Source organism: Oceanospirillum multiglobuliferum (assembly GCF_900167095.1).
In the GTDB taxonomy this organism is placed as follows: Bacteria; Pseudomonadota; Gammaproteobacteria; order Pseudomonadales; family Halomonadaceae; genus Oceanospirillum; species Oceanospirillum multiglobuliferum.
On the sequence record NZ_FUXG01000007.1, the window covers coordinates 1 to 57,671 of the forward strand.

41 protein-coding genes are annotated in these 57,671 nt (G+C 44.2%); 21 read left to right on the forward strand and 20 right to left on the reverse strand.

All coding sequences use genetic code 11. From position 1 onward, the window contains the following. Together B5D26_RS06375 and B5D26_RS06380 are read right to left on the reverse strand one after the other, a co-directional pair. Window positions 1-259: DUF3391 domain-containing protein (locus tag B5D26_RS06375; RefSeq protein WP_143833100.1), on the reverse strand; the 259-nt coding region annotated here is incomplete at its 3' end. A gap of 11 nt (window positions 260-270) precedes the next feature. Beyond that, window positions 271-1,566, reverse strand: coding sequence for an EAL and HDOD domain-containing protein (locus tag B5D26_RS06380; RefSeq protein WP_143833101.1), 1,296 nt, complete (start codon window positions 1,564-1,566; stop codon window positions 271-273). A 474-nt stretch (window positions 1,567-2,040) separates the two neighbouring features. On the opposite strand from B5D26_RS06380, the gene B5D26_RS06385 reads away from it, so the two are divergent. The 7 genes from B5D26_RS06385 (at window position 2,041) to B5D26_RS06415 (ending at window position 8,779) form a co-directional block, all read left to right on the forward strand. Further along, window positions 2,041-4,842 (forward strand): monovalent cation/H+ antiporter subunit A, encoded by a 2,802-nt coding sequence (locus tag B5D26_RS06385; protein ID WP_078744905.1) that lies wholly within the window; start codon window positions 2,041-2,043, stop codon window positions 4,840-4,842. Continuing rightward, a complete protein-coding gene (locus B5D26_RS06390) occupies window positions 4,842-5,201 on the forward strand; it encodes a Na+/H+ antiporter subunit C (RefSeq protein ID WP_078744906.1) in 360 nt (119 codons plus the stop codon). Before B5D26_RS06385 ends, B5D26_RS06390 begins: the two co-directional genes overlap by 1 nt. Further along, on the forward strand, window positions 5,201-6,760 hold the full coding sequence (locus B5D26_RS06395) for a monovalent cation/H+ antiporter subunit D (RefSeq protein WP_078744907.1): 1,560 nt from the start codon (window positions 5,201-5,203) through the stop codon (window positions 6,758-6,760). Before B5D26_RS06390 ends, B5D26_RS06395 begins: the two co-directional genes overlap by 1 nt. Further along, a complete protein-coding gene (locus B5D26_RS06400) occupies window positions 6,760-7,263 on the forward strand; it encodes a Na+/H+ antiporter subunit E (RefSeq protein WP_078744908.1) in 504 nt (167 codons plus the stop codon). Before B5D26_RS06395 ends, B5D26_RS06400 begins: the two co-directional genes overlap by 1 nt. Continuing rightward, window positions 7,257-7,526 carry a K+/H+ antiporter subunit F gene (locus tag B5D26_RS06405; protein WP_078744909.1) on the forward strand — a complete coding sequence of 90 codons (270 nt, stop codon included), beginning with the start codon at window positions 7,257-7,259 and terminating at the stop codon, window positions 7,524-7,526. Before B5D26_RS06400 ends, B5D26_RS06405 begins: the two co-directional genes overlap by 7 nt. Before the next feature lie 30 nt (window positions 7,527-7,556). After that, window positions 7,557-7,940, forward strand: coding sequence for a Na+/H+ antiporter subunit G (locus B5D26_RS06410; protein WP_078744910.1), 384 nt, complete (start codon window positions 7,557-7,559; stop codon window positions 7,938-7,940). 167 nt (window positions 7,941-8,107) lie between these two features. Continuing rightward, entirely contained in the window at window positions 8,108-8,779 is a 672-nt protein-coding gene (locus B5D26_RS06415; protein WP_078744911.1) for a 7-cyano-7-deazaguanine/7-aminomethyl-7-deazaguanine transporter, read from the forward strand. Window positions 8,780-8,843: 64 nt separating this feature from the next. Here B5D26_RS06415 and B5D26_RS06420 read toward each other — a convergent pair whose 3' ends face one another. Beyond that, on the reverse strand, window positions 8,844-10,184 hold the full coding sequence (locus B5D26_RS06420) for a UDP-glucose dehydrogenase family protein (RefSeq protein WP_078744912.1): 1,341 nt from the start codon (window positions 10,182-10,184) through the stop codon (window positions 8,844-8,846). 9 nt (window positions 10,185-10,193) lie between these two features. Continuing rightward, the gene (locus B5D26_RS06425; RefSeq protein ID WP_078744913.1) at window positions 10,194-11,147 is read right to left on the reverse strand and encodes an NAD-dependent epimerase/dehydratase family protein; all 954 of its coding nucleotides are present in this window, start codon (window positions 11,145-11,147) and stop codon (window positions 10,194-10,196) included. 246 nt (window positions 11,148-11,393) lie between these two features. Between B5D26_RS06425 and B5D26_RS06430 the strand changes: the two genes are divergently transcribed. After that, on the forward strand, window positions 11,394-12,446 hold the full coding sequence (locus B5D26_RS06430; RefSeq protein ID WP_139776655.1) for a glycosyltransferase family 4 protein: 1,053 nt from the start codon (window positions 11,394-11,396) through the stop codon (window positions 12,444-12,446). Here the strand turns inward: B5D26_RS06430 and B5D26_RS06435 are convergent. Together B5D26_RS06435 and B5D26_RS06440 are read right to left on the reverse strand one after the other, a co-directional pair. Next, window positions 12,438-13,934 (reverse strand): sensor domain-containing diguanylate cyclase, encoded by a 1,497-nt coding sequence (locus tag B5D26_RS06435; RefSeq protein WP_078744915.1) that lies wholly within the window; start codon window positions 13,932-13,934, stop codon window positions 12,438-12,440. The genes B5D26_RS06430 and B5D26_RS06435 overlap by 9 nt on opposite strands. Before the next feature lie 161 nt (window positions 13,935-14,095). After that, window positions 14,096-15,025 carry a histone deacetylase family protein gene (locus B5D26_RS06440; RefSeq protein WP_078744916.1) on the reverse strand — a complete coding sequence of 310 codons (930 nt, stop codon included), beginning with the start codon at window positions 15,023-15,025 and terminating at the stop codon, window positions 14,096-14,098. 178 nt (window positions 15,026-15,203) lie between these two features. On the opposite strand from B5D26_RS06440, the gene B5D26_RS06445 reads away from it, so the two are divergent. Then, a complete protein-coding gene (locus tag B5D26_RS06445; RefSeq protein WP_078744917.1) occupies window positions 15,204-17,948 on the forward strand; it encodes a bifunctional acetate--CoA ligase family protein/GNAT family N-acetyltransferase in 2,745 nt (914 codons plus the stop codon). Between the two features lie 150 nt (window positions 17,949-18,098). On the opposite strand, the gene B5D26_RS06450 is transcribed toward B5D26_RS06445, so the two are convergent. After that, window positions 18,099-18,788: a response regulator gene (locus tag B5D26_RS06450; RefSeq protein ID WP_078744918.1), complete on the reverse strand. Its 690-nt coding sequence runs from the start codon at window positions 18,786-18,788 to the stop codon at window positions 18,099-18,101. 157 nt (window positions 18,789-18,945) lie between these two features. After that, complete coding sequence (locus tag B5D26_RS06455) at window positions 18,946-19,557, reverse strand: rhodanese-like domain-containing protein (protein WP_159445604.1); 612 nt, start codon at window positions 19,555-19,557, stop codon at window positions 18,946-18,948. Between the two features lie 263 nt (window positions 19,558-19,820). Here B5D26_RS06455 and nfuA point away from each other — a divergent pair, with 263 nt between their 5' ends. The 4 genes from nfuA (at window position 19,821) to B5D26_RS06475 (ending at window position 23,383) form a co-directional block, all read left to right on the forward strand. Next, window positions 19,821-20,411 (forward strand): Fe-S biogenesis protein NfuA, encoded by a 591-nt coding sequence (nfuA, locus tag B5D26_RS06460; RefSeq protein WP_078744920.1) that lies wholly within the window; start codon window positions 19,821-19,823, stop codon window positions 20,409-20,411. Between the two features lie 234 nt (window positions 20,412-20,645). Next, window positions 20,646-21,791 (forward strand): diguanylate cyclase, encoded by a 1,146-nt coding sequence (locus B5D26_RS06465; protein WP_139776656.1) that lies wholly within the window; start codon window positions 20,646-20,648, stop codon window positions 21,789-21,791. Between the two features lie 187 nt (window positions 21,792-21,978). Next, complete coding sequence (locus B5D26_RS06470) at window positions 21,979-22,941, forward strand: TAXI family TRAP transporter solute-binding subunit (RefSeq protein ID WP_078744922.1); 963 nt, start codon at window positions 21,979-21,981, stop codon at window positions 22,939-22,941. 94 nt (window positions 22,942-23,035) lie between these two features. Further along, a complete protein-coding gene (locus B5D26_RS06475; protein ID WP_078744923.1) occupies window positions 23,036-23,383 on the forward strand; it encodes a PilZ domain-containing protein in 348 nt (115 codons plus the stop codon). Window positions 23,384-23,625: 242 nt separating this feature from the next. Here the strand turns inward: B5D26_RS06475 and exaC are convergent, their stop codons facing one another. From exaC to B5D26_RS06500, 5 genes are all read right to left on the reverse strand, one after another. After that, the gene (gene exaC, locus B5D26_RS06480) at window positions 23,626-25,146 is read right to left on the reverse strand and encodes an acetaldehyde dehydrogenase ExaC (protein WP_078744924.1); all 1,521 of its coding nucleotides are present in this window, start codon (window positions 25,144-25,146) and stop codon (window positions 23,626-23,628) included. Window positions 25,147-25,443: 297 nt separating this feature from the next. Then, a complete protein-coding gene (locus B5D26_RS06485) occupies window positions 25,444-27,378 on the reverse strand; it encodes a hypothetical protein (RefSeq protein ID WP_078744925.1) in 1,935 nt (644 codons plus the stop codon). A 111-nt stretch (window positions 27,379-27,489) separates the two neighbouring features. After that, on the reverse strand, window positions 27,490-28,590 hold the full coding sequence (locus B5D26_RS06490; protein ID WP_078744926.1) for a substrate-binding domain-containing protein: 1,101 nt from the start codon (window positions 28,588-28,590) through the stop codon (window positions 27,490-27,492). Then, window positions 28,590-29,213 (reverse strand): response regulator transcription factor, encoded by a 624-nt coding sequence (locus B5D26_RS06495; protein WP_078744927.1) that lies wholly within the window; start codon window positions 29,211-29,213, stop codon window positions 28,590-28,592. The genes B5D26_RS06490 and B5D26_RS06495 overlap by 1 nt, the downstream gene beginning before the upstream one ends. 64 nt (window positions 29,214-29,277) lie before the next feature. After that, on the reverse strand, window positions 29,278-31,185 hold the full coding sequence (locus B5D26_RS06500) for a sensor histidine kinase (protein ID WP_078744928.1): 1,908 nt from the start codon (window positions 31,183-31,185) through the stop codon (window positions 29,278-29,280). A gap of 178 nt (window positions 31,186-31,363) precedes the next feature. Here B5D26_RS06500 and B5D26_RS06505 point away from each other — a divergent pair, with 178 nt between their 5' ends. Beyond that, window positions 31,364-31,981 (forward strand): GGDEF domain-containing protein, encoded by a 618-nt coding sequence (locus B5D26_RS06505; RefSeq protein WP_078744929.1) that lies wholly within the window; start codon window positions 31,364-31,366, stop codon window positions 31,979-31,981. 82 nt (window positions 31,982-32,063) lie between these two features. On the opposite strand, the gene B5D26_RS06510 is transcribed toward B5D26_RS06505, so the two are convergent. Next, window positions 32,064-33,230 (reverse strand): glycerate kinase family protein, encoded by a 1,167-nt coding sequence (locus B5D26_RS06510; protein WP_078744930.1) that lies wholly within the window; start codon window positions 33,228-33,230, stop codon window positions 32,064-32,066. A 146-nt stretch (window positions 33,231-33,376) separates the two neighbouring features. Between B5D26_RS06510 and B5D26_RS06515 the strand changes: the two genes are divergently transcribed. Continuing rightward, window positions 33,377-33,760: a hypothetical protein gene (locus B5D26_RS06515; protein WP_234985207.1), complete on the forward strand. Its 384-nt coding sequence runs from the start codon at window positions 33,377-33,379 to the stop codon at window positions 33,758-33,760. Window positions 33,761-33,858: 98 nt separating this feature from the next. Here the strand turns inward: B5D26_RS06515 and B5D26_RS06520 are convergent, their stop codons facing one another. The 4 genes from B5D26_RS06520 to metH all read right to left on the reverse strand — a co-directional run bounded on the left by B5D26_RS06520 (window position 33,859) and on the right by metH (window position 41,198). Continuing rightward, window positions 33,859-34,347 (reverse strand): DUF934 domain-containing protein, encoded by a 489-nt coding sequence (locus B5D26_RS06520; RefSeq protein WP_078744931.1) that lies wholly within the window; start codon window positions 34,345-34,347, stop codon window positions 33,859-33,861. Further along, on the reverse strand, window positions 34,340-35,989 hold the full coding sequence (locus B5D26_RS06525; RefSeq protein ID WP_078744932.1) for a nitrite/sulfite reductase: 1,650 nt from the start codon (window positions 35,987-35,989) through the stop codon (window positions 34,340-34,342). The genes B5D26_RS06520 and B5D26_RS06525 overlap by 8 nt, the downstream gene beginning before the upstream one ends. Window positions 35,990-36,152: 163 nt before the next feature. Next, entirely contained in the window at window positions 36,153-37,490 is a 1,338-nt protein-coding gene (locus B5D26_RS06530; protein WP_234985209.1) for an MATE family efflux transporter, read from the reverse strand. A gap of 9 nt (window positions 37,491-37,499) precedes the next feature. Continuing rightward, complete coding sequence (metH, locus tag B5D26_RS06535) at window positions 37,500-41,198, reverse strand: methionine synthase (protein WP_078744934.1); 3,699 nt, start codon at window positions 41,196-41,198, stop codon at window positions 37,500-37,502. Window positions 41,199-41,560: 362 nt separating this feature from the next. Between metH and B5D26_RS06540 the strand changes: the two genes are divergently transcribed. Then, window positions 41,561-42,601, forward strand: coding sequence for a PLP-dependent cysteine synthase family protein (locus B5D26_RS06540; RefSeq protein ID WP_078744935.1), 1,041 nt, complete (start codon window positions 41,561-41,563; stop codon window positions 42,599-42,601). Between the two features lie 81 nt (window positions 42,602-42,682). Here B5D26_RS06540 and B5D26_RS06545 read toward each other — a convergent pair whose 3' ends face one another. Then, complete coding sequence (locus tag B5D26_RS06545) at window positions 42,683-44,008, reverse strand: OmpP1/FadL family transporter (RefSeq protein WP_078744936.1); 1,326 nt, start codon at window positions 44,006-44,008, stop codon at window positions 42,683-42,685. 56 nt (window positions 44,009-44,064) lie between these two features. Further along, window positions 44,065-46,332, reverse strand: coding sequence for a hypothetical protein (locus tag B5D26_RS06550; RefSeq protein WP_078744937.1), 2,268 nt, complete (start codon window positions 46,330-46,332; stop codon window positions 44,065-44,067). 55 nt (window positions 46,333-46,387) lie between these two features. Between B5D26_RS06550 and B5D26_RS06555 the strand changes: the two genes are divergently transcribed. From B5D26_RS06555 to B5D26_RS06575, 5 genes are all read left to right on the forward strand, one after another. Further along, window positions 46,388-46,672, forward strand: coding sequence for a hypothetical protein (locus B5D26_RS06555; protein ID WP_078744938.1), 285 nt, complete (start codon window positions 46,388-46,390; stop codon window positions 46,670-46,672). Window positions 46,673-46,868: 196 nt separating this feature from the next. Next, complete coding sequence (locus B5D26_RS06560) at window positions 46,869-47,972, forward strand: efflux RND transporter periplasmic adaptor subunit (RefSeq protein ID WP_159445605.1); 1,104 nt, start codon at window positions 46,869-46,871, stop codon at window positions 47,970-47,972. Beyond that, window positions 47,973-51,044 (forward strand): efflux RND transporter permease subunit, encoded by a 3,072-nt coding sequence (locus B5D26_RS06565; protein WP_078744940.1) that lies wholly within the window; start codon window positions 47,973-47,975, stop codon window positions 51,042-51,044. A gap of 243 nt (window positions 51,045-51,287) precedes the next feature. After that, window positions 51,288-56,933, forward strand: a complete 5,646-nt coding sequence (locus B5D26_RS06570; protein WP_078744941.1) for an immunoglobulin-like domain-containing protein — start codon at window positions 51,288-51,290, stop codon at window positions 56,931-56,933. A 50-nt stretch (window positions 56,934-56,983) separates the two neighbouring features. Beyond that, window positions 56,984-57,628 (forward strand): Lcl C-terminal domain-containing protein, encoded by a 645-nt coding sequence (locus tag B5D26_RS06575; protein WP_078744942.1) that lies wholly within the window; start codon window positions 56,984-56,986, stop codon window positions 57,626-57,628. Window positions 57,629-57,671: the final 43 nt, after the last annotated feature.

Consider the following 57,671-nt stretch of genomic DNA (forward strand, 5'->3'; position numbering starts at 1 on the left):
CTTGCTGTGGCACGTCTACAGCTTTCTGGGTGCTATTTCCTTGCGTTGAACTGGGTAACTGTTTAGCGCTCTTAGCACCTTTGATCTTGGTGCTGACACTAATTTCAACATGCTGGCAGTGCTGTCTTAACAGTGTAATTTCATTCTGCGTTTGAATTGTAAATGCATGCCGCCAAAAAGGTGATTTAAGCCAGCTGATATCTAGCTCAACCACTCGCATTCCTACTCGTAGGTCACTGACCGGAATCCGTTGTCTCATAAGTGATTAGATCAGCCCAATGCTTCGCTTTGTACCACGCTATCATCCCGTGTAGTAAAGGTGTTAATCAAACGATCACTCCATTGGATCGCATTTTGATAATGGTGCTGCATTCGATTTCTTCGTGCGCCACAGTCTGTGCACATAAAGCAAGTTTGACGGCTGAAACGATCGGCACATTGTGCTAGGGCTTGGTAGCTTAAAGCGCCTGGGTTATTTGGCTTGGAAAATAAACTGTTCATAATGTCGGTTGAAAGCTTCAGTTCATCAAGCAACCCTGCAAGTGACTTCCCCATGGCATTTGCAATGGAATATAAAACGCCTACTAGAAAGCCTGTGTCTGCTTCCAGTTGGTCAATATCAGCCGCGGCTGACTCGGTCATGCTTGCAACTATGAACATCTGTCCAATTGCGGCATCAGATTGAGAGGCCATACGAGTGACAGACAATAACATTAAAAAAGCTTTCAAACGAGTTAAGCCGATCATCATAACTGCTTGTTTTACTGATTGTAATTTTATTTCTTTTTTCAAACACAGGTTAGATGCATAACGCATCAATCGGAAATAAAGGATGGGATCCTGCTTAATGACTTGCTCAAGTTGGTTAATGCTGACATTTGGATCACAAACTTGGTGGAGCAGTTGGAAAATTTGAGCTTGTGATGAGTGGAAAGTTTTGCCGTTAATATTTTCAGGTTTAGAGAAGAAGTAACCTTGAAATAGGTCAAAGCCCTGCCTAACACAAGACTGCCACTGTTCGAAGGTTTCAACTTTCTCTGCCAACATTATTGCACCATAGCTTTTCAGCTCTGCCCAGTGTGTTGCAATTGTGGGCATATCCATTGCCAATAGGTCTATCTTAATAATATCGGCGAAGGGGAGCAGTGCTTTAGTGTTGTCATTCAATATGAAGTCATCTAATGCTATGCGATAGCCTTGTTCTTTCAGCTGTATAATATGCGCAATATTATCAGTACTGGCAGGTACGTCTTCTAATATCTCTAGTACAATTCGCTCTTTGGGCGCAATCCATTCTGCAGCTAACGGTAAAGCTTCAGCTGGAATGTTGATATAGCAGTCGCTGTTGTTAGCATAAAGCTGTATACCTTGTTCAATGAGGCCTGACACAACCACATTGGCCGTTGCTAACAATGGATTAGAGAAGTGGCTGCTTTGTTGCTCTGGATGATCTCTATATAGCAACTCATAAGCGACAATTTCAGAATGGCGCGACAATATAGGTTGGCGGGCAAAGGCAAAAAAACGTCCAAGTTGTTCGGTTTTATCTTGATTTATAACATTCACGCGAGAGTACCCTTTGCATAGGCTAAATGATCCTGTCTCGTACAAAAAGTTTGTCTTTTTAAAGCATGGCAGTTTTAGCGCAGGCTAAAGCATCAAAAGAAAGCGCAAGGGTCACTTGGTTACAATGACTTAGCTAACAACTGTCTTTTGCAGATTTTTTGTACTTACAGGCACCATCCCTCTGGCGCGATATTTGCTCATCCTATGAGACTTGCTGATTCTAAACAAACATTCATATAAAATACAATATAGATATTTCGGGTTCTATCTCTGATAATATAGGTAGTGTGATCTAGGTCAATTACTCTACTTTTGGTTTTCTTATAAATCTAGAAGACGGTCTGATTTGATGTAAAAATTCTCTGTTAACAATGGATTAACTGAACTAATCTAGCATCTGAAAGCCTAATGACAGTCTTTATTTGCAAAATCTTCATATTAGATTAAAAGCAATTACTGAAAGAGGATATTCGCTTGTCTGAATACTTATTCTGGATTCCGCTGTTAACTTTACTTGGCACATTTGTGCCGTTGTTAACCGAAAAGCTGAATCGTAATCTATGTGCGTTACTCACATCTATCGCACCTGCACTGGCATTGTTGCTGGTGTTGCAAAGCGCAGAAGCTGTTTTTCATTCAGAATCGCTTCGACAAACGATGGGTTGGATTCCTGTAATGGGTCTTGAGCTGGCTTTTCGCTTGGACGGTCTATCGCTTTTATTCTCTATATTGATCATTGGCATTGGCTTGCTGGTGATACTGTATGCGCGCTACTACTTATCTGAACAAGAGTCTATAGGGCGCTTTTACGCTTATCTTATTCTCTTCATGACTGCGATGCTGGGCATTGTATTGTCTAATAACCTGATTCAGTTATGGATGTTCTGGGAGTTGACCAGTGTCAGCTCTTTCTTACTGATTAGTTTTTGGGGGCATAAGTCTGAGGCTCGTAAAGGCGCGCGGATGGCGCTTACTGTCACAGGCGCAGGTGGTTTGGCTTTATTAGCTGGCCTGCTGCTGATAGGTGATATCGTTGGTAGTTATAACCTTGATTTGGTATTAGGCAGCGGTGACCTGCTTCGCGAGCATAGTCTATATCCTGTGGTTTTGGCTTTAGTACTGCTAGGTGCATTTACAAAATCAGCACAGTTTCCGTTTCATTTTTGGTTGCCTCATGCAATGGCGGCACCCACCCCAGTAAGTGCTTATTTGCACTCTGCAACAATGGTAAAAGCGGGCATATTCCTATTGGTGCGCTTTTTTCCGGTATTGTCAGGTACAGAGCTTTGGTTCCTAACCGTTAGTTTAACAGGTCTTACGACTTTGCTGTTGGGTGCTTATATTGCACTGTTTAAACATGATTTAAAGGGTTTGCTAGCCTACTCAACGATTAGTCATTTAGGTTTGATCACGCTTCTACTGGGAATGGATTCACCTTTAGCTACCGTTGCGGCAATTTTCCACATTATTAATCATGCGATCTTTAAAGCATCATTATTTATGGCGACAGGCATCATTGACCATGAGTCAGGTACAAGGGATATGCGCCAGCTTAATGGGCTTTGGAAATATATGCCCTATACCGCAACATTGGCGATGGTGGCGGCAGCCTCTATGGCGGGCGTTCCGTTGCTTAATGGTTTCTTGTCTAAAGAGATGTTTTTCACTGAAACCTTGTATCAAGGCTCTTTAGGTTCGCTTTCTTGGATGATTCCGGTATTAGCAACCTTAGGTGCAGTTTTTTCTGTTGCTTATTCGACACGCTTTATCCATGACGTGTTTTTCAATGGAGAGCCGATTAATTTACCAAAAACCCCTCACGAACCGCCTCGCTACATGAAGGTTCCGGTTGAAATTCTGGTGGCGCTGTGTCTTTTGGTTGGCATGATGCCTAATTTCATTGTGGGTGACTTGCTTTATTTTGCTTCGGCAGCGGCCTTACAAGCAGAAGTGCCCAGCTACAGTCTGTCAATTTGGCACGGTTTTAACTTTCCGCTAATGATGAGCTTTCTGGCTATGCTGGGTGGCTTAACTTTATATTACAATCGCCACGTCTTATTTAGATTCCAGTCTCAATTTCCTGATATGGATGCGAAGTTGGTATTTGAGGCCTTGATTCAACGTTTGGTTCGTCATGCTCAGCGCACAGTTGAGTTATTTGAGAACCATTCTCTACAGCGTTATAGCTATCTGATGCTATTTTTTGCCACCATTTTAATGGCAGGCCCCTTGTTAGATCTTAGTGCAACGGCAGGCTTAAGACCTGAGCTACCTATTGATGCTATTTCTATAACAGGTGCGATACTACTAACGGTGGGAGCACTAGTAACTGTAATTTGGCACCATCAGCGTATGGCTGCACTGTTGGCACTCTCTATTGTAGGTTTGATTGTTTCGCTGATATTTGCACGTTATTCCGCACCGGATCTGGCCTTGACACAGCTTTCCGTAGAGGTTGTGACTGTCATCCTGTTGATGTTGGCGCTGTTTTTCTTGCCGCAAAAAACACCTGAAGATTCCAGTCCTCGTCGCATTATTCGAGATTTGGCGCTATCGTCCATGATTGGTGGTGTGATTGGTACTATCTGTTATGCCTTACTCACTCGCCCTTTGAGTACTATTTCTGACTACTTCTTACTGCATAGTAAAACGGGGGGCGGCGGTACCAATGTGGTGAACGTGATCTTGGTTGACTTCCGTGGTTTTGATACTTTGGGTGAAATCACGGTGTTAGGTATTGCGGCGCTAGGTATTTTCAAACTGATTAGTCGTATGCGCTTGTATATGCCTGTAAGTGACGAAACTGGTCGTCTATGGGCTAATGATCGCCATCCATTGCTGCTATCGGTTATTTCACAGAGCTTGCTGCCATTAGCGCTATTGGTGTCGGTCTATATCTTCTTGCGCGGTCACAACATGCCCGGTGGGGGCTTTATTGCAGGTTTGATTACCTCTGTTGCGATCATTCAGCAATATATCGCTCATGGTGTGGAATGGGTTAAACCAAGAATGAAACTGAACTATCAGTGGCTTATCGGTAGCGGTATTTTGATTGCTACACTGACAGGTTTAGGTAGTTGGCTCTTTGATCGACCATTCTTAACTTCTTGGTTTGATCACTTCCATTTGCCAATTTTAGGTGAGTTCGAGTTAGCTAGTGCCATGCTATTTGATCTTGGGGTATACCTCACTGTTATTGGCGCAACACTGCTGATATTGGCTAATTTGGGTAAACTCACGACTGTACATAGAGCAACTGATATGGAGCAAGAATAATGGAAGCCCTTTATGCCTTCTGCGTGGGCATTATGACCACCTGTGGTGTCTATCTTTTGCTGCGCGCCCGTACTTTTGCAGTTGTACTCGGTTTAACGCTTTTGTCTTATGCCGTGAATTTGTTTTTGTTTGCCAGCGGGCGACTCAAACTCAATGGTGCTGCTGTTTTGGGACAATCAGAGCAATATGCTGACCCTTTACCTCAAGCGTTAGTACTTACGGCAATTGTGATTGGTTTTGCGATGACTGCATTCCTGGTGATATTAGCGATGCGTGCCCGAGCAGATCTTGGTAATGATCATGTGGATGGCCGCTTCCCAGAAACACCAAATAACAACAATAAGCAGGAGAAAAATTAATGGCTCACCTGCCTATTTTACCGCTTTTATTACCACTTTTAATGGGGGCGCTTTTATTGCTTCCCCCTTTAGCAAACAATATTAAGCGTCAAAGAGTTGCTACTTTAGTGACTATGTTTGTGTTGTTGGCGCTCAGCGTAAAATTATTGCTGACAACCCATGATACTGGTACACAGATGTATGTTTTGGGTAACTGGCATCCTCCGTTTGGTATTGTGCTGGTGGCTGACCAACTGTCTAGTTTGCTAGTGCTACTGACAGCTGTTTTGGCTTTTGCAGCTTTGCTTTATGCGTGTGCAGGTAGCGACCAAACGGGGATGTATTTTCACCCGCTATTTATGTTTCAGGTGCTGGGGATTAATGGTGCATTTTTAACAGGGGATATTTTTAACCTGTTTGTTTTCTTTGAAGTGCTACTAATTGCTTCTTATGCACTACTTGTGCATGGCGGTGGTAAGCAGAAAACACAGTCTGCGTTGCACTATGTCATTTTAAACTTAATAGGCTCTAGCTTATTTTTGTTTGGCTTAGGCATCTTATACGGCACAGTCGGTACACTGAACATTGCAGATATGGCGGTTAAGATTGCCCAGCTGCATGGTGGCGAAGCGATTCTAGCTAAGATCGGTGGTTTGCTGTTGATGTTGGTTTTTGGCTTGAAAGCAGCACTACTACCATTACATTTTTGGCTGCCTCGCACCTATGCATCAGCAAGCGCCCCTGTAGCGGCACTTTTTGCCATTATGACCAAAGTGGGTATTTATAGTCTGCTACGGGTACATACAGTGATTTTTGGTGATCATGCGGGTGACTTAGCCAATATTGCCCAACCTTGGTTGTGGCCGCTTGCGGTACTCACTGTTTCTGCGGGTACTTTGGGTTTGCTTGCCAGCCGTAGTTTACGCTTGCTAGCAGCCAATTTAGTTGTAGTTTCTGCCGGTACGTTACTTATTGCTGTAGCTCTACAAACAGCTGAGGCAACAGGTGCTGCGCTTTACTATCTTATTCATAGTACGCTAGCAGCAGGCGCGCTATTCTTGCTGGCAGACCTTATTAGCATTCAGCGTGGTAAAGCAGAAGACCGCTTTGTAAAAGCCAGATCTGTACTTCAGCCAAAACTATTAGGCAGTTTTTTCTTTATTTCAGCACTTGCGTTAATTGGTTTGCCTCCATTATCTGGTTTTGTTGGCAAGGTTATGTTGCTGCAAGCTACCGCAGGGCAAACCACAACCCTTTGGGTTTGGACTGTGTTGTTGGGCAGTGGTCTTTCTGCACTAATTGCATTATCTCGTGCAGGTACCACTCTGTTCTGGCGTACAAACTATCCTCCTGCTCACTACCAATTAAAGCCAAATCAGTCGAACCCAGTAACTGCCGCACATCCATTACAAATCGCCGCTATTGTTTGGCTGTTACTGGCATCGCCATTATTGGTGGTGTTTGGTGGGGATATGACGGCTCTTACGGCAAGTGCTGCACAGCAATTACATGATATTGATCAGTCTGTTTATGGGCTGTTACCGCCTGTATCGGGTTCTCCAGCACAAGGAGCACAATAATGGCGACGCCAACTGGTTTTAAGTTCTTTCCAATGCCAATACATAGCGTTTTGCTATTTGTTGTATGGCTGTTGATGAATAACACTTTAGCTGCGGGTCATATTTTTCTAGCGCTCATACTGTCGATTACAATTCCTTGGTTGCTGGCAGGGCTGCAAAGCGCACACCCTCCCATACGAAAACCTTGGCTAGCAGTACGCTATAGTTTGATGGTGATAATGGATATTGTAACGGCTAACTTTGAAGTGGCATTAAAAGTTATAGGACCTATGGCAAAGTTGCAGCCGGGCTTTATTGCAGTGTATTTAGATATTAGTTCTGATCTTGGCATCACCTTATTGGCGAGTACTGTATCGTTAACTCCAGGTACTGTGAGTGCTGAGGTCTCTGAAGATAAAAAGTGGCTTTATATTCACGCCCTTCATCTTGAAAACGAACAGGCGCTAATTGATAGCATCAAACAACGTTATGAGAAGCCACTGTTGGAGATCTTAGGATGCTAGACAAAGTGATCTTAATCGTCAGTTTTATGATCTGTGTCGCATTGTTTTTAAACTTGTGGCGTTTATTGATAGGCCCTTCTGTGTCGGATCGAATTTTGGCATTAGACACGCTTTACATTAACAGTATTGCTTTAATTCTTTTATATGGCATTTACTCTGGCGGCAACCTCTACTTTGAGGCAGCGCTGCTAATTGCCATGTTAGGTTTCGTCAGTACTTCAGCTCTATGTAAATATATTTTACGTGGCGACATTATTGAGTAACGCCCTAAAACAGGTCAAAAAAGGTGAGTTATGCCATTTTGGTTAGAATTGATTGTTTCTGTATTTTTACTTGTTGGCGGTGTTTTTCTGCTAGTAGGCTCTATTGGTCTAGCACGTCTGCCCGACATTTATACACGCTTACACGCGCCGACTAAAGCGACAACCCTTGGTCTGGCTGGTTTGCTTATTGCTTCGATGCTTTTATTCAGCTGGCAGAATTCGACCTTAAGTATTCATGAGCTGCTGATTGCGCTGTTTTTATTTATCACGGCACCTGTCAGTGCCAATATGATTGCAAAGACTGCACTACATCACCGTTTACCTGCATTAGAGCGCACCCAAAATCAAGATCTAGCGGCAGCAGCTCGAGAGCGCTTAACCCCTGATGCACCAAAAAAGAAAGGTAAAAAGTAGATATCAGATTATTTCTCAGCTTTTTAGAGACTTTAGTCTATAGATGTTGAAATCTATGCTGTACAATATTTGGCCTCTGAGTTCGTAAGCTTTCAGTTAATGGACTCAGCTAGGCTGAAATATAACTTTGGGTTCCCTCACCCCAATTAATAAAAAAGGTATTACAGATGAACTCGTATTCCTCTGCGCAGCAGCGCAATGCTTTAACTTTCTTGGTGTTATTCCACCTTCTGATTATTAGCTCCAGTAATTATTTGGTACAACTCCCCTTTACGGTGGCGGGGTTACACACCACTTGGGGGGCATTCAGTTTTCCTTTCATCTTTTTAGCAACTGATCTAACGGTGCGCATATACGGTGCGGCGCTTGCGAGACGTATTATCTTCAGGGTGATGCTTCCAGCTCTGTTTGTTTCTTATGTGCTCTCAGTGCTTTTTTATCAAGGTAGTTATCAAGGGTTCGATCAGTTGATGAACCTTAATCTATTCGTTGCTCGCATTGCCATTGCTAGTTTTATGGCATATTTGTTAGGGCAGATTTTAGATGTGCAGGTTTTTAACCAGTTCAGAACGAGTAAGCAGTGGTGGCTGGCACCTACGCTTTCAACGTTAATGGGTAATGCTTTAGATACATTGGCTTTTTTCGGCATTGCTTTTTATCAAAGTCCTGACGCCTTTATGGCAGAACATTGGGTAGAAATTGCAATGGTAGATTATGGTTTTAAGTTACTGATTAGCTTAGGCTTATTTATCCCAATGTATGGTGTGTTACTCAATTATGTTGCGGGTAAGCTCACGTATATCACTCCTGATAAATCTGCTGTTAACCACTTATCGTAATGATCCGTACAGTTTAAATAGGAGGAGGGTTAAGCCTCCTCCTGCGCAGTCTTAGGCGATATTCTTAGCTTGCGTATACTGAATTGCCACGACCTACGGCATAATACAGTAGCCCTGCTTGCTGTACTCTTTTAGGCTCGAACAGATTACGGCCATCGACTACAACTGGTGTTTTAAGCTGCTGCTTTAACCACTCAAAATCGACTGTGCGAAATGCTTTCCATTCGGTGCAAATCACTAGTGCATCTGCGTTGTCAACACAAGCATCACGCTGTTCACATAGTGTCAGTTTAGACTCATCGCTATACAGCTTTTTACATTCGGGCATTGCAATAGGGTCAAAAGCCTGTACCCGCCCACCAGCTTGCCATATGGCTTCCATTAGAATGCGGCTAGGCGCTTCACGCATGTCGTCTGTATTGGGTTTAAAAGCTAAGCCCCAAATGGCTATGGTTTTATTATGCCATTGACCGTTAAAAACTTGGTTAAGCTTGTCGAATAACAAGTGCTTTTGACGCTCATTTACACGCTGTACAGACTGCAATAATTCAAGGTTAACCCCTGTAAGAGTGGCGCTATTGAGTAGTGCACTTACATCTTTTGGAAAACAAGAGCCTCCATAACCACAACCGGGGTAAATAAAATCAAAGCCAATTCTTGGATCAGAGCCAATCCCCTGACGTACTTGCTCGATATCTGCTTGTAGGTGCTCTGCTAAATTTGCTATTTCATTCATAAAGCTGATTTTAGTGGCGAGCATGGCATTAGCAGCATATTTGGTTAGCTCAGACGCACGAATATCTAAGAACATTAATTTATTACGATTACGGTTGTAGGGAGCATAGCACTCGCTCATCAGCTGTGTTACACGCTGAGAGTCGGTGCCTATAATGATGCGGGCAGCTCTAGTAAAGTCTTCAATGGCCGAGCCTTCCTTTAGAAACTCAGGGTTAGAGCACACGTCAAAGTCAATTAGATGATTATGGTGTTGTTGGCGCGCAACGATTCGCTGTTTGATCTGTTCTGTTGTACCAACTGGCACAGTTGATTTGCTAATCACCACTTTATAGTTATTCATGTAGTCTGCAATGCTGTCCGCAACGGCGAATACAGATCGAAGATCAGCCTGGCCAGATTGATCTGACGGTGTACCTACAGCAATAAATATTAGCTCAGCCCGCTGCACAGCCTGCTTCGCATCTGTTGTGAATGAGAGCAAACCCTCTTGTCTATTTCGGTTAATAAGTGCTTCTAACCCTGGCTCATAGATCGGGATATTTCCTTGATTTAAGTGCTCTATTTTATGGCTATCAATATCTATACAGCTTACTTTGTGCCCAACATCAGCCAGACAAGCCCCTGTCACTAGCCCAACATAGCCGCTGCCAAAAATTGCAATATTCATGATGGGCTCCTAAACAGCTTGTTGATATATGTGATGAGAAAGTGCATGACTGGATTGTAGCATTTCTAGTAACCCCTGCCCTAAATCATACTCAGCACAAGATTGGAATTGTTGTACTAATCGAGAAGGGTCGCCAAGCGAATGCTGAATATCGCCCGCTTTTTTAGCGGCATATATAATCTCAACTTCATAACCCAATATAGAAAATAAAGTTTGAGCCAGTCCCTTAATGCTACTGGCCTTCCCTGTGCAGATATTAAATACAGGTGCTTTTATATCGGCCTGCTGCATCCCTAGTAACAGAAAGCGCACAACATCTTGGACGTAAACAAAATCTCGAATTTGGCTGCCATCACCATAAATAGTGATGTTTTGATGTTGGGCTACTCTATTTGAAAAAATAGAAATCACGCCACTATAGGGCGAAGAAGGATCTTGGCGAGGGCCAAATACATTAAAAAATCTAAAGCCTAAGGTCGGTACTTTATGAATTCTTCCTGCGACTTGGGCTTGCAGCTCACAGGCTAGCTTATCAACGCCATAGGCGGTTAAAGGGCGTACAACACTGCGTTCAGTTAGAGGCATTGCCGCGTTATCGCCATAGACAGCGGCAGAAGAGGCATAAATAACTGGCACAGGTTTTACAAGCCCTGCACTGGTTTCAAATAGATTGATAGTACCACTTTGATTCGTCATATGAGTCTCGCCCCAAGCTTCGTTCGAGCGCACAACAGAGGCGATTGCGGCTAGATGGAAACAGCCAACAACTTGAGACATCAACATTTTGGTTAACATTTTGTCGTTGATATCACCGACATATAACTGAGCTGAGGGGTTTAGATTTTCTAATTTCCCCGTTGAGAGATTGTCCAGCACTAATACATCATGCCCTTGATGGATGAGTGCATCACAAAGGTGAGATCCGATAAAGCCGCAACCACCTGTCACAAGGTACTTAGCCATGATAGCCCCCAACCTCTTCTTTCAGAGTGAAATGGATTTACAGACGAGATATCAATGAATGTGCCAAGTATTTTTTGTTCTATTAATTCAATTGGTTAGGTTGATTTTCGACCAGAATTAAGAAAGGTTGTTGGTTTGATTTTCAAAATACCGCCATTTGCATTGCAAAATGCAAATGGCATTGCTGTTGCAGAGCCTATAGGCAATAAACTTAGTAAGCGCACTCTGTTCTTAAAGGAGCTGTCCATGAAGCCTATTATTCTGTTTATCGACAGTCGTGATATGGGTGGTATTGAAAGCCATGTATTGAACTTAGCTTTAGCCTTAAAAAAACAACATCACCTTGTAGAGGTTATATTCTGGCGCTGTTATCAGAGCCAAGCCAAGCATAACTTTGGATTACAACATCATCCTATTTGGCCTCTGCTGTTGGCTGAAGGAATCCCTGTGAAAAGTGTACAAGGCTCTATTTCTACCTTGCTAAAATGCGTACCTAAAGGGGCGATAGTACATAGTCACGGTTATAAAGCGAATCTGCTCAACAAACTACTCTGTTCTATAGGGCGGTGGCATGCACTACCAACACATCATAATGGAGACCTTGGTAAAGGCTTATTACGAATCTATGTTGCATGTGATGAGTTAAGCTCTAAGCTGTTTCATCCTATTTCTGTGAGCGCGCCTATTTATCAGCGTTTAGCCTATGGAGGTAGTCTGATTACTAACTTTGTTACCTTACCTGAACGCGACGCTTTAGAACGACCCTCGCAATCTGCAAACCAAATTGCTTTTGTCGGACGTATTAGTCCTGAGAAAAATGCAGAGGGTTTTTGTTTGCTAAGCCAATACTTGGATGGGCAGCAGTTACACATCTATGGTGAGGGGGTAGAAAAAGAGTTGCTGTCAAAGCAATACAGCCAGCACTATTGGTATGGGCAGCAAAATATGGCTGAGCACTGGTCAAAAATAGATTTGCTGGTGATGCCTTCTTTAGAAGAGGGGCTACCGCTCGCTGCATTAGAAGCGATGGCGCATGGTATACCTGTATGTGCCTTTGCAGTGGGGGATTTACCAGCCCTGATTAGGGATGGTGTTAATGGCTGGTTAATACCTAAAGGGGACTTAAAAGCGATGGCTAACCGTATCTGCCAGTGGCAATCATTGGGCGATCAGGAAAAACTAAAAATACGTAAACAATCTCAGGCTATTATCAAAATACATTACAGTGTTGAGGCTGTTTTACCTGCAATAACAAATATTTATCAGCAGGTTAGCTTAAAGCCTAGCTTGCTAGGCTGATTGAAAAACTAAAGCTTTATCTCGACCTGTATTTTTAGCTTTGTACATTGTTTTGTCTGCCGCATCTAGCAATGCTTCCGAAGATATAAATGGATTGCTTGCATCTGGCATTTGAGTGGCAATGCCAATGGATGCATTAATAGTTAGCCGAACATTATCCGACACTTTAACAGGATTGCCTTTTAACATTTCCCGAATACGATTAGCCAAAGTTAAAGCTACATCACTGGTCAGTCCGGGCATAATCACGACAAACTCTTCACCACCGTAGCGTCCAACATAAGATTTTTTTCCAGTGACTTGCATTAAAATACGGGCAAAGAGTTTAAGTGCCAAATCCCCTGCATGATGCCCATAACGATCATTAACCTGTTTGAAGTGGTCGATATCTAAGAACATTACGCTTAACGGTACATTTGCGCTTTTGACTTTCTCGAAGGCTTTATCAGAAATATTTTCAATATAAGCGCGATTATAAACGCCTGTTAAAATATCTTTTTTCAATTGGTCTTGTAAGCTTTTTTGTTGCGCTTTGGCTTCTGCAACCTCTGTTTGAGCCTGTGTAAGCTGCTGTAGTAAAGCGAGATTGCGCTCAACTAGCAGTTGTTTAGCTTCTTCAATTAAACTCCCAGACGTAAACTCGGTGCTGATATTCGTTTCAAAGATTTGATTCATCGTTGGTAGTTGAGCGGTTACGCGATCAACTAGCTGATTAATCTCTTCAGCTTTGAAAAGTTTGCATAGAGTACTTTGATTGATGAGTTCGCTCATTAATTCATGGCGTTTATCATGATCCCACAGTTCTGCAAAACGCCCAGAGAAGTAGATACACTTTTCTTCCGCCGTGCTTTTGGCGGTACAGGTTCCATGACTCTCTTTAATCAGCTCAACATAAAACTCAGGCATCCCCCAATGTTGCAATAGCCAAGCGCCAGCTTCAGGGTGGGTAGTTTTAAACTCGGCTTTCTCAAACAGTGTTAACTCATTGTGGCTAGAAGCGCTGTGATAAATTACACCATAGCGATCTGACTCTAACTCATTGATGGCTAACATACCGATATCTTGGATTAAACCAGCTAAGAAAAAGCGTTCAGGTTTTTCCAGCTTAAGCTGCTGAGCTATGGTTCGACAGATAACCGCTGACAACAAGCAGCGTCGCCAAAAGACTTCGTGATCCATTGAGTTTAGGTTGCTGTTGTGCATCGCCTTCGCAAAAGAGAAGCTCAATGCCAGTGTCATGGTCATTTCAAGACCGACACGGGTAATGGCATCGCGCACAGTCACAATAGGGGTGCGAGGCATATTGGCGGCAGAGTTCGACAGCGCGACAATCTTTGACGCTAGCGCAGGGTCTTTTTCTAAAATATCAGCGATTAACATTGAATCACTGGTATTTTTTTTAGCCTCTTCAATGACCCTCATCGCAACGACAGGCAAAGAGGGGAGTGTTTGGCAGTTTTCTAGTCTCTTGATAAATGCCGAATCCATCGAACACTCCTGAGAAGAACCGAACCAACTACTATAAAATAGCTGCTATATAGCGCATAGGATATGAAGTTATGCGCAAATTAACAACTTAAAAAGTAACTGATCGACTCTCCTTTCCCTTTTGTATCATTGTGTTAGCAATATGTATTGGAAGTGCAGCTTCAAAGCCCCTTTAAAGCTTCGATATGGCGATGTGCGGAGTGAGCCAGTGCAGTTAGGCTATAACCTCCCTCTAATACCGAAACAATTCGACCATTAGAATAAGTTTTTGCTACATCCATAATCATTTTGGTAACCCAGAAGAAGTCATCTTCGGTGAGATTCACTTCACCCATAGGGTCATCTTTGTGGGCATCAAAACCTGCGGAGATAAAAATCATTTCAGGGCGGTGCATTTGTAGCGCTGGCAGCCAACTTTGCTCAACCTTTCTGCGAAAAGTTAAACCATCACAACCCGCGTCCAAAGGCGTGTTAATGATGTTATCCCATTCCGAATCTGCATAGCGCCAAGGGAAATAGGGATGCTGGAAACTAGAACAAACTAATACGTCAGGATCGTTCTTATAAATATCAACTGTGCCATTCCCATGATGGACATCAAAATCTATAATAGCGACCCTCTTGATGCCAAAGTTATGTCGAGCATGCTCAACACCGATGGCAACATTATTCAAAAAACAAAAACCAAGGCTCTCAACTCGTTCTGCGTGATGTCCCGGTGGGCGCACAGCGCAAAATACGTTGTCAGCTTGATTCTTCAATACTTGTTCAACACCTCTGACTACTGCGCCTGATGCTAGTGCAGCTGCATGCATCGTCTTAGGGCCAATTAGAGTGTCGTCATCAATTTGAACAAGTGGGCTACCTTCATCCGGCTGACTCAGTTCAAGGGAGCGAACATGGGCTTTCGGGTGTACTCGATAGATCTGCTCATCGGTAACAAGCCGAGCGCTGTAATGCATCAATTCTTGTGCTAAACCAGAGCGTTCTAGCTGTTGGTTAATTGATGAAATACGATGCGGACTTTCAGGATGCCAAGGCCCCATGTCATGAAAGCTACACTCAGAGTGGCTAATGTATGATGTGATCATTTATTTTCTCCCTTATGCCTAAAGTTTAATGTAGAGGACATTTGGGGGATACTGGCATATAGTCGATATATGCACCGCAGCAAAGCGGTCGAAAGTGATTGATATACTCAGCCTTTATTGAACAACAGCTGTATTCATCACTCTAAAGATGAATTCTACTTACTGTCCGGAGCACTTAGTGGGCACTCGTTTTCTAAAATATTTTTTTGAACCTAAATCTGTTGCTGTATTTGGCGCATCTGAAAAAGAATTCAGTATGGGCGGGCAGGTGATCCAAAATCTGCAAGAGGGCAAGTTTCCCGGCAAAATTTTTGCAGTCAACACCAAAGGTTATGATCAGGTTTATGGAGTGCAATGTTTCCCACGGGCCGAGGCATTGGTTGAAATTCCAGATTTAGCCATTATTTGTTCACCGCCTGATGTTATTCCAAGCTTAGTAGGGCGTCTTGGTCATTTAGGTGTAAAGGCAGCACTTGTTCTAACTGGAGGCCTATCGCGTGCCAATGGCACTCATTCGCAGAGCTTAAAAGAGGAGATGTTAACAGCTGCTCGTGAGTCAGGCATTCGTATCATGGGGCCTGAGTGCCTTGGCATTTTAGTACCTGGTCGTAAGCTAAACGCAAGTTATTCTTCACGTAATATTAAATCAGGTAAAGTCGCCTATATCGGCCAGTCCGGTATGCTGGGCAATGCAATGATTGACTGGGCGAATGGTCGTGGCATAGGCTTTTCTCATGTAGTCACCTTAGGTGATAGTGCCGATGTGATGCTGCCCGATGTTATCGACTATATCAATCGACATAGTCATGCCCAAGCCATTTTGCTACACCTTGAGTATATCAGCGACGCCCAGCACTTGATGACCGCTATTCGTGAAGCTTCACGTAACAAACTGGTTTTGGCGATTAAAAGCGGTCGCATGATTTCATCGACTCTAGAACCCATGCTTACAACACCCGGCTTGAGTAATCGAGACGCTGTCTACAGTGCTGCACTGAGTCGTGCAGGTGTTGTACGTGTTAACAATGTTGAAGAGCTGTTTGATGCATTAGAGTCATTGTCACGTATTAAACCAGTCTCAGGGGATCGCCTTGCTATTGTCAGCAATGGTGTTGGCCCCAGTATTCTTGCCGCAGATAAACTTTTGATGTCTGGCGGTCATTTAGCCCAATTAAGTGAAGAAACTTCTGAAAAGCTTTCGGCATGCTTACCTCAAGGTTGGTCAGGTGCTAATCCGGTTGATATTGGTGGTGATGCTAACCCTGCCCGCTTTGTTGATGCGTTAACTGTGTTGGCCAACGCACCTGAAATTGACGCAGTATTAGTCTTACATGCGCCCACTCGCTTTGCCCCAAGTGCAGAGGCAGCTCATGCCGTTATTAATAACCGAGGTAAGTTTAGAAAAAGTGTGCTGACTTGCTGGATGGGTCTGGAAGAGGCTCGCCCAGCGCGTCATGAGTTCAATTTAGCAGGTGTGCCAACTTATATTTCACCAGAGCATGCAGTGCAAGCTTTTATGCATATGGTGAACTACCGTCGCAGCCAAGCTTTGTTGCAAGAAGCACCGCCTAGTATTCCTCATGAAACGCCTTATCAAGTACGACGTGATGCTCGTAAATTGACCGAGAAAGCTAAGCAGCAAGGGCGCAACGTACTGACCCACGAGGAATGTACACAAATCTTGGCCGCCTATAGTATCCCTGTTGCACCAACGCGTTATGCTGCTGATGAAAAAGCAGCTTTTGATATTGCAACTGAAAGCGATCAGCCGTTAGCGGTTAAAATTATTCATGAGACTAACTGCCGGCCCTTTGTTTACCGTAAGCACCCCCACAAGCTTTCCGCTGGTTTATTACAAGATATTCGCAGTCCAGAAGAAATGGGTACTGCGGTTGTCAAGCTAAGAGACAAAGTGGCGGAGAAGTTTCCAAATAGTGAGGTCTACCAATATTGCATTCAGCCGATGCAACGAGGTAAACATTCGATGATGCTAAATATGGGCATTACTCGAGATCCTGTCTTTGGCCCCGTGATTTTATTTGGTGTTGGTGGTTACAAAGAAAACGTAATGGCCGACCGACAAGTGGCATTACCACCTTTGAATATGACATTAGCATTAGAGCTGATTCAACGCTCTCTCGCCTATCGACTGATCAAAGAACACAGCGATCATCCTGAGCAGGATATAGCCGAAATTTCAGAGGTGCTGGTCAAACTCAGCCAAGTTGCAGCTGATATTCCAGAGCTAAAAGGTTTGGAGATCAATCCTCTGATCACAAACCGTGATGAACTGTTAGTAGTTGATGTTAAAGCAGACTTAGGCGAACCCGCGAAACATGCGATTATGCCTTATCCAGAAGAACTGAGAGAGACGGTTACGCTAAAATCTGGCCGCACCGTTGAAGTTCGCCCTATTCGTGGTGAAGATGCCCCTGCTTTAGTGCAGTTCCACAGCCGACTGAGTGAACAAAGTATCCGGTTCCGTTACTTCCACAACAAATCTGAGTTAAGCAAACGCGACTTAGCGACACTGACCATGATCAACTATGACCGTCAAATGGCTTTTATTGGTGAAGAGGTCAAAGAGGATGGCCGTCGTGAAATTTTGGGTGTCGTTCGCGTGTGGACTGACCCTGACAATATTAGAACAGAGTTTTCTGTTCTGATCCGAGATGACTTGCAGGGTGAAGGCCTAGGCGCACTGTTGATGCGCAAAATGATCAAATATTCCAAAAGTGTTGGCACACTGGAAATGGTCGGCAAAATTTTGGTTGAAAATAACCCAATGCGCGGCCTGATGCGGTACTTAGGCTTCGAGTGCCACTACAACCCTGATGAACAGGTTATTGATGCTATATTACCGCTTAACGAACCTCAAAATGAGTGGCAGCGTCACCGCCTAGAAACAACCAGCGGGGTTTAATAGGCAGGGCCAATTAATATCAGAGAAGCGAAGGGCGTTGTGTTTCCAGAAAACAGCGCCTTTTCGCTTGTGATGATTATTTTGCTCTAGATTATAGGTACTCCTTCCCCACTCTCTTTTTTCTCTCGATTCAAGACTCAGCCTCTATTATCAGTGTCGAAGATAGTCGGCAAAGTTAATGTCTCGGGCTGCAATGACGGCTTGAATACGATTGGAAACCTTCAGTTTACGCAGAATAGCTGAAACATGAGCTTTGACCGTGGTCTCAGCAATCGACAGATGATAAGCAATCTGTTTGTTCGACTCACCAAGTGCCATTCGCTGTAAAACAATAATTTGACGTCTAGTTAACGATGACAATAACTCTGGATCAATGGTTTCAGACTGCTTTTGTTGACGGAGTGCCAGTGCGCCAGAAGTAGCAATTGAAGCACTCGAATCACCTCTAATAATGTCTGAAGGTAAATAAACATTACCTGACAAGATTTGATCCAATGCCTTGTGCATTTGGTCTCTGGGCGAGGACTTGGTGATAAAGCCAACGGCACCAAAGGTAATGGCTTGCAGTACAACTTTCTTATCTTCTTCAGCAGAGACAATAACTACAGGTATTGTTGGTGCAATTTCTCTTAATCGCATTAAGCCTTGGAAGCCGTCCATGCCATCCATATTCAGATCTAATAGCACTAGATCAATATCATCATCACCTTGAACCAAGTTCAAAGTGTCTTCTAAATTGCAGGTTTCCAGAATAGCACTATCTGGATAACGGCTACGAACCACATTAGCGATCGCTTCCCTAAAGATCGGGTGGTCATCGGCAGTCACTATTTTGTACACGGTGCACCCCTTATTCTTATCAGTTGTTATGGGTTTGGTAGGTTTCAATTTATTCAATAGTTTTTGGCTATATTGCCGTTTTTAGCCTTTACTGCATACCCGACCTTGGTCAGGTTTTAAATCTTAACCTTTTGTATTTATTAGGTTTTATCTATATTTATGGTTGTATGGATTGTGCTGATACCAATGGTAAGCCTGCTTTTTGCCAACCATCTATACCTTCTGAATACCAAAGTATATTTTGGTAACCCTCTTCAGCCGCGCGTCTACAGGCGTTCCAAGACATCCAGCAATCTGTTTTGCAATAGAATACTAATTTATGCTGCCGATTACCTGCTGTTAGCTCATGTAGCTTCTTGGCAAAGTAAGCTGAGGTAAAAGGGTCAAGTACGCCTTTGCCTGTATTAGGTAGCCAATTGCTATTTGGAATATTTTTATGGTCAGCCGTATCAATAAACTTGCCCGCTCGAAAAGGTGTTGGTAACACGTCGATGAGCAAAACCTCGTCCTCTTTTATAGCTTGTTGTAGTTCAGCTGTTGAGAGCGTAGTTGCATAGGGCGCGATACTTGGTACTGGTGCGCGATAATTTTTTATCCGATAGCCTGCGTGATTAAATAATGATTCATCTGACAGTAGCTGTTGATCTGACAATGTTAGCGCTGAATAATATTCGGGAGAGTTTGATTTTTGATCTTGGGGTGAAAGCGTTATACAGCCTTGTAAAGTTAGCGCTAAAAGTGCAAATAAGAAGCCGCGAATTATTATCATTATATAGCTCATCAATATTCATGGTTTTAACTTAAACCTTACGCTAATTTAAAATAAATAAACTGCTGCTTTGGTGGTTCGATTGTAGTACTAAAGTGCTATATATCCTTGTATGGTGCAGGGTTAAATATCTGGCCAAGTATTAGGATTCTATCTCAGTTGCTGGGAAAAGAATGACCTACCAAATAACTAAGGCATTCCCAAAAAGCTTGAATTGCCATAAAATACTCTAAGTTTCCATTTTTAAAATCAGGTATTTAAGCATGTCTGCGATTATCGATATTACCGAAAGCGCTCAAACCTATTTGGGCGAGTTACTGGCTAAACAGAACGCGGATGGTATAGGTGTACGTGTTTTTGTGACTCAGCCGGGTACACCTTATGCTGAAACCTGTTTGGCCTATTGTCGACCAGGGGAAGAAGAGGAGGGTGATGTTCAACAAGAAGGAGCGACCTTTCCAATTTATTTAGATAAAACTAGCGCACCATATCTGGAGGAGGCGGTAGTAGACTTTAACCCTGATCGTATGGGTGGTCAGCTGACGATTAAAGCACCTAATGCAAAAATGCCTAAGGTTAATGCCGATAGCCCACTCGCAGAGCAAATTAATTATGTGCTGTATTCTGATATCAACCCTGGTTTGTCGGCTCACGGCGGTGAGATCAAGTTGATTGAAATTATAGATGATGAAATAGCGGTGTTGCAGTTTGGTGGTGGTTGCCAAGGGTGTTCAGCCGTTGACTTGACACTGAAAGATGGCGTTGAGAAAACTCTACTAGAGAAAATTCCTCAGCTTAAAGGCATTCGCGATGTGACAGACCATACTGTTACAGATAATGCTTATTTTAAATAGCTTTTAATGCTTCTTAGGGTTCTGTGCTTTGAGATTTGCATAGAACCCTTTATCTTTAGATACCATTGTCCAGCTTTATCGTTATTCAGAGTCAGTCTAAATATAGGATAATTACTGTTGCTCAAGTATCTATCTTCTTTTAAATCTATTGTTGTAATCGGCCTGATTTGCTTGATCCCCGTAGTTTTTTCATATGGTCTAAGCTTAAAAACTCTACATGCCAGTGCATGGCAAATGATTCAGATCAAAGGTGAAACTTCTTTTCATCTTATTCAAACAATGCGGCTTTGGAATGCTGGTCATGGTGGGGTATATGCTCTCGTTACAGTGCAAACACCAGTTAACCCTTATCTTAATGTTCCCGAAAGAGAGATTGAAACACCTTCTGGAAAGACGCTAACAGTCGTTAATCCCGCCTACATGACTCGACAGTTAGGTGAGCGCTTAAAGGATACTCAGGTCGAAATCCACCTTACCAGTCTCAAGCCTTTGAACCCTAACAACCAACCTGATTCATGGGAGCGAGAAGCCTTATCAAGCTTTGAACAAGGCGAGCAAAAGCGAATGATACTATCTAACGGGGTTTACCGTTACATGCAGCCTTTGAAAGTAGAGCCAGCTTGCATGGAATGTCATCAAAGCCAAGGTTATCAGGTTGGTGATATTCGTGGTGGTCTTAGTATTAGCTTCCCCAGTGATGATATTAATGAATTGTTAGCAGGGTTGCGTGCAGAAATTATTTGGGCGCATCAAATCGCTTATGTTTTACTATTATTAATTGCGCTTTTGGTACAAGTATTGATACACAAACTTGCCACTAAGCTGCAATATGCTAAAAGCAGACAAGATGAACTCAACACTTTGGCAAGTACAGATGAGCTGACGCAGCTAGCCAACCGCCGTCATCTTTTAGCTTCATTTTTTGAGCGTTACCAAACAGTAGAAACTCAAAATCTGCCTTTTAGTGTACTGATGATAGACATTGACTATTTTAAGATGGTCAATGATCGTTATGGTCATCAAATGGGTGACCAAGTACTCAAGCGCTTTGCTAACGAGCTGATGAAAAATCTTCGTGACCATGATCTATCAGGCCGCTATGGCGGAGAGGAGTTTATGGTGGCACTCAATGCTAATATAGCTTTGGCTAGTACTGTGGCAGAGCGTATAAGGCAGGCTGCAGAAGAGATAAGCTTTTACGCGGAAGAGGCATTTACCATATCTGTCAGTATAGGCATCGCTGAACGGCGGTTTAATCAGCCAAAAGGGCCTGAGGACTTGATTCGAATGTCTGATGAGGCGCTCTATCAGGCTAAAGCACGCGGTCGCAATCGTTTTTGTGTCGCCACCCAAAATGGTAGCGTCATCATTAATGATTAAACATTTAAGTAGTAGCTCTTAGATATTTTCCGGCCAGTAGTCGGAAAATGTAAAAGCTCTTTGTAGTAAAACCTCGGAGTGAGTTTAATCCTGCTTGTTTACGGTAATCAATCTACACTTAAGTTGATAGAAAAGGTTACATCCTATTTTTGTTCTTGATCCGGCCTCAGAGAGGATCTGTATAGCAATGCATCAACTTTATCGTCTTGTTTTAATATTAACGGTCAGTGCCATTAGTGCGTTAGTATCGGCTGCGCCCAAAATAATTACATTAGGCACAGGTGATTTAACAGGTGTTTATTACCCTGCTGGAGGTGCTATTTGCCAAATATTGAACCACTCCATAGCCGAGCATAATATTCGTTGCATGGTTGAAAGCACACAAGGTTCTGCGCACAATCTTAATGCCCTTTATGCTCGAGAACTTGATTTGGCAATCGTTCAGGGAGATCAGTTGTTCCATGCTGTGAATGGCTCTGATAGCTATGCTGAAAGTGGGGCTCATACACAACTTAGAACCTTACTTGTACTGCACAGCGAGGCTTTCACTCTTGTCGCTAGGGCAGATAGCGGTATTAAAACCTTCGCCGACTTAAAGAATAAAAGAGTCAATATCGGCAATATTGGTTCCGGACATCGCAAAACGATGGATCAACTGATGCAAATACAGGGATGGCGTTACAAAGACTTTGCATTGGCGGCAGAATTGCCAGCTTCAGAGATGTCGCAGGCACTCTGTGATGGTAAGATTGATGCTTTTGTTTATATGGTTGGGCATCCTAATACATCGGTAAAAGAGGCTACAAGCTTTTGCGACAGTCGTATAATTGCTTTGTCCGACACATTGATTGAGACGCTTAGCCGACAATATCCATATTACCAACCTTCTCAAATTCAAGGGGGGCTTTATAGCGCCAATCCTGATGCTATCTCTACTTTCAAGGTCAACGCAATATTAGTTGCCAATTCTACGCTTTCTGATTTAGCGGCTTATGCCATAGTTAAGAGTCTTAGCATGAATATTGAGACGCTTTCTACTTTGAATTCAGCTTTAGATAATTTAACTCGTCGCTCTATTCAGCCTGTACAACCTAGTTTAGCCCCAGTACATGCTGGTGCTAAGCGCTGGTTTTATGACGTAAAAGACTGAACTATTTCAATAAAAAGTGAGATTTTTCAATAAGGTATTTGATTTGCTGTGTTCTAAGCAATACTGAGTATTGCATCCTTAAGGGGCATTATAGATGTCTAAATTAGACCGAAAAGAGGTACGATTTGAAGTGATCTGGAAAGCAAAGCTTAGGGCAGATCAAGGGGCAACATATCATGCTTGTATACACAACGCTTCTGCCAGTGGTCTGCGTATTATTAATGAGCAGCCGCTAATAGAGGGTAGTACGTTAGAGATTCAATTGCTTTGTCGACTGTCACGGCGCATGTCTGTATTTACTCTTTCAGGAACAGTTGTTTACTGCACATACTCTGAGTCTAATATTGGCTATAAAATTGGTGTCAACTTAACCCGAGATTGTGAGTCTTACCAAAATCAGATTAATCAAATGCTTGAAGATGGTTATCCCGTTTACGATTAGCTAAGTCTAGTTTCAACAGGCTGAATAAAGAGATTCACACTAGAGTTGATTCGGTTTTAACAAAAAAGGCACCGCATAAAGCGGTGCAAGGTTCCCAAGAATACGACTTAGCAGGACAAAATGACGATTCAGTATGCGGATCACGCGGTACCAAATCGAAAAAGCGCCGTGAAGCACTTTGAAAATAGCAGCAGGGAAAAACCACCGGAGGCTGTGCAGACCTCCGGTGACAGCGTCTAGACTTAGAAGAAGCCTAGAGGGTTGATGTCGTAGCTGACCAGCATGTTTTTAGTTTGCTGATAGTGATCCAACATCATTTTGTGAGTCTCACGACCTACACCAGACTTCTTGTAACCACCGAATGCCGCGTGTGCTGGATAGTGGTGGTAGCAGTTAGTCCAAACACGACCTGCTTCGATACCACGACCCATGCGGTATGCAAGGTTCATGTCGCGAGTCCAAACACCAGCGCCTAGACCAAACTCTGTATCGTTTGCAATAGCCAGAGCTTCTGCTTCATCTTTGAATGTTGTTACAGACACAACTGGGCCGAAGATTTCCTCTTGGAAAACGCGCATTTTGTTGTGGCCTTTCAGCAGAGTTGGCTGGATGTAGTAGCCATTGCCCAGTTCTGGAGACAGTTGCTCTTTATCACCACCGATCAGCACTTCTGCACCTTCATCACGGCCAATTTGCAGGTAGCCCATGATCTTATCAAACTGCTCCTGAGAAGCTTGTGCACCTACCATCACTTCGCTATCTAGTGGGTTACCGCGTTTGATCTGAGCTGCACGCTCAATCACTTTACCGATGAACGCATCGTAGATATCTTCTTGAATCAGTAAGCGAGATGGGCAAGTACACACTTCACCTTGGTTGAAGAATGCTAGAACAGCACCTTCTACACACTTACTGATGAATGCGTCTTCTTGATCCATAACGTCTTTGAAGTAGATGTTAGGAGACTTGCCGCCCAGCTCAACAGTAGATGGGATGATATTTTCAGCTGCACATTTCAGAATGTGTGAACCGACAGGAGTTGAGCCTGTGAATGCGATTTTTGCGATACGCTTGCTGGTCGCTAATGCTTGGCCTGCTTCTGCACCAAAGCCGTTAACAATGTTCAGTACACCAGGTGGCAATAGATCTTCAATTGTTTCCATCAGTACCAGAATAGAAGCTGGAGTCTGCTCAGCTGGCTTCATGACGATGCAGTTACCTGCTGCCAATGCTGGTGCAATTTTCCATGCTGCCATCAGCAGAGGGAAGTTCCAAGGGATGATCTGGCCTACAACGCCCAGTGGCTCGTGGAAGTGATAAGCAACAGTATTACTGTCAATCTCACCAATAGAGCCTTCTTGTGCGCGAATGCAGCCGGCATAGTAACGGAAATGGTCAACTGATAGAGGTACGTCTGCTGCCAGTGTTTCACGAACGGCTTTGCCGTTATCGTAAGTTTCGGCCACTGCCAGTTTTTCTAAATTTGCTTCTAAACGATCAGCAATTTTAAGCAGCAGGTTTGAACGCTCAGTCACAGAGGTTTTGCCCCAAGCGTCTTTTGCTGCGTGAGCAGCGTCCAGCGCCAGTTCAATATCTTCTGCGGTTGAACGTGGGATCTCACAGATCACTTGGCCGTTCACAGGTGATGTGTTTGTGAAGTATTGACCTTTTACAGGTTCAACCCACTTACCACCAATGAAGTTGCCATAACGCGCTTTAAAGTTAACAACTGCGCCTTCTGTACCTGGTTGTGCATAGATCATTGTAATAGCCTCTATTTGTTGTTTTCATGTGAGAGTCCTCTGGCAAGGGAGTTCTCTCAGGGCATCGCTATGAATTGTGCTTGCATCGCTCTCTTTAACCTTAAGTTGGGCTAGAGGTGCTGCAAACGCTGTGTATTCATATTGGTGGATAGAGGCGGTTCTCAACATGGCACTTTGGAGTGCAAAAAATAGTACCTTGGTACTAGATGGCAAGCCAATAAAGGTATTAATTACCTAGTAGAGATCAGGCCGCAGACAGCGGCTCATTTGAGGATTAAGGTGATAAAACTGGGTTAGTTAACCAATCAGTCGTCGGGCTTCGATCAATGCCTTATACCAGTCGCGCTTTGGTGCAACGACCACAGGTGGTCTTAAGCTCAGATAGCTGATCTGTTTGTCTTTGGGCTTGGCATATTGATTGATTTTGTTTAAACGAGACTCTCGGGCTTGATAGTTGTCACGTAAAAAAGCGATGGCTTCCTCACTCAATTCCAATTGATAGTGTCTGACCAGTGCAATTGCCAAACGTTCTGCGGCACCAGAAAAGTCATGCGCCTTTTCTGCGGCCATAGCCGCGCCCATAGCGGCTTTGGTGGCGGCGCTCATGCCAGGCTCTATGTCATTCATATAGATAGCATTTGTGCTGTAGATCGCTCGCTGAATCTCAGGGCGACTCAGATGAATGTGCGGCTCCAAAATAAGCGCAATTTCAATGGCGAGCTGTTTGGCTTGCTCTGGAGAAATGTGGTCATCATGGATTGTTTTTGTTGCTGCACGTCCTCTTTGAGCTTTATTGCGAGCTTTATTTTGAGCATCTGGCGTAAGGCCATGTGTATTCAGAAATACTGCGAGTTGCTGGCAAACGTCAGACTTTTGCTCTGCATCTAAGGCAATCTCTTTTTCTAATACTTTTAAGCCTCTCAAACCTTTACCAATCTGTAACTTATCATCTGATACCGCAAAGGTTGAAATAAACTTCTCCCAGCGTTCAGATGCTTTGATTAAAACAGCATGAATACGACCAATACGCTCATAGGCTTTACGAATTTCTTTCCAAAGCGCTAAAGACTCAGACAAAACATCAGCTTGTTCTTTTACCCAGCGCATATCAGCACTTTTGGGTTGTTTTTTCGCTTTCAGGCAATACGTCATTAAAGTTTCAGCTTTTTGATCTAAGAAGCTTTCCGCTTGTTCTACCAATAAGTCTGCGGAGTGATTGATTTGTAGTAAAAAGGTCTCTTGCTCAGGGTTTTGCTTAAGGTTCTGATTATTAACAAAACTGGCCAAGGCGCGAATACGGCTTAAGCCTGTTGCTTGGGCAATGCGATATTCACTGCGGGCTTTTTCCATGTTGTCTAAAGCGGCTGCTAGCTCCCAGCGGCCTCGGTAAGCAAACACTAACATTGGTATTCTGCGACCGCATAAAAGCTCAAAGGCTAAAACAATCATCTCTTCAACGTCTTCATCCGTCATTAGTAGATCATTTTCTTCTTCAATGGCTGCAAAAATCCGCTCAATAAAATTTTCTTGGCGTGGCATACCTGCCTTCTGATCAGGACTATCACCTTGCAGGCGTGAACGTAGCAAAGGAATGGCGTCTGGCTCTAGGCTTTCCAGTTCTGTCAGCACATGGCGAATCAATGCCAAATAGTTCTCAGTTAAGTCATCAATTCGACGATCCATACCCACCTGTCGATAGATCTCAATTTGAGCTAGTAATCGAGCAAATGCCTTATTGCCTGTTAAATCAAATACCGCTTGCTTGAGGGACTCTGGATCGAGGTCTGCCTTTTGCAGCAACACCTTAGCCACATGGCGTTGACGTTGTAGAGGGCTTAAATGATGGGTGTATAAATCGAGCACTTGCCAGCGTAACTCTGGAAGTTGCTCTAATACCATTGAAACTTGTTTTTGCTGAGCCTCAACTTTTGGCTCTTTTGTCAGCTTGTATGTTAACTGTGCTACGATACCCGCAACCCCAGTTATCACCGTATAAACGAAGAAGAAGATCAAATTTTCTTGCGTTGGAGCCTTATTGTAGCCCAGAAGATAACTGATCTGTGCTGCAAAAAGAGTCACTGGGCCTGCTGTCCAAGCTAAAGAGATTAAAGATAGACTCCAAGGCACAGTGCTAACCGCCTCACTGATTTGACGGATGTGCTGATTACCTTCCCTCTGGATTGTAACTTTTTGGGTTTGATAGCCTTCTTTTTTCCAGCTTGGGAAACGCATTTTTGATTCACTGTCCTAGTGTTAGAGATAGAAAATCTAGTCTAAGGTCTAGGGTTAAGACTCGCAATCAATTCAGTAAAAACAACTAGCAACAAAGTAGATGTCTGGTTTTTAGGGGGCTAAAAAAGGATAGTCTTGGTGCGATAAGCCATATTTTTTAGAGTATATCTTAAAGTTTATATCGCTAAAGTGTCCCTCTCTAATCTGTGAATCAAATATCAAACCGCTGGTCTCATGAGCCCCAATCAGCGGTAAACGCATTGATCTTGGCTCTGGATTAAAGCCATTTAGATGGTCAAACATATAAATTACAGCCCAGGCAGCAGACATATAATGGCCGCCATAGCTGTTCAATATTTGGCCTTTCTGAAGACGTTTTTCAATAAGCGGCAAACGATCAAATCCAACGACAAATGTATCCAGCCCGGGCTCTTCACCTAGCTCAACTAGTGTATCAATGGCACTGATTGCTATTTCATCACTTGCCGCCCAAAACAACTGAGCATTAGGGTAGCGCTGTTTAGCAGCCAGCACTGCATTTCTTGTATCTTTTCGCCTCCAATGGGTGGTAAAAACCTGCTCTACCACTACTTGTTTACCATAGTCATTGACTGCATCGTAAAAGCCTAGCAGTCTCTCACGATTGACATAAGCGCTTGGCGCGCCCTCAAGGGCAACGATGCGAAGGGGGGTAGGAAGCACTTTCAGTCCAGTTTCTATCAGCTCTTTTGTTAAACGTTTACTGGCCTCTTGGTTGTAGCTTAGTAGTTGCCCTTGCCAATAATTAAACTGTTTACCAGGCTCGCCCACCCGTTGTTCTGGAGCAAAACCATTATCAAATACAAAGCTTTTTATCTTGTATTGCTCTAGCCGTTTGAGAATATCATCGCCAGTATTTTTGAAGTTAGAAAAAATTACGGCATCAGGTACTCTATTACTGGCTAATAATGTCGATAAAACTCGCATAGGTCTTAACGGGTTGTTCTTCAAGTTGATGACTTGTAACTCAACACCTAGATCTTTCGCGGCCGCTAGTGCAGCATTTTGACTTAACAGCCAGAACTGCGAGTCATTATTATTGACCATCAGTACAAAGCTAAGCTTATGCGCGTCTTTATGCTGCTCTGTACTTTTGTTGATGGCATAGGCACCCTTACTGAATAAGAGGGAAGTACTCAACAACAGCCATAACAAAGCTGTCACTTTTAGCATTAAACTTGATCCTTACTAATGTGTATACGCACCAACTCAGGCAAAGAGGTTGCCCCTGTTTTTTTCATCAAGTTGCTCCGATGATACTCAACCGTTTTAACTGTAATACTAAGAGCTTGGGCAATATCTTTATTAGACCTGCCTTGCACGAGTAGATCTAAGATTTGCTTTTCACGCCGGGTGAGAGTGCCTAACACTTGGGTTGTTTCTTGTTCTTCTAATTTCTGTTTTTTACTGGAATGAAAGTGTTTTAAAGCCGCCTCAACCTTGAAAACCAGCTGGCTGTGATCAATAGGCTTCTCTAAAAAATCAAATGCCCCTAGTTGAATAGCTCTAACAGCCATAGGCACCGTTGCATGACCTGTAATAAATATAACGGGTGCGATGACATTGACAGCTTCAAGCTGTTGGTACAGTTCAATCCCACTCATACCTTCCATGCGAACATCAAGCAAAATACAGCTTGGTTCCACACTAGGTGCTACCATACTTGCTAGAAACGCTTCCCCTGAAGCGTGAGTGTCAACACTATAACCATAAGACTCTAATAGCATTTTTAAAGAGGCGGCAACAGAAACCGTATCATCAATAATTTGAATGCGTTGAGGTAATGCAGTGCTCATCGGTCAGATCCTTTTGAAGGAGTTCACTCTATAATTACGAAATCAAACATTGTGTTCTTAATCGTTAAATATTGTTTAATAAACTGCGCTCTGCTGTACTAATTAAAGATTGGCTAATGACAGCTTCAGCTGTATGCATTGGTAAGCGTACTGTGAAGTAGGCACCCCCTTCGGCATGATTTTCAGCATGAATACTGCCTTGATGAATTTCTGTAATACTGCGACAAATTGCGAGACCCATACCTAAGCCATTTTTCTTTGTGGTGTAGTGTGTGGTAAAAACACGTTTTATATCATAAATGCCTGGGCCGTTATCAAGTACGCCAACCTCATACAGCTCTCGAACTTTTTTCAGTGATAAGGTAATACGACCTTTCTGCTTACTTTCGATCAAAACCTCAATAGCATTACTGATTAGATTGATAAAAACCTGTTTTAACTGGATATCATTGCCAATAATCCAGGCTTGGTTAAGTTGTGTATGAAACTGTATTTTGATTTGGCACTTTTCTGCACGTAAGCTGCAAAGATCAATAGTGTTTCTAATTAACTCTGTAAGGTTAAGCACTTCCTGTGGATAGTCGTTACGGCCAAGCTGTGACCTAGCCTGCTGAACAATGCCTGATGCTACATCGGCTTGTTTAACTAGTTGCTGCAAGCTGTAAATGATTTTCTCTCGATCAATAGGGTCTTTCTGGCTGAAATTAATTGCTGATAACGCATAGTTCTGAATAGACGCAAGGGGCTGATTAACTTCATGGGCAATAGTTGTTGCCATCTCTGCAATCGCCATTTGATTCTGGCGAAAGTTCATGAGTTCGTTGGCTTCTTTCTCTAATTTTTCTGCTCGAACACTGTCCGTAACATCACGTAGGGTGACATAAAACAAGCTGTGTTTTTCAAACAAAACCATATTGAAATGTAAGTCGATCTGTATTGAGCGCTGTCCCGAAATAGGTGCCACTTGCTCTTGGCCAAGGCGGTACTGACCATTTTCTTTAGGGGTAGTCCCAAATAGCATCTCAAAATCTTGATTGATTAGATTGTCTAGAGGCTGATCTAATACTTTTACAGCGGCAAGGTTGGCATCAATAATACGATAGTGCTCAACCTCGTCCAGCCTAAATGGTTCAACTATTAAAAGCGCATCAACATTCCGATGAAATAGAGCTCGATAACGCTTTTGACTACTTTGTAACATTGTTGTTAGCAAGCGAGCAGACTCTCGACTTTCTGCGACTTGTTGATTGCGCTCAACTAGCTTGTTATGCACTTCTTGTTGACGTTCGTGATAGTGATGATTGTTTGCCTGCAATAAATTATAAGCTTCATTCAAAGACTTAATTTCTAAAGCATCACTCTCATGACCTGTCATGTCATGATACTCTCCTGGCTTAACCTGTTTTAAACCATCCATTAACCTCTGCAATGGCAGCTGTATTTTGTTTCGTAGAAATAAAAACATTGCAAGAAGGGGTAAGGTTATTTTGAAAATTCCAACTAAAACAATGAGATACCATTCTGATTTGTCGGTAGAGAACAGTGGCGGCATACGATAATGAACCGCAATGTTACCCATCAATAACCGTTGTCCGTTAGAGGTTTCGTAACTTACAGGTCTGTTCACAACCAAAAGGGAGGAGGGGAAGTTAAAGCCTGATGCATCATTTCTAGTGCGTAAATAAACTCTGGAAAACTGATCAGAGATCATCAAATGCAGCACCTGACGATCCTTAAAGAGGCTGTCTCCAAGCAAAGAAATGCCATCAACATCTGCGTCATACAGAGCTTTAGCTAAAGCAGGCAGCATCTGTTCTGTTTGTTTGGCTAGAAAATGCTCCGTTTGAGCTTTCAAAGAGCCATGAATAAGCCATAACTGTACAGCGGAAGCCGTCAGTATTAATAGCAACAAAGGCAAAATAACTTGCCTAATTAAGTATGCCGAAAGTCCGAGAGGTCTTTTTACAGACATAAAATTTACCTAGAACAGATTCAGTTCAAAGTATACCTAGCCTGAATAAATATTACCCTAGGGAAAACCCTGAAAAATCAGGTAATAAGCCTAGTATTCAACTAAATATAAAGCATGCAAAATGGCATCCCTAAGACAACGATAGCCAAAAACAATAAAAAACACAGGGACTCTACTGATGTTGGCGCAAATAAATGAGCAAGGTCAACACAAACTCAGCTCGCCTAAGACTGAAGAAACAACTGCCGTTGTGCTTGAAATAACAATGGATCAACAGCTTAAGAACATCGACTCGCTAACTGGCTTACAGTGTCGGTCTAATTTCGAAATGCAAAAGTTATCTGCAACCTTCAATCAGCAGGTGCAGGCCGCTATCTTGATTGATTTTGATCATTTTTCTCAAGTGAATGAGACCTATGGTCGTGTAACGGGTGATTTTGTATTGTCGCTACAAGCTGAGCGTCTACAGCATGACTATGCTCACCTTGGAATGATCTATCGCTATGAAGGGGATCGTTTCTTGTTGATTGTAACAAGTGACTCCGATACAACGGAGCAGCTGATTTTACTCGGTGAAAATATTCAGCAAACAATGAATAAGCCTGTGAAACTCAGCCAGACTGAGGTTATCACCACATGTTGTATTGGTTTGGCAGTGAAAGATAAAAAAATGTCACTAGGTCTACTGATAACCGAAGTGATGATTGCCACCGAAGAAGCCAAAAGCAAAGCCAAGAATAGTATTCAGTTGCATAGAGGCTTTCAGGCCAGCAAGCTGATAAACGAAATACATTAGTCAACTTACGATTTACTGAAGCGAATACAGCATAGTGCTGTTGCTCTTTGGGGGAGCATGAAGCTCCCCCTTTTTTTATGCCCTAGTTATCCATATTATTTCTTGAGTTACTTATTTGAATCACCGCAGCAATATTACGTGCAGTGCCAATCATATTGGCTTGAGCTTGCTCCAGTGCATCTTCTAGTGAGCAAACACCTTGAGTAATGCTAAAGACCGCATCTATACCTTCGGTATAGACAGATTCATAACCTGAACCTAAACCTCCCGCCAAAGCAATAACCTTTGCCCCATGCTTTTTGGCTGCTCTAGCAACACCAACAGGAGTCTTGCCAAAGCAACTTTGCGCATCTATTCGCCCCTCACCCGTAATAACCCAGTCAACATTTTTGCAATGTTCATCAAATTTGCTGTAACGCAAAATCAGTTCAACACCCCTGTGCATACGCGTATTTAGAAAACCCAAAAATGCAGCACCTAGCCCTCCTGCGGCACCCGCTCCTTCCGCGTCCGCAATATTAATACCCGTTTGGCTGAATACTTTTTTAGAAAAATGCTCAAGCCCAGCTTCAAGTTGTTGCTGCATTTCATGATCTGCACCTTTTTGAGCGCTATATACCATGGTTGCGCCCCTTTGACCCAGTAGAGGGTTGTCAACATCACATGCAACATCAAACTGGCATTCTGACAAGCGGGGATCTAGACCTGACAGATCAATGTACTCCAGTCTTGATAGCACACCTCCACCCAGTGCTAAAGGTTGATGATTGCGATCATAAAAACAAGCGCCTAAAGCCTGTAAAAAGCCAACGCCTGCATCATTAGTTGCACTGCCACCTAAACAGATTACAAATTGACGCACACCTTGGTCTAAAGCTTTTAGTACTAGCTCACCCACGCCATAGGTTGTAGTAATCCAAGGATTGCGCTGTTCAGCTGATAATAATTCCAGACCTGCGGCGGCTGCCATTTCAATGACAGCAACTTTAGCCTCACCTTCAGTTTGCCCTAATAAACCATAAAAGCTTTGGCAGGTTAGTCCTAGTGGTCCTGAGACCTCGCATCGCACTAGCTCACCCTGAGTGGCTGCGACTAGCGCTGCGCAGCTGCCCTCTCCGCCATCTGCCATCGGCAATAATTGGTATTTAGCATTGGGTAAACATTTGTGCAAACCTACCTGAATTGCCTCTGCAACCTCTAAAGCAGAAAGGCTATCTTTGAACGAGTCTGGGGCAATCAATATATTCATATCAAGCACTCATGGAACTGATAAAAACCGTACTAAAACACAAGGTTATCACTTATGCTCACAGACTGTTACTTGAGCTAGAGCAATGAACTGGTTACCCTGTTGATGATCAAAATCGAATATTCTATAGTGATGGCCTTCATCTTATGCTTCAAAAAGAACCGCTCAGCACCGCAGTGACAGGAGGTCAGACAGTGCAACAATACATCCATCTACTATTCCGAATGCTCGGTATGATTAGCTTTTGTTTGCTATGCATCGCACTACTTAATCCAGTTTACGCTGCAAAGAAAGAGCAAAAGGAATGCGAAGACTATAAAGCGAAAATAGCAGCAGACAAACTAGCAAAAGCTTTTTTAGGCAAGAAAAGTGAAGTGTTCCAACAAGCGATTGTGCTGAAGCGGCATCATCCTAGCTTACAAAAAGAGGTGGCCAGCTATATCAAGGCTGATAATCAGTACTACACAATGTTTTCCATTGTAAATAGTAGCTGTACCGCTTTTTTTATCAAACGGGCAGGCCCTAGATAGCCCAGCCTCTACACTGGCTTGGCACTTGGTGATCAACCGGAAACACAAAGGCTGCTTCCTTAGAAGCGGCCTTTGTTTTTTCACTGTGCTGTCTAAACTTACGCCCAGCGTTGGGCAAACAGCGGTTGAGGCTGATCAAGCGCCGCTTGATAGCTGACAGAGAAAGGCTTCATTGCTGCCAATGCTTCCTCAATAGAGCGATCTGCACGTACCGCAAAGCTGTTAAAACCGCAGCGATGCATAAAGAACAACTGATCCTGCAAAACATCACCAATTGCGCGCAACTCTGCTTTAAAGTTAAAGCGCTCACGCAGTTGACGTGCCAAAGTGTAACCGCGCCCATCAGAGAACACTGGGAAGTCTACGGCAATAACGGGTAAGGCATCTAAAGCTTTGGCTTGCTCATCCAATACGGTGTCATTGGGTAGCCAAACACCAATCGCTTCAAATGCACTGATGTCCACTTCACCGCTTAACCATAGAGGGTAAGGCAGTAACACTTTTCCGCCTGCTGGTAGCTCACCGTCAAGACTAACCAGCTGCCAATTATCGTCTACAATTTGGCCATTTAGAATGATATTAGGCATATACGCGCTCCTTAAACTTCTCTTGGCCGATGCGGTGGTAAGTGTCAACAAACAACTCACCGTCTAGACGATTTTCAACGTAAACTTTAATCACTTTTTCAATCGCATCAGGGATCAACTCTTGTTTCAGTGATGGGCCTAAAATCTTACCGACGTTGGCTTCATCACGACCCGCGCGTCCACCCAATGACAGTTGATAGAACTCTTCACCTTTACGATCAACGCCCAACAGGCCGATATTGCCGATGTGGTGATGGCCACAAGCGTTCATGCAACCAGAGAAGTTCAGTTCAATCTCACCTAGATCATAGAGGTAATCCAGATCATCAAAGCGCTCTTGAATCGCGGCAGCCACTGGAATTGACTTCGCATTAGCCAGACCACAGAAATCACCACCTGGGCAGCAGATCATATCGGTCAGCTTGCCAATGTTAGGGGTGGCCAAACCGTTGGCTTCTAGCGCTTGCCACAGGGCATACAGTTCTGATTTTTTCACATCTGCCAGAATCACGTTCTGATGGTGGCTAATGCGCAACTCACCAAAACTGTACTGGTCGGCTAGGTCTGCAATCAGATCCATTTGTGCATCGGTTACATCACCCGGTGGTACGCCAGTCTTTTTCAATGACAGCGTTACGGCAACATAACCTGCTTGTTTGTGCGCAGTGGTGTTGTTGGTCACAAAGCGCGAGAATGCTTTGTTATCGGCACGCTGCTGTGCAAAGTCTCCCTCTGAAGGATTAGCTTCGTAAGCGGGATCAAGGAAGAAGCTAGCCGCTTTATTGATCACTTTATCCGTTAAAGTAGAGGGGCTGTCGACCAAATATTGCCACTCAGCCGCAACACGCTCAGCAAAAGCTTCAACACCAAGCGCTTTTACCAAAATCTTGATACGGGCTTTATACTTGTTATCTCGGCGGCCAAACTGGTTGTAAACACGCAAAATGGCTTCTAAATAAGTCAGCAGATGCTGTGGGGCTAAATTCTGTTTAACCAGCTCGCCAATCAGTGGCGTGCGGCCTAAGCCACCACCTACGTAAACATCAAAGCCGATTTCGCCCTGTTCGTTTTTAACCAACTGCAAGCCTACGTCGTGGAAACGAATCGCTGCACGATCCTCTGTTGTGCCACTGATCGCAATCTTGAATTTACGGGGTAAAAATGCAAACTCAGGGTGGAAAGTTGACCACTGACGCACAATCTCACACCAAGGGCGTGGGTCGGTCACTTCATCACCGGCGATACCTGCAAACTGATCCGTGGTGGTATTACGAATACAGTTACCACTGGTCTGAATTGCATGCATTTGAACCGTTGCCAGCTCTGCAAGAATATCGGGCGTGTCCTTCAATTCCGGCCAGTTAAACTGTACGTTTTGGCGGGTTGTGAAGTGAGCATAGTTTTTGTCGTAGGTACGTGCGATGTGCGCCAGCTTACGCATCTGAATCGAGTTCAACATGCCGTAAGGAATCGCCACACGTAACATCGGTGCGTGCTTCTGAATGTAGATGCCATTTTGCAAACGCAGCGGCAGATATTCTGTATCGGCTAATTTGCCGTCCAGATAACGCTGCGTTTGATCACGGAACTGAATCACACGCTCATCAACTAACTTCTGATCGAAATCGTCGTACTTGTACATTTTTTTTCCTACGACTAGGTAACTAAAGCTCTGTTGTTATGACTCTATCTATATTGAGTTAAAGAGGGCCATAACCATGTTATAGGCACGCACGATACCAGTACGGCCTTATTCTTAAAATGAATTTATATCTATATATTTATTTCGAAAAGTAATAAAAAGGTCAAGTTTTTATTACCCTCCATGCTTTCACTCGCCAAAGCCAAACAAAAGCAACTGCATTTAATGCACGATATAACAGTTGCACTAGCCAAATACCCGTTAAGCCAAAGCCTAAGTAAGGGCCAAAAATAAAGGCTAAAGGTAAAAATACCCCCCATTGCAATGAAACCGAAACCTGCATTACCAGTGCACTGGCCCCAGCGCCCAATAACGCTTGTGTTAGCACAATGGCGGAAGCATCAATCACCATCATCAAGGCAGTTAGCTTAAGTGGCATCAGCCCCAAGCTTACACCTTGAGGTTCAATAATAAATAGGGACAGAATTTGCTCTGATAGTAGGGCTAAGGGTAAGGCTATCACTAACAGCAGCAATACCGCAGTTTTGGCGACATCAAAGCCCCATCGCTGTGCTGCTTGATGATCTTTTTGTCCTAATGAACGCCCTACCAAACTGGTCGCAGCCATACCTAAGCCCACGGCAGGTAAGATCATCAGCAGCGACAAATTCACCAATATATGACCAACAGCTAAAGATAGAGGGCTAATCAAACCGATAATCCAAAATAGGGTTAAATAGCCCATCGCAAATAAGGTCTGTTGAATAGAGTTAGGTAAACAGAGTGCTGCCAAACGTTTTAAATCTTGATACTCAGGCAGTCGCCATAGAAACAAACGTGCAGATAACTGGTGCAGGCTATAAGCCAACCAGAACAAAGTGCCTAGGGCGATAGATAGGAAAGTGCCTAACCCAGCGCCTTCAACCCCCATTCTGGGTAAGCCCCATTTGCCATAAATCAGCCCGTAACTTAAGGCAATATTGCTCAAGTGAATAATGACGATAATTTTGAAATAGATTCGGCTGTGATGTACACCATTCCAGTAACCTCGAAAGGCAAGGTTCAAGCCTACGGCAATCAATGCCCAAATTCGCCAGTTTAAATAAGGTGTCGCCAGCTCGACCACCGCGCCACTGTTGTTTAAATAGCTTAGAATCTGGTGGGCAAACGGATTCGCAATAACCGCTAAAGGAATGCAAAGCAGCAGTGCTAGCCACAGGCCTGAGTTCAAGGTGTTCATTTGTGATTGCTGGCACTGCGCACCATAGTGATAAGCCGTTGTGGCTTGCACCCCAGATGACAGCCCTAAAATCAATGCCGTCAGCACAAACGCCACATAGCCTGAAATACCCGCAGCAGCCAAAGCGGTGCTGCCTAATGCGCCGACCATGTAGGAGTCAACCAGATTGATCAGGCTCTGAGACAACATACCACCAATAATCGGCAGCGCGAGACGGATAATCTCGCGCAACCGATCAAGGGGAATGAAAAGTGACGGCACAGTGTTGGGTTATTCTGGGTCGTAAGACAGCACAGGGGCCAGCCAACGCTCCATCTCTTCAAAGGATTTGCCTTTCCGTTGAGAGAGCACCTCTACCTGATCACGATCAATCTTGCCCGTACCAAAGTATTTGGCTTGCGGGTGAGCAAAATACCAGCCGCTAACGGCAGCAGCAGGCGACATCGCAAAGCTTTCTGTTAGCTCTAGGCCACTGTTTTCTGTGGCATTTAATAGGGCAAACAGTGTTTCTTTTTCTGTGTGATCAGGGCAAGCCGGATAGCCCGGTGCAGGGCGAATCCCTTGATACTGTTCTTTGATCATCGCATCGTTATCAAGCGCTTCATCAGGTGCGTAACCCCAGAACTCTTTACGTACACGCTCGTGTAGGTGTTCAGCAAAGGCTTCAGCCAAACGATCCGCCAAGGCTTTCACCATGATTGAGTTGTAGTCATCACCCGCGTCTTCGTACTGTTTGGCCAGTTCATCAGCGCCAATACCTGCGTTAACCGCAAAACCACCAATGTAGTCGACTTTGTCACTGGCTTTAGGCGCGATGTAATCCGCCAAGCTTAGGTTGGGTTTATCGGCCAGTTTCTCAGCCTGTTGGCGGATATGATGCAACTGCGCTTTAACCTGACTGCGGCTGCTGTCTTCATAAACTTCGATCAGATCAGGCTCAGTGGTATTGGCTGGCCAGAAGCCAATCACGCCGCGGGCTTTGATCAGTTTCTCGTCGATAATCTTTTTCAGCATCACTTGTGCGTCGGCAAACAAGCTAGTGGCGGCTTCACCCACAATTTCATCTTGTAGGATACGAGGATATTTGCCGGCCAGATCCCAAGACATAAAGAACGGCGTCCAGTCGATGCGTTCCACTATTTTCTCTAGTGGATAATCATCAAAAGCGCGCACGCCTGTGAATGTTGGCGTCACGGGCATAAAGCCTTCCCAATCCAGTGCCAGCTTATTATCACAAGCCTCTTGGTAGCTGACACGATCTGCTTTAGCGCGGCGGTTGGCGTTACGGATACGGGTTTCTTCGTATTCGCGACGGCGGTCGGCTACAAACTCATCTCGTAACTCATCGCTTAACAGGTTGCTGGCAACACCTACCGCACGTGAAGCGTCGGTCACATAGATCACAGGGCCGCGTTTATACTGTGGTTCAATTTTGACCGCAGTATGGGCTTTAGAGGTGGTGGCACCACCAATCATCAGCGGCAGATCAAATCCTTGGCGTTCCATCTCTTTGGCGATATGTACCATCTCATCCAAAGAAGGGGTAATTAAGCCTGACAAGCCAATAATATCGGCTTTTACTTCACGGGCGGTTTGCAGAATTTTTTCTGCTGGTACCATCACCCCTAGGTCGACCACTTCGTAGTTGTTACATTGCAGCACCACACCGACAATATTTTTACCAATGTCGTGTACATCCCCTTTCACGGTTGCCATAACAATTTTGCCTTTGGCTTCAATCTCACCGCTTTTTTCCGCTTCGATAAAGGGGATCAGGTGTGCCACCGCTTGTTTCATCACACGGGCAGATTTCACCACCTGCGGCAGGAACATTTTACCCGCACCAAACAGGTCGCCCACGACGTTCATGCCATCCATCAACGGCCCTTCGATTACCTGAATAGGGCGGTCAGCTTCAATTCGAGCGGCTTCGGTGTCTTCTACAATAAAGTTGGTAATCCCTTTCACCAATGCATGTTCAATACGTTTGGTGACAGGCCATGAGCGCCACTCTAAATCTTCTTTTTTGGCCTCAACACCATCACCACGGTAGCGCTCTGCGACTTCTAACAGGCGGTCAGTGCTGTCGTCACGGCGGTTTAGCACTACGTCTTCAACAAGGTCACGTAACTCTGCGGGCAGGTCATCATACACAGCCAACTGCCCCGCGTTCACAATCCCCATCGTCATGCCTTCTTTGATGGCATAGTAGAGGAAAACCGAGTGAATCGCTTCACGAACAGGGTTGTTTCCTCTGAAGGAGAAGGATACGTTTGATACCCCGCCAGAGATCATGGCGTGTGGCAGGTTGTCTTTAATCCAACGTGTGGCTTCGATAAAGTCAACGGCATAGTTGTTATGCTCTTCAATCCCTGTTGCGACCGCAAAAATGTTCGGGTCAAAAATAATGTCTTCCGCAGGGAAGCCCACTTCGTTGACCAAAATATCGTAAGAGCGCTTGCAGATCTCAATTTTGCGCGCAAAAGTGTCCGCCTGACCGGCTTCGTCAAATGCCATCACAATAATGGCGGCACCATAACGCATACAAAGTTTGGCATGATGACGGAAGGCGTCTTCGCCCTCTTTCATCGAGATTGAGTTAACAATCGGTTTACCCTGTACGCACTTAAGGCCGGCTTCGATAATCTCCCATTTTGAGGAGTCGATCATGATCGGTACTTTGCAGATTTCAGGCTCAGAGGCGACTAAATTCAGGAAGTTGACCATCGCGGCTTGCGAATCCAACATGCCTTCATCCATGTTGATGTCGATCACCTGCGCACCGCTTTCAACCTGCTCCTGTGCAATTTCCAGCGCAGTGTTGTAGTCCTCCTCCACAATCAACCGCTTGAAGCGTGCAGAGCCGGTGACGTTGGTACGCTCACCCACATTGACAAACAGACTGTCGGCACTGATGTTGAAGGGTTCTAAACCACTCAAACGGCAAGCTTTAGGAATCTCTGGAATTGGACGTGGCGGGTACTTCGCGACCGCTTCAGCAATGGCGCTGATATGTTCAGGGCTTGTACCACAGCAGCCACCGATAATGTTAACAAAGCCACTGGCGGCAAATTCTTCAACAATCGCAGCCATCTCTTTGCCGGATTGATCATATTCACCAAATTCATTGGGTAAGCCCGCGTTGGGGTGTGCAGAGACAAAAGTATCCGCTTTGTTTGACAGCTCTTCCAAATAAGGGCGCAACTCGGTTGCACCCAACGCACAGTTCAAACCAATAGACAGCGGTTTGGCATGACGTACAGAGTTCCAGAAAGCCTCTGTGGTTTGACCCGAAAGGGTACGGCCACTGGCATCGGTAATGGTGCCGGAGATCATGATCGGCAGTTCGACACCTAAGGTTTCAAACACCTCTTGAACCGCAAAAATCGCCGCTTTAGCGTTTAGGGTATCAAAGATGGTTTCGATCAGAATAATATCCGCACCGCCTTCGATTAAGCCTTTGGTGGCTTCACGGTAGTTCTCTGCCAACAGGTCAAAGCTGACATTACGGAACGCCGGATCATTCACATCGGGTGATAAAGAAGCGGTACGGCTGGTTGGGCCTAATACACCGGCAACAAAGCGTGGCTTATCTGGATTTTGTGCTGTTTTCTCATCTGCCGCTTGGCGAGCCAGTTTGGCCGCAGCAACGTTCAACTCATAGACAATCTCTTCCATGCCATAGTCGGCTTGCGACAAGCGGGTGGCGTTAAACGAGTTGGTCTCTAAAATATCGGCACCTGCATCCAGATAAGCCATGTGTACGGCTTTAATCACATCGGGACGCGTCAGCACCAGCAGGTCGTTATTCCCTTGAATATCAGAGGGCCAATCCTTGAATCGCTCTCCACGGAAATCAGCCTCAGTCAGGCGATAACCCTGAATCATCGTACCCATACCGCCATCTAAAATCAGAATTCGGTTTTGAATGGCTTGTTTTAACAGTTGTGTACGATTGTCCAGACTCATTGGGTTAAGGTCTCCGGTGTGCGTATCGGTCAGCGCGAAGCTCAATTGAATAAGGTCGCAAAATTAAAGCCCAATCACTTGAGCGCTGAAATTATAAGGTTGGGCTATTCTAGCAAAAGTAAAACAATATTGAGAGATCAGATACTTATAAGCTGATAGCGCACTGATCTGCTCACTAAATCTTTGCTACAAAGATTTGCCAGAATGAACGGCGCACAATACGGCCAGAGTTTGTTTAGGTCAAATGAGCTAGATTCAGGACAAGATGAGAAATATTAAATTGCTAATCACCCCCAATGGCTTCAGATTAGACTTTAGCATGATAATACTGTCACATCTCTCTTCGACCAAAAGGTTTGCTTATGCGTCACTGGATCAATACCGCAATTAATAAGATCAATGCAGACTATCAGCGCTCTGCTGATACGCATCTGATTAAGCTAGAGCTGCCTCAGTTGCCGGGTATCGACCTCTATTTAAAAGATGAGAGCACCCACCCCACAGGCAGTTTAAAGCACCGCTTGGCACGCTCACTATTTTTGTATGCGCTGTGCAACGGCAAAATTAAGCGAGACACCACTATTATTGAAGCCTCATCAGGTAGTACAGCCGTTTCAGAAGCTTATTTTGCGCGCATGATTGGTGTGCCTTTTATTGCTGTAATGCCCAAACAAACGGCCAAAAGTAAGATCCAACAGATACAGCATTATGGCGGGCAGTGCCATTTTGTTGATAGCGCAACGCAGATGCACGACACCGCTGTGCAACTGGCAGAGCAGTTGAAAGGCTATTTTATGGACCAATTCACTTATGCCGAGCGTGCAACGGATTGGCGGGGCAATAACAATATTGCCGAGAGCATTTTCCAGCAGATGAGCTTGGAACCTCATGCCATTCCGCATACGGTCGTGATGAGCGCGGGTACGGGAGGTACATCCGCCACCTTGGGACGCTATATTCGATTCAAGGGTTTCTCGACTGAACTGGTAGTTGTAGACCCTGAACGCTCGGTGTTTTATGACAGTTATCATTCAGGCGATACGGCCTTAACTTTACCTGTCGGCAGCCGTATTGAAGGCATTGGTCGACCCAAAGTAGAAGCGTCATTTCAACCTGATGTGATAGATCGAATGATCAAGGTGCCAGATGCTGCCAGTATCGCAACTATTCATTGGTTGGCACAACTCACAGGGCGCAGAGCAGGGCCTTCAACGGGTACTAATCTTTGGGGCGCATTGGAGGTGGCTAAACAGATGCTGGCCAATCAGCAACAAGGCTCCATTGTGACCCTAATGTGTGACAGTGGGGAGCGGTATCTGGACACCTACTATAACCCTGTCTGGGTGCAAGAGCAGATCGGGGATATTCGAGCTTACCAACAGTCGTTGGCGCTTATTGCTTAACCCCTAACGAAAATAAAAAGGGTCAGCTATTGCCGACCCTTTTCTATAATATTCAATTGCTTGGATCTATTACCTTTTGATTTAAAAGGCCATGTTATAAGCAAAAGACACCACATCAGCACTTAGTTTGTAGTCTGTGCTTAGCTTCCCACGAGACGCGTCTTCGGCTAAAGCTCCTGTACGGTTAACCGATACGTCGTCAATTTTCACATGGGTATAAGCCATAGTGATTGAGCTGTCGTTGCTGAAACGGTAGCTTCCGCCCAAAGATACCCACTTGCGGTCACCATCAGGGGTACGTGCTGAACGGTACTCATCTTTTGCAGGTGAGTTGTCTACAGCAACCCCTGTTCTTAGGGTTAGGTTATCACTGGCTTCGTAGGTTAAACCCGCAGAGTAGAACCAAGCATCTTCAAACTTGAAGGTCAGCACTGAATCAGGCTGTTTAATATTGTCAGGCCCAGGTGCAAAGGCGATACGCATTTCATCTAGTGAGCTCCAGCCTGTCTTCATAGCAGTTGCACTGACTTGATAACGTTCACCAATTGACTGTTCTAGGCTAACCGTCAAGACAGATGGAAAGTTGATCTGATCAAATAAATAGGCTTCGTCTACCCCTAGGTTTTTCAACGTAGGGCTTACGTTGGTATAAGTAGCATCGCCTTCAAAGGTGAAGTCCACCTCACTACGATAACCAACACCCAAGCGTGTACCTTCTATTGGCTCGACTAAGAAGCCAATAGAATATGCCACAGCAATGTCTTCAGCGTATAGTTCGCCATAGCCGTCACCTGCCGCACTTTTGCCCCCTGCAAAGTCGGTTAAGGCTGAAGCAAGCAGCACACTGCCTTTGTGGATTTGTACGCTGGCACCAACAGAGGCTATAGAACCTAATGTTTGTGCAACAGAGAAAGAAACGGCCATGTCTTTAACAGCGGTTTCAGATGAATGGTAGCGTCCAGCCCAATCTTTACCGTATTTACCTGACAGTCCAAAAGGTACGTTAAACGAGGCGCCTAAGGTTGTGCTTTCAGTAAGCGGATATGCAAAATATATTGAGGGCACAACGGTAGTATCTACCACCTTGCTAGAAGGTTCACCCGTCAAGCTATTACCTGCAGGATCGCTGGCAGAGTTTACAGTGACATCCATTTTAGGCAAAACCACTGCCCCTGAAATATACAGCTCAGTCGACTTTGCATTGCTCAGCAAAGCTGGGTTCCAGAAACTATACGAAATGTCAGCACTGCCTGCTGCCGCGCCAGCCAAAGCATTGCCAGAGGCAGTAGCACTATGATCGTTTAATGCAAAGCCTGCCGAGAATACAGTCTGGCTGAATGCCATCCCTACTGTGGTTAAAAGTGCTGTTCGAATCGTTTGAGACAAAAGCTGCTTTTTGAAAATCATATTAAAACTCCGTAATTGTTGTTGTTCAGAGAGTTGTTCTTAGTTTTGTCTCGCACTTATTGCACAACATTGCTGTTGGTGACGGCGATCTGCTTTCCTGCACTTTTAATGAAAGAAATTGCTTGGGTTTGCATCTCAGTTGTTGCTGCTAAAGCAGAAGCTGCATCTTGAGTAACGCCAGCACTTTCAGAAGGATCTAATAGAGATGTGTGCTTGCCAACCGAGAAGTTGGTATACACTTTTAATCCTGATGCACTAGCCGTTGATGCCGAAGCTTGGGTTAAAGACAGTGCATTGATTAATCCCATAGTGCCGCCTAAAGGGAATCCATTAGCAGTTGTGCTATTCGGCACGGTTTGATCTGCCAAATTAACACCATTACCAACTACTTGAGTCACCAATACAGGTGTGTCTGAGTTTATTTTTCCTGCCCAAGCCAAAGCATCACCACCATCGACCACTTGCTGAGCACCTGCTACGAATGCTGCGGCAAAGTTGGGATAAGCCACATTCGCTAGGCTATCAAATGCCGTTGGATCAGTACTGCGCAGTGTTATAAATTCAGTTGGCGTATAGCCTAAGTTGCTGGCAACCCCAGCTGCAAAGGCATCACTCTTCTTCAACGCTGATTTCACAATAGGGCCAAAGCTGTTGGAATACCCCATAACAGCCGCTGCTTGAGTACCACCCACGGTGAGTACCGCTGCGTTGAAGTCAAACGGGTTGGCGCTATCAATCTCAGGTGTACCATCGTTATTAGCATCATAACGGTCAGAACTACCCAAAACGGTTGTACCAATAATGGAGCCTAAAGATACGCCTAGTAACGAAACTGTATTGCCGTTTAGGCTAAGGGTGCTGCCTCCACCAATAGTGGTGACGGCATTATTAAGTGCGGCACGTAATGCCAGTAGATCAGAGGTAGATTGACGTAAATTGTCGCGTACCGTGCGCAAAGCCCCTAAGTTAGCAAATACTAACGGGCTACCATTCGCATAAGCTGCGCCACTACTTTTATCGGTTGTTGTCAGTTCATAAACACCATCGGCATTCAGATCAATACTACGAGAACCATGCAGAGGTAGATCAATGGCGACCAGTGCTATGCCTTGTGCTGCTAGATTACCTGCAATGGCAACCGCCGTTTCTTTATAGGAGGTGATGCCATGTACATATAACGCAACAGGCCAGCCGCCTGTGGGTGCCGTACCATCCGGTAATGAGATAAACACTTGTAGGTTTTGGTCGGATTGTTTTTTCGGACTGTAATTAGCAGGCCGTAGAACGCCATCATCACTGGCTTTCCAATGGCTGGTCAATGCATCGCAAGTGCCTGTGGTGGCTAGAGCAACGCCACAATTGGCTGCGGTAGGCAAGTCTAAGAAGTAAGGAGCCGTTAGGTTGCCGAAATAGATCAAAGGATCATGATTAACCGTTGCACTTGCTGCAACTGCACCTTGTCCTATGCCTGTCAAGAAGCTACTCAGTTTTGAATCTGAAAGTGTAATGCCTTTCGCGCCTAATGCTTGCTGAGCAGTTGCAACGTTATTGACAGACGGATTCGCAGTTACGATCTGCGCCATCACTTGCTGCATCACTTTTTCAACACTTTGCGTAGTAAAACGCGTGGAGTAAATCAGATTGCTATCAGCAGCTTTAAAGTTACTTAATACAGGATTAATGCCAGTGAGCAATGCTTTTATACCTGCAAGTTGCGCTTGCTGAGTGGTGTTTGCTGTTAATGTAGTAACATCTGTCGCGCTATTTGACAGCAGGTTATACATTGTTGAAGCGGTCAGTTTACGACCTAATGAATCAGAAACCGCATCGGTAATACCTATTAAGTATTGGTTCGCGGGTTTAAAGGCTTTTAAAGGAATAATATTCAGACCCGAGCTACTACCTTTTACAATGTAGTCCACACCATAGGTCAGCTGTTTTCCACCAGTCGCATCAAATAATACCACTGCGTTTGCATTTTCAACGCTAGCTGTATCTAAACTAACCGCACCGTATTTTTTACTCGGAAAGGTTACGCCTATCGCGATGGGTGAACCAATACCCCAGCCGTCTAAGCTATTGAGCGATTCATAAATATCCCCTGTTTTTGGAATGTTAATCAACCCTGTTGTTGAGCTTATTAACAGATCTGTCGGCGTAGACAGCTCTCCTGTAGTGGGGTTGAAGGCAACACTAGATACTGGGATGCTACTCACACTTGGCGTAGCGGTTTGGTCTACATTATCTTTATCAACCCAATCACTTTTACAGCCTGTGAGTGCTAGTGTACCTGCGATAACACTGGCAAGAACTTTCTTTTTCATCGTATTACCTTTTATTGTTATTGGTGATCCACAAGTGATCAGAAAGGTTTAAGCGATGATGCAAAAGTTATTTTTATTCTCTGCCATCAGCGCCAATTTCAAACAAATGTTTGACAAGAATTGCAGTCCCACAGAGTCTTGTCAACGACAGGAAAAAAGGAAAAAAGAAAAAATTAATGTCACTTCTGAGGATTTTATTAATTTAAAACAGAGGTTATTTCAAAAGCTCATGATAAACATGCCTCTAAGTAATTTTTTCAAACAGCATAAACATGACCGTTTAGTCACATCTAAGTTAATTATTGTTCCCCGTAGTCGTGTGAAACACCTTGCTTCATAAAGAAACAGCGTCACCTCAGACGTGCTACATTAATCAAACCTATCTTTTTGATGAATAAATACGCTTTCTCTACTAAACGCTCATCACTATGATGCGCAGTCCATGCTCTGCCAGCCTGAGCTTACCGACATCTAATGCTATGCTGATAGTCAATACATCATGCCTTAATGCAACCTTCACTCTAAGGAATTTATCTATGCTCATCCGCTCACCCGTATTTGTGATCGTTTGCGCGTTAGCTTCAACTGCGCTTCTGACAGGTTGTCAGAAAGAGCCGATGGAGACTGTGCAAGCGGAAGTTATCCGTCCTGTAAAACTTGGCACTATCGGACACCAAAGTGTATCAGTACGCTATTTCCCAGCTGAGTTTGTGGCCAGCGAGGAAACAGATTTAGCCTTTAGAGTGTCGGGTCAGCTAGAAAAGTTACCTGTATCCCAAGGGGTTACCGTTAAAAAAGGGAGTCTGCTAGCAGCGCTTGATGACGAAGACTTCAAACTTAATGTGAGCCAGCGTCAAACGGCTTATGATCTGTCTAAGCTGAAGTTTGATCGCATCAGTTTGATGGTGAAACAAAAAGCGGCCACACAAGCGCAGTTAGACGAGGTAGAAACTGCGCTCAAACAAGCTGAGACGGCACTCCAGCAAGCCAAAAATCAACTGACTTACAGCATGATCAAAGCACCTTTTGATGGCGTGATTGCCAAGGTTTATGCTGATAACTTTGAGTTCGTCAACGCCACTGCTCCGATTGTAAAGCTCGAAAGTGCTGAACAAATCGATGTGCGCTTTCAAATCCCAGAAGACTTGGTGTCTCGTATTCAGCGTAATAGAACGGGTTATCAGCCTACAGTTCTGATTGACAGCTTACCGGGGCTTAGATTCTCTGCCGCATATAAAGAACATAGTACAAACCCTGATCCTAGCACCAAAGGCTACGACGTTACCCTAACCATGCCTCGTCCAGATCCTAAAACCGTCACACTATTACCCGGAATGACCGCAGAGGTTGTGGTGAATGTGAACGAACTATTGGATGACCCAAGCTTTTGGTTAGTACCTGTCGAAGCCGTTTTTGCTGATGAATCAAAACCAATCAGTGATAAAGCTCGATTTGTTTGGGTTTATAACGCTGAAACTCACAAGCTTAATAAACGAGAAGTCAGTGTGGGTGATTTGCAGGGCAGCCAAATTGAAGTGTCGTCAGGCTTGTCTGCGGGCGAGCAAATTGTGGTGGCAGGGGTACACGCCATTCATGAGGACATGGAAGTACGTCCTTGGGTAAAAGAGCGAGGCCTATAAGTGAGCATTGCAAAGTATTTCATCGAGAAAAAAGTTTCCAGCTGGATGGTGACTTTGATTCTGCTGATCGGCGGTATTGTGGCATTCAGTAAACTTGGGCAACTTGAGGACCCTGAGTTCACCATCAAAGAGGCTTTAGTTGTCACTTATTATCCTGGCGCAACCCCTGAGCAGGTTGAAGAAGAGGTGACATACCCTATTGAACAGGCAATCCAAAACCTGCCTTACGTAGATAAAATCACCTCAACCACCAAAGCTGGCTATTCAAAAGTTCAGTTAAAAGTGAAGGATCGCTATCGCGGTAAAGAGCTACATCAAATTTGGGACGAGCTACGCAAAAAAATGCGTGACCTTGCACCCAGCCTACCTAAAGGCAGCTCCTCACCAATGGTTGTAGATGACTTTGGCGATGTTTATGGCGTGCTATTGGCCATATCAGGCGAAGGTTATCGCGACAGTGATCTAAAAGCGTACGTTGATTATCTGCGTCGTGAATTGGTACTTGTGCCAGGTGTTAGCAAAGTGGCGATTGCAGGCGAACAGCAAGAGCAAATTTTTATTGAAATTTCACGAGCCAAGCTGGCTGCGCTCGGTATTACTACAGGCCAGTTAGATAATCTTTTAAGTTCACAAAATACCGTCTCGAATGCAGGGCGCATGAAAGTAGGCTCTGAGTATATTCGCATTCACCCGACGGGTGAGTTTCAAAGTATTAGCGAGTTAGAAAATCTATTGCTGCCCAGCCCTACAGGTAAAACCGTTTATCTGGGTGATGTTGCAGAGGTACGCTCAGGCTATAAAGCACCCTCTACCCATCGTGTAGAATTTAACGGTCATGCCTCTCTCTTGCTTGGCGTTTCTTTTGCCTCTGGGGTCAATGTTGTTGATGTCGGTAAAAAGCTAGAACAGCGCCTTGAAGACTTAAAGTATCAGCAACCTGTTGGTATAGAGCTGAATAGCATTTACTTCCAATCCCTAGAAGTTGATAAATCAGTCTCTTCATTCTTGTTAAACCTATTTGAAGCCGTTGCCATTGTTATTGTGGTTTTGCTGGTATTTATGGGGGTGCGCTCAGGTGTATTGATCGGCTTAATTCTTCTGCTCACTATTTTGGGCACCTTTATTGTGATGCAGTATCTGGGCATCAATTTACAAAGGATCTCGTTAGGTGGCTTGATCATTGCGCTTGGAATGTTGGTTGATAATGCCATTGTTGTAACAGAAGGGGTGTTAATTGGCTTGAAGCGAGGCTACAGCAAGCTACAATCTGCTGAAGATGTGGTTAAACAAACAAAATGGCCGCTACTAGGTGCAACCATTATTGCCGTTGTGGCCTTTGCACCTATCGGGTTATCACCTGATGCGGTGGGTGAGTTTGTTGGTTCACTGTTTCAGGTGCTACTGATTTCGCTATTGCTCAGTTGGTTTACAGCCATCAGTTTAACGCCATTCTTCTGCGACCTGTTTTTTAAGGAGGAGATCAAAGCAGAGCATGAAATAGAAGACCCCTACAAAGGCTTTCTATTCACAGGTTACAAGTGGTTGTTATCGCGGGCGTTGCATTATCGCTGGGCTACAGTCACTTTGTTGGTCGTTGCGCTGTTAGGCTCAGGTTATGCGTTTAAATATGTTAAGCAGGCATTTTTTCCACCCTCAACAACGCCTTTATTTTTTGTAACCTTGCAGATGCCAGAAGGCAGTCACATCGACAATATTCAGCAAAAAATGCAAGAAGTGCAGCAGTTTATTCAACAAGATGAACGTGTACTTTATGTTGCAGGCACAGCAGGGCAGGGAATGCTGCGCTTTATGCTGACCTATAGCGCTACACAGCCTAATAGCAGTTATAGCCAACTGGTTGTGCGTGTTCACAATGGTGAGGATATTCCAGAACTCATTAAGAAAACTCACGAATATCTCGCGCTCAACCATGCCGACTTAGAGTTCAAGTTGGAGCGTTTAATGTTAGGCCCCTCAACAGGCTCTAAGCTTGAAGCTCGATTTATTGGCCCAGATCCAGATGTGCTACGCAACCTATCCGCGCAAGCTAAAGCTGTTTTTGCAGCGGATGGCGGCATTGAAGGCATCAAAGATAACTGGCGTCAACGGGTCAAAGTGCTGCGGCCAGAGTTTAACGAGGCTCACGCACGCCGCTTGGGTATCACCAAAAAAGAGGTTGATCGAGTTCTACAAATGAACTTCTCGGGGACACAGGTGGGTATTTATCGTGATGGCGCAAAACAGATTCCAATTATCATGCAGCCCCCTGAAAGTGAACGTTTGGCCATTGAGCAAGTACGTGACCTGCAGGTTTACAGTCAGGCAACGAAAAGCTATGTGCCGCTAAGTAGCTTGGTTTCAGGCTTTGAAGTGGTTTGGGAAGATCCTATTATTGAGCGTCGTAATCGTAAGCGCTCAATCACCGTAATGGGTGACCCGCTAATTATGGGGAATGAAACAGCAAACGCAGTGTTTCAACGTATTCGTCCAAAAATTGAAGCAATTGAACTACCACGCGGTTATGAAATGGAGTGGGGGGGCGAGTTTGAAAGTGCCCGTGATGCCCAACAAAACATTTTCAGCTCACTGCCGATGGGCTATCTGTTTATGTTCATCATCACCGTTTTACTGTTCAGCTCATTCAAAGCTTCAATCGTGATTTGGCTTTGCGTGCCATTGGCACTGATTGGTGTGTCATCAGGGCTATTACTGATGGACTCAGCCTTTGGTTTTATGGCGCTGCTAGGTTTTCTCAGCCTTTCTGGCATGATTGTGAAAAATGGCATCGTATTGTTGGATCAGATCAACTACGAATTGGCACAAGGAGTAGAGCCTTACGAAGCTGTTTATCACTCAGCGGTAAGTCGAGTACGCCCTGTGTGTATGGCCGCCATTACCACCATTTTAGGAATGGTACCTCTGTTGTTTGATGCTTTCTTTGAGGGCATGGCGGTGGTGATCTCATTTGGATTAGGTTTTGCCACCATCTTAACCTTGATCGCAGTGCCTGTGTTTTATGCGATGCTTTTTAAAGTGCCTTATAAAGCCCATCCAAGTATGAGGGTGGTTTAAACAAACGCTTAAAGGCAGAAGCCACATGCCGCCAAATGAATAAGACGGCGTGTGGCGCCCATTCTATACGATACCAAATATATTATTGAGTATATTTTTTGATTATCCGATTTCTGTAATCACACATAAATTCCATATAAAAAGTATATTCGTTGACTGTTACGTATTGTAATGTCTCGATAATTTATTTATACAGTGTCTTATTCCATCTGTAGTCTGAATTAGCAACGAGACAGAATAACTATGCAGAAAATCAAAAGAAAAAACTTGGCGTTAGCTCTGGCTGTATTGAGCAGCTCGATTACAACTTATGCTTATGCAGAAGTTCAACGTCCTTTCGAAGTTCGTTTTCAAGATAATCTTAATGGTAATATTGTTTTCACGGGCAATAGCCTTATGGCTCCGAAGTCCGATGGGAAGAAAGCGCCAAGTGAAAATATCAATAATGATCGCGTTGATATGCAGTACATTGATATTGATGATGATGCGAAAACCAATAAATCTAGCCAAGCTTTGTTAGATATTCAGTCTAATTCTGAGGTTGTTTATGCGGCGCTATACTGGGGTGGCCGCTTATCAGATGTTGATAAATATGGTAGAGAAGCTTGGCTAAAAGCACCTAATAATGGTTATGAAGTAGTACAAGCGAACTGGGTTGCTACGCCTAATAATACCAATTATTACGCAGCGTTTGCCGATGTTACCGAATTGGTACGAAAAGGTGGAAGAGGCTTTTATACGCTTGCTAATATTGGAGCACAAACAGGTGAAGATCGCTTTGGTGGTTGGTCGTTAGTGGTGATTGAACGGAATGATTTATTCCCTTTCCGTAATATCACTTTGTTTGATGGCTATGCCTCAATTCCTGAGCAGGTTGATATTAAAGTAGAAGGTTTTGTCGCACCTAGATTTGGCGCATTTAATGCCTCTATGGGGGTGGTGGCCTATGAAGGTGATACTGCTCATGAAGGAGATCAATTTCTCTTTAATGGTGAGCCACTATCTGATGCAGTAAAGCCCGAGGATAACTTTTTTAACTCTCGCTTTAGCCGCTATGGTAAGCCTTTTACACAGCGTACACCGAATTACACCAATTTGATGGGTTTTGATATTGCTCAGGTTGATTTAACAGGGCGATTAAAAAATGGTGACACTTCTGCTGTGCTATCATTTTCAACAAACAAAGATTGGTATCAGCCGACAGCTGTAAGTTTTATGACGGACTTTGATACTGACTTATCTTTAAATATGAGAGTTGAGTACCCAGACTTCTTAAAGCCTAATGATAAAGTTACCTTAGTGACAGAGGTTGCTAATAAAGGTATTCAAGCATATGAACAAGTCAAAGTTCGTTTGAATATTCCAGAAGGCACAAAATATAACGCGAATTCATCTAGCTTAGATTGGCAACCACTGACTGATGCGGAAGATGATGATGCAGCCTTGCAGCAAGCCGATGGTTCTATTCAAGTTTCTATTCCTAGGCTAAGAGCAGGAGAAACAAGAACTTTACGCTATGATGTTACGTTAACTGATTTCGCGGCACTGCAAAAAACGGTGCGTATCCAAAACTCAGCGTTGTTCACCATTCCAGAGCTTCAATCTCAAGCCAGCGTTTTAAGTGATGCAAATGCTGAAGTGGCAGGTATTCAACCAGCGTACCTATTTCCAGTCTCAATCACGTCTCCAGAAGAGGTTGCAGAAGGTCAGCAGGGGCAGCTACAAGGTCATATCCTTGAAGGCTTAGCTCAGGCGCTTACCTTTCGCTTACAAGAAAATAGTCTACTTAGCTGGCCGATAGGGCAGAAGCAAGCCAAGACGGCTATTATCACTCCAGCTGATGATAAATATAAAACAGCACAAGTGCAGTCTTATTATGTTGAGCAGCTTCTTGCTACGCCAGTAGATTATCATCCTGTTGTGTTGAATGGTTTTGCATCAACAGCGCTACAGGTGAAAGTAAAAGATCAATTACAGGTCACCACACTGACTTTGTCGGCCCAAGATGTTTCCGAAGGCTCCATTGGCGCATTGGTTTCTGCCCAGTTGTCAGAGCCTGCACAGACACCAGTGAAAATAACTCTAGATCAGGGTGAAGTGATTCAAATTGACCAAGGACAAACCTTGGGACAAATTCGTTTAGCAGTACCAGAGAATGATGTTTATACCAGTCAAACAAAGCTAACCCGAGTGGTAACCTCCGTTGAGGGTGGTAACTTTGAAGAAGTGGATTTCTCTAAAGCCAAAGCGACATTTAGTGTTTTAGACACTGAGGATAAGACTTATCTATCGTTGCTAGCAGACGAAAGTGTTGATGAAGGCGGGGTGATTAACTATACCGCGAAACTGTCTCATGCGCCTCGTACAGATTTACATTTAAAACTGAGCAACGGCTTAGAAATGACTGTGCCGGCAGGTCAAACAGAAGTTAACGCACAAATTTCAGCACCAGAAGACAACCCTTATATTAACTCAAAAACTTTGCGAGTTGCCGTCATATCAATGGACGGTGGTGGTTATGAAAACCTAGTAGGCGCAGACTCTGGACAAAGTCTAGTCGCTACTACGCATATCAAAGACACTATTAATACCCAAAATGTGACATTAACAGCAGAAAGCATAGATGAGACTGCTGGTCAGTTGCGTTTTACCGCAACACTTCAAGCACCTGCATTAACGGAAACACGACTGATTTTAGATCTTAATGAGGAGATTGTAATTCCAGCGGGAGCCAGTGAAGGCTTTGTTGATATTAAAATTGCAGACAATGATGTTTATACAAACCCTTATACTTTACGTCGAACTATTGTCGATGTGATAGGTGGTGGCTTTGAAAGCCTAAACTACCAGCAGGTAGGTACTAGTGCACATGTAAGCGATTATACTGACGAAGTCACGGTCGCAGTGAGTGTAGCTAATCATGCGACAGAAGGTGATACGGTTACTTTTACAGCAAAAACGAGTCACCCACCTCGTACAGATCTTTTACTAACGCTTAATAACGGTGGTAGTTTAACTGTTCCAGCAGGCGAGACTGTGGGGCAGTTAAACTTCCAAGTTCCCGTAAATGATCCATATATTAGTGCTACACAACTTAGTGTTAATGTGGCGAATGTTTCTGGAGGTAACTTTGAGTTACTTCGAGTTACAGAGGGGGCATTGGATCGCCCGTTAAAAATTTCTGTAGCGGATAAAATCGATCAAACATCAGTTCAATTAGTCACTTCAGACGTTACTGAAAACGATCAAAACCTTGTCTTCACTGCCTTGTTGTCGAATCCTGCACAAACGGATACTAGAGTGACGCTAGATGGTGGCGAAGTAGTGCTGATTAAAGCAGGTGAATCCTCTGGGTTTATCACCGTTACAAAGCCAGATCCTGATGTTTATGTCACCACAACTGATATTTCTCGCAAGATTGTACAGCTCGAAGGGGGGAATTTTGAGGAAGTTGATCTTAGTAAAGAGATCGCAACTGCCCGTATTCTTGATGTTATTGACACCACAACATTGATGCTTTCTGCGGATCAAAACACTACAGAAGGTGCTCAGATTAATTATCAAGTGCGCAGCGACCATCCTGTGCAAACTGATATGCAGGTGACGTTGAATAGTGGAGAAATATTAACGATTCTCGCGGGTCAGCAAGTTGGTAGCTTACAAGTAGATGCACCGAAGAATGATGTGTATTTATCAGCCCATACTTTACACAGGACTATTGTTTCCACCTCTGGAGGTAATTTCGAAAACCTAGAAATTGCCCAAGGTTCTGAAGAGCAGCCTATCCGTATACAAGTGCAAGATAGCCTCGACTTAAACAATATTCGCCTCTCAAGCCGTGATCTTTTCGAGGGTGATAATGGGGTTGTATTAAACCTAGAGATGGATTATCCCGCACAAACTGATGCGAAGGCTATTTTGAGTACTGGTGAGACAATTAATATTGCTGCGGGCCAAAAGCAAGCTGAGCTGAAGCTGCCTATACAACCTGATGATGTTTATCTGAGCGAAGCTCAGCATCATTGGAGTATTCAAGGCTTTAGTGGAGGTCATTTTGAACAGGTTGATTTCAGCCGTGCAGAAACTGCTTCGTGGGTACGAGATACCACCGATACAACAGTACTTAAGTTAACCGCAGCACCTTCAGTTGAGGAAGGTGGACGTGTTACTTATACCGCAGAGGTTAGTAATCCTGCTAAAACACCAATGGTTGTTCAACTGAGTCAAGGCTCTCGTATTGTAATAGAAGCTGGGCAAACAAAAGGCCTTGTAGTTGCAGACTCTTTACCTGATGACCCCTATCAGCTCACACGAACTCTCTCTGTTGTTATTGAGGGCTATACTGGAGGTAATTTCGAACGAGTCCAACTAGAGGAGGGTCGCAGTGATCAGCCTGTTATCACTCAAGTGATTGACCGCAATGAAGTGACTTGGTTAGAGCTTAGTGCATTGAACGTTGCGGAAGATAAAGGCTTTCTCGTACTTGATGCGCAGTTAAGTGAGCCTACGCTTACACCAATGCAAATTACGCTAGACAACGGTGAAAGCATTACTATTGCAGCAGGTGATAGAAGCGGTCAAGTAAGAGTGCCTATTCGTGATAACGATCCCTATATAACCAAACAAACGCTTCAACGTAGTGTTTCATCAATAAAAGGCGGTGGTTTTGAACAAGTTGACTTTAATAGAGCCAAGGTTGACGTTTCAGTTTATGAAACCTATCAATCGACCTATCTAACCATTAACGCGGATGATCGTGTTGCAGAGGGTGGTGTGATCATGTATGAGGGGCAGCTTAGTGAGCCTCCACGTTCAATGTTTAAAGCTGTTCTGAGTAACGGGGCCGAGCTGAACTTTGCTAAAGGCGAGCAAACCGCAACAGTTGAGTATCCAGCGCCTATTGATACCGTTTATAAAGATGCTCAGGTTATATCCACGCATGTTATCGCTGCTGAAGGTGGTGACTTTGAGCGTATTACGCTAACAAACGCAACTCCTGCATCGCCAGTCTCAACGCAAGTGGTTGATCAAGCATCAGAGGTATTATTAAGCTTGCATGCACAAAGCAGTTATGAAAACTCAGACACGGTAAAGGTCACTGTATTGTTATCTCATCCAACAGCAAGTGCAGCAACGGTTGCACTTAACACAGGTGATGAGATTACCTTTGCTGAGGGAGATCGAGCTGCAACGGCAGAGATTAAACTACGTGATGATGACCCATACCTGAATAGTCAGCAGATTGAGCTAAAAGTAGCTGCTTTTACAGGTGGTAACTTTGAGCAGGTTAACTATCAGCAAGCCAAACAATCTATTACGCTACAAGATACTTCAGATCCAACTTGGGTAATGTTACAAGCACCTGCACAAGTGAAAGCTGGAGAAAATATTCGCTATGTTGCAACAGTTTCTAATCCTCCTCAGCAAGGCGTAGGCTTAATTTTAAGTAATGGCCAAAAAATGGTAATACCTGCTGGAGCGCTAGAAGCCGTACTTGATATAACGGCTCCTGCCCCAACGCCGTACCAAAAAGATCTGCAACAAAAACTCAGCATTGGGCGAGTGACAGGGGGGAACTTTGAACGCTTGGCTATACGTAATGGAGGGTTAGATGAACCTGTTATTACTGAGGTAATACAACCTCCGCTGCCTGTGAAAGCAACTTTGCAGGTAACCCCTGTTGCAGATGAACTATTGCTTGCAGTGCATTACTCTGCAATTGCGATGGGTACAACTAAGGTTATGTTGAGCAGTGGGCACAAAGTAATCATTACTGATGGAGCTGACTCGGCAGTAATTCGCATACCAGCCAATGAACTTTCAGTTGCACCAGAGTCAATCCAAATTCAAAGCGTTGAAGCTAAAGGTTTTAGAGAGGTGCAGTGGTGAGGTATCAGATAGGAATATCAGTAGGTTTAGCTTTTGCTTTGTCTGCATGTATGAATGCTCCTGTTCAGCAACAAACTGATGCGCCAGAGCAACCGATAGTAGAAACTCCCGCGTATGCGGGAGGGGCTATGCCCGATGTGCCTAAGTCATATACTCAGCTTGAAAGGAGTAATCTTTCCATTTCTGAGAACGCTGGCGCAGACTATCCCCTGGGCATTAAGGCTTCTAAGGTATCAGCAAAGCCTAGTGAGCGATTTCAGGTAAACTCTGATGGCTGGATTAAAGATCTAAAAACTGGGCAGACTTGGATGGCCTGCGCCATAGGTCAAGTTTGGGCAAAAGGGTACTGTCAAGGTACTGCTTTGCAATTCGACTTGGATTCGGCTCAACAGGTTGTGCAGTTGTCTAATCAGCAGCAGGTTTTTGGCTTCAGCAACTGGCGTTTACCTTCAATTGAAGAGTTAAATACGCTAGTACAATGCCAGAGTGTGGTGACAGAGTTATCATGTGAAAAAGTGAGTAATGTACCCACTATTGCGCAAGAGAGCTTTACTAATACGCCGGCAAGTCAGTTCTGGAGTAGCACTGAGGCTAAAGATGATCAAGCGTTTTATTACGCATTAACCTTTAGATATGGGCTTGTGCAAAAGTGGCATAAAAACAGTCAGTTTGCATTGCGCTTAACTCGACCTTAGTTTTCAGGCAAAAAAATACCCTCATAGAGTTTTTTGTGAGGGT

Coding starts and splice junctions, on each gene's coding strand:
- B5D26_RS06400 (WP_078744908.1), top strand. CDS start 6,760: ATGGCGACGCCAACTGGTTTTAAGTTCTTTCCAATGCCAATACATAGC.
- B5D26_RS06440 (WP_078744916.1), bottom strand. CDS start 15,025: ATGATCACATCATACATTAGCCACTCTGAGTGTAGCTTTCATGACATG.
- B5D26_RS06390 (WP_078744906.1), top strand. CDS start 4,842: ATGGAAGCCCTTTATGCCTTCTGCGTGGGCATTATGACCACCTGTGGT.
- metH (WP_078744934.1), bottom strand. CDS start 41,198: ATGAGTCTGGACAATCGTACACAACTGTTAAAACAAGCCATTCAAAAC.
- B5D26_RS06515 (WP_234985207.1), top strand. CDS start 33,377: ATGCTTCAAAAAGAACCGCTCAGCACCGCAGTGACAGGAGGTCAGACA.
- B5D26_RS06490 (WP_078744926.1), bottom strand. CDS start 28,590: ATGCTAAAAGTGACAGCTTTGTTATGGCTGTTGTTGAGTACTTCCCTC.
- B5D26_RS06485 (WP_078744925.1), bottom strand. CDS start 27,378: ATGCGTTTCCCAAGCTGGAAAAAAGAAGGCTATCAAACCCAAAAAGTT.
- B5D26_RS06570 (WP_078744941.1), top strand. CDS start 51,288: ATGCAGAAAATCAAAAGAAAAAACTTGGCGTTAGCTCTGGCTGTATTG.
- B5D26_RS06550 (WP_078744937.1), bottom strand. CDS start 46,332: ATGAAAAAGAAAGTTCTTGCCAGTGTTATCGCAGGTACACTAGCACTC.
- exaC (WP_078744924.1), bottom strand. CDS start 25,146: ATGATCTATGCACAACCAGGTACAGAAGGCGCAGTTGTTAACTTTAAA.
- nfuA (WP_078744920.1), top strand. CDS start 19,821: ATGTCTGCGATTATCGATATTACCGAAAGCGCTCAAACCTATTTGGGC.
- B5D26_RS06435 (WP_078744915.1), bottom strand. CDS start 13,934: ATGGATTCGGCATTTATCAAGAGACTAGAAAACTGCCAAACACTCCCC.
- B5D26_RS06415 (WP_078744911.1), top strand. CDS start 8,108: ATGAACTCGTATTCCTCTGCGCAGCAGCGCAATGCTTTAACTTTCTTG.
- B5D26_RS06465 (WP_139776656.1), top strand. CDS start 20,646: ATGATTCAGATCAAAGGTGAAACTTCTTTTCATCTTATTCAAACAATG.
- B5D26_RS06510 (WP_078744930.1), bottom strand. CDS start 33,230: ATGAATATATTGATTGCCCCAGACTCGTTCAAAGATAGCCTTTCTGCT.
- B5D26_RS06495 (WP_078744927.1), bottom strand. CDS start 29,213: ATGAGCACTGCATTACCTCAACGCATTCAAATTATTGATGATACGGTT.
- B5D26_RS06430 (WP_139776655.1), top strand. CDS start 11,394: ATGAAGCCTATTATTCTGTTTATCGACAGTCGTGATATGGGTGGTATT.
- B5D26_RS06560 (WP_159445605.1), top strand. CDS start 46,869: ATGCTCATCCGCTCACCCGTATTTGTGATCGTTTGCGCGTTAGCTTCA.
- B5D26_RS06455 (WP_159445604.1), bottom strand. CDS start 19,557: ATGATAATAATTCGCGGCTTCTTATTTGCACTTTTAGCGCTAACTTTA.
- B5D26_RS06405 (WP_078744909.1), top strand. CDS start 7,257: ATGCTAGACAAAGTGATCTTAATCGTCAGTTTTATGATCTGTGTCGCA.
- B5D26_RS06555 (WP_078744938.1), top strand. CDS start 46,388: ATGATGCAAAAGTTATTTTTATTCTCTGCCATCAGCGCCAATTTCAAA.
- B5D26_RS06540 (WP_078744935.1), top strand. CDS start 41,561: ATGCGTCACTGGATCAATACCGCAATTAATAAGATCAATGCAGACTAT.
- B5D26_RS06525 (WP_078744932.1), bottom strand. CDS start 35,989: ATGTACAAGTACGACGATTTCGATCAGAAGTTAGTTGATGAGCGTGTG.
- B5D26_RS06475 (WP_078744923.1), top strand. CDS start 23,036: ATGTCTAAATTAGACCGAAAAGAGGTACGATTTGAAGTGATCTGGAAA.
- B5D26_RS06575 (WP_078744942.1), top strand. CDS start 56,984: ATGAATGCTCCTGTTCAGCAACAAACTGATGCGCCAGAGCAACCGATA.
- B5D26_RS06395 (WP_078744907.1), top strand. CDS start 5,201: ATGGCTCACCTGCCTATTTTACCGCTTTTATTACCACTTTTAATGGGG.
- B5D26_RS06420 (WP_078744912.1), bottom strand. CDS start 10,184: ATGAATATTGCAATTTTTGGCAGCGGCTATGTTGGGCTAGTGACAGGG.
- B5D26_RS06505 (WP_078744929.1), top strand. CDS start 31,364: ATGTTGGCGCAAATAAATGAGCAAGGTCAACACAAACTCAGCTCGCCT.
- B5D26_RS06500 (WP_078744928.1), bottom strand. CDS start 31,185: ATGTCTGTAAAAAGACCTCTCGGACTTTCGGCATACTTAATTAGGCAA.
- B5D26_RS06470 (WP_078744922.1), top strand. CDS start 21,979: ATGCATCAACTTTATCGTCTTGTTTTAATATTAACGGTCAGTGCCATT.
- B5D26_RS06520 (WP_078744931.1), bottom strand. CDS start 34,347: ATGCCTAATATCATTCTAAATGGCCAAATTGTAGACGATAATTGGCAG.
- B5D26_RS06410 (WP_078744910.1), top strand. CDS start 7,557: ATGCCATTTTGGTTAGAATTGATTGTTTCTGTATTTTTACTTGTTGGC.
- B5D26_RS06425 (WP_078744913.1), bottom strand. CDS start 11,147: ATGGCTAAGTACCTTGTGACAGGTGGTTGCGGCTTTATCGGATCTCAC.
- B5D26_RS06545 (WP_078744936.1), bottom strand. CDS start 44,008: ATGATTTTCAAAAAGCAGCTTTTGTCTCAAACGATTCGAACAGCACTT.